The 56,364-nt window shown below is 64.1% G+C and carries 51 protein-coding genes, 1 tRNA gene and 3 pseudogenes (1 of these 55 only partly in view); 32 read left to right on the forward strand and 23 right to left on the reverse strand.

Features of this window, described 5'->3' with window-relative positions:
• The 3 genes from AB3X94_RS23115 to AB3X94_RS23125 form a co-directional block, all read left to right on the forward strand.
• Positions 1–126: Hsp20/alpha crystallin family protein (locus AB3X94_RS23115; protein WP_368612921.1), on the forward strand; the 126-nt coding region annotated here is incomplete at its 5' end.
• 68 nt (positions 127–194) lie between these two features.
• Positions 195–267 (forward strand) — tRNA-Lys (locus AB3X94_RS23120).
• A gap of 160 nt (positions 268–427) precedes the next feature.
• On the forward strand, positions 428–610 hold the full coding sequence (locus AB3X94_RS23125) for a hypothetical protein (RefSeq protein WP_368592935.1): 183 nt from the start codon (positions 428–430) through the stop codon (positions 608–610).
• 50 nt (positions 611–660) lie between these two features.
• Here AB3X94_RS23125 and AB3X94_RS23130 read toward each other — a convergent pair whose 3' ends face one another.
• The 4 genes from AB3X94_RS23130 to AB3X94_RS23145 all read right to left on the reverse strand — a co-directional run bounded on the left by AB3X94_RS23130 (position 661) and on the right by AB3X94_RS23145 (position 6,095).
• The gene (locus AB3X94_RS23130) at positions 661–2,412 is read right to left on the reverse strand and encodes an ATP-dependent DNA helicase RecQ (RefSeq protein WP_368612825.1); all 1,752 of its coding nucleotides are present in this window, start codon (positions 2,410–2,412) and stop codon (positions 661–663) included.
• A gap of 376 nt (positions 2,413–2,788) precedes the next feature.
• Positions 2,789–3,754, reverse strand: a complete 966-nt coding sequence (locus AB3X94_RS23135) for an aliphatic sulfonate ABC transporter substrate-binding protein (RefSeq protein WP_368612826.1) — start codon at positions 3,752–3,754, stop codon at positions 2,789–2,791.
• A 4-nt stretch (positions 3,755–3,758) separates the two neighbouring features.
• Positions 3,759–5,087, reverse strand: coding sequence for an LLM class flavin-dependent oxidoreductase (locus AB3X94_RS23140; protein WP_368612827.1), 1,329 nt, complete (start codon positions 5,085–5,087; stop codon positions 3,759–3,761).
• A gap of 204 nt (positions 5,088–5,291) precedes the next feature.
• Positions 5,292–6,095, reverse strand: a complete 804-nt coding sequence (locus AB3X94_RS23145; RefSeq protein ID WP_368612828.1) for a gamma-glutamylcyclotransferase family protein — start codon at positions 6,093–6,095, stop codon at positions 5,292–5,294.
• A 256-nt stretch (positions 6,096–6,351) separates the two neighbouring features.
• Here AB3X94_RS23145 and AB3X94_RS23150 point away from each other — a divergent pair, with 256 nt between their 5' ends.
• On the forward strand, positions 6,352–6,840 hold the full coding sequence (locus AB3X94_RS23150; protein ID WP_176110738.1) for an NUDIX domain-containing protein: 489 nt from the start codon (positions 6,352–6,354) through the stop codon (positions 6,838–6,840).
• A gap of 88 nt (positions 6,841–6,928) precedes the next feature.
• On the opposite strand, the gene AB3X94_RS23155 is transcribed toward AB3X94_RS23150, so the two are convergent.
• Both AB3X94_RS23155 and AB3X94_RS23160 read right to left on the reverse strand, forming a co-directional pair.
• Positions 6,929–8,287, reverse strand: a complete 1,359-nt coding sequence (locus AB3X94_RS23155; protein ID WP_368612922.1) for a 2-hydroxycarboxylate transporter family protein — start codon at positions 8,285–8,287, stop codon at positions 6,929–6,931.
• A 583-nt stretch (positions 8,288–8,870) separates the two neighbouring features.
• Positions 8,871–9,152 (reverse strand): annotated as a pseudogene (locus AB3X94_RS23160) (DUF3579 domain-containing protein); the annotation flags it as partial.
• 704 nt (positions 9,153–9,856) lie between these two features.
• On the opposite strand from AB3X94_RS23160, the gene AB3X94_RS23165 reads away from it, so the two are divergent.
• From AB3X94_RS23165 to AB3X94_RS23175, 3 genes are all read left to right on the forward strand, one after another.
• Positions 9,857–10,984, forward strand: coding sequence for a porin (locus AB3X94_RS23165; protein ID WP_368612829.1), 1,128 nt, complete (start codon positions 9,857–9,859; stop codon positions 10,982–10,984).
• A 107-nt stretch (positions 10,985–11,091) separates the two neighbouring features.
• Positions 11,092–12,717: a methyl-accepting chemotaxis protein gene (locus AB3X94_RS23170; protein ID WP_176110742.1), complete on the forward strand. Its 1,626-nt coding sequence runs from the start codon at positions 11,092–11,094 to the stop codon at positions 12,715–12,717.
• A 442-nt stretch (positions 12,718–13,159) separates the two neighbouring features.
• A complete protein-coding gene (locus tag AB3X94_RS23175; protein WP_368612923.1) occupies positions 13,160–13,777 on the forward strand; it encodes a LysE family translocator in 618 nt (205 codons plus the stop codon).
• Positions 13,778–13,835: 58 nt separating this feature from the next.
• Here AB3X94_RS23175 and AB3X94_RS23180 read toward each other — a convergent pair whose 3' ends face one another.
• The 9 genes from AB3X94_RS23180 to AB3X94_RS23220 all read right to left on the reverse strand — a co-directional run bounded on the left by AB3X94_RS23180 (position 13,836) and on the right by AB3X94_RS23220 (position 25,319).
• Complete coding sequence (locus tag AB3X94_RS23180; protein WP_368612830.1) at positions 13,836–15,845, reverse strand: hydantoinase B/oxoprolinase family protein; 2,010 nt, start codon at positions 15,843–15,845, stop codon at positions 13,836–13,838.
• 29 nt (positions 15,846–15,874) lie between these two features.
• The gene (locus tag AB3X94_RS23185; protein ID WP_368612831.1) at positions 15,875–17,914 is read right to left on the reverse strand and encodes a hydantoinase/oxoprolinase family protein; all 2,040 of its coding nucleotides are present in this window, start codon (positions 17,912–17,914) and stop codon (positions 15,875–15,877) included.
• Between the two features lie 116 nt (positions 17,915–18,030).
• Positions 18,031–19,359: an NAD(P)/FAD-dependent oxidoreductase gene (locus AB3X94_RS23190; RefSeq protein ID WP_368612832.1), complete on the reverse strand. Its 1,329-nt coding sequence runs from the start codon at positions 19,357–19,359 to the stop codon at positions 18,031–18,033.
• Positions 19,360–19,414: 55 nt separating this feature from the next.
• A complete protein-coding gene (locus tag AB3X94_RS23195) occupies positions 19,415–19,759 on the reverse strand; it encodes a cupin domain-containing protein (protein ID WP_018435672.1) in 345 nt (114 codons plus the stop codon).
• Positions 19,756–20,748, reverse strand: coding sequence for a M14 family metallopeptidase (locus AB3X94_RS23200; protein ID WP_368612833.1), 993 nt, complete (start codon positions 20,746–20,748; stop codon positions 19,756–19,758). The genes AB3X94_RS23195 and AB3X94_RS23200 overlap by 4 nt, the downstream gene beginning before the upstream one ends.
• A 2-nt stretch (positions 20,749–20,750) precedes the next feature.
• A complete protein-coding gene (locus AB3X94_RS23205) occupies positions 20,751–22,229 on the reverse strand; it encodes an NAD-dependent succinate-semialdehyde dehydrogenase (protein WP_368612834.1) in 1,479 nt (492 codons plus the stop codon).
• Positions 22,230–22,318: 89 nt separating this feature from the next.
• Positions 22,319–23,413, reverse strand: coding sequence for a tartrate dehydrogenase (locus tag AB3X94_RS23210; protein WP_368612835.1), 1,095 nt, complete (start codon positions 23,411–23,413; stop codon positions 22,319–22,321).
• Positions 23,414–23,507: 94 nt separating this feature from the next.
• Positions 23,508–24,431 carry a 2-hydroxyacid dehydrogenase gene (locus tag AB3X94_RS23215; protein ID WP_368612836.1) on the reverse strand — a complete coding sequence of 308 codons (924 nt, stop codon included), beginning with the start codon at positions 24,429–24,431 and terminating at the stop codon, positions 23,508–23,510.
• Positions 24,432–24,437: 6 nt separating this feature from the next.
• Positions 24,438–25,319 carry a GNAT family N-acetyltransferase gene (locus AB3X94_RS23220; RefSeq protein WP_368612837.1) on the reverse strand — a complete coding sequence of 294 codons (882 nt, stop codon included), beginning with the start codon at positions 25,317–25,319 and terminating at the stop codon, positions 24,438–24,440.
• A gap of 288 nt (positions 25,320–25,607) precedes the next feature.
• Here AB3X94_RS23220 and AB3X94_RS23225 point away from each other — a divergent pair, with 288 nt between their 5' ends.
• From AB3X94_RS23225 to AB3X94_RS23275, 11 genes are all read left to right on the forward strand, one after another.
• Entirely contained in the window at positions 25,608–26,222 is a 615-nt protein-coding gene (locus tag AB3X94_RS23225; RefSeq protein WP_176110750.1) for a cupin domain-containing protein, read from the forward strand.
• Positions 26,223–26,685: 463 nt separating this feature from the next.
• Positions 26,686–28,179 carry an aldehyde dehydrogenase gene (locus AB3X94_RS23230; RefSeq protein ID WP_368612838.1) on the forward strand — a complete coding sequence of 498 codons (1,494 nt, stop codon included), beginning with the start codon at positions 26,686–26,688 and terminating at the stop codon, positions 28,177–28,179.
• Between the two features lie 106 nt (positions 28,180–28,285).
• On the forward strand, positions 28,286–28,954 hold the full coding sequence (locus AB3X94_RS23235) for a haloacid dehalogenase type II (RefSeq protein WP_026228738.1): 669 nt from the start codon (positions 28,286–28,288) through the stop codon (positions 28,952–28,954).
• Positions 28,955–29,033: 79 nt separating this feature from the next.
• Positions 29,034–30,311 (forward strand): NAD(P)/FAD-dependent oxidoreductase, encoded by a 1,278-nt coding sequence (locus AB3X94_RS23240; protein ID WP_368612839.1) that lies wholly within the window; start codon positions 29,034–29,036, stop codon positions 30,309–30,311.
• A 77-nt stretch (positions 30,312–30,388) separates the two neighbouring features.
• A complete protein-coding gene (locus tag AB3X94_RS23245) occupies positions 30,389–31,192 on the forward strand; it encodes an ABC transporter substrate-binding protein (RefSeq protein WP_368612840.1) in 804 nt (267 codons plus the stop codon).
• Between the two features lie 114 nt (positions 31,193–31,306).
• Entirely contained in the window at positions 31,307–31,963 is a 657-nt protein-coding gene (locus tag AB3X94_RS23250; protein ID WP_368612841.1) for an amino acid ABC transporter permease, read from the forward strand.
• An 18-nt stretch (positions 31,964–31,981) separates the two neighbouring features.
• Positions 31,982–32,758: an amino acid ABC transporter ATP-binding protein gene (locus AB3X94_RS23255; protein ID WP_018435684.1), complete on the forward strand. Its 777-nt coding sequence runs from the start codon at positions 31,982–31,984 to the stop codon at positions 32,756–32,758.
• The gene (locus tag AB3X94_RS23260) at positions 32,755–33,066 is read left to right on the forward strand and encodes a (2Fe-2S)-binding protein (protein WP_368612842.1); all 312 of its coding nucleotides are present in this window, start codon (positions 32,755–32,757) and stop codon (positions 33,064–33,066) included. The genes AB3X94_RS23255 and AB3X94_RS23260 overlap by 4 nt, the downstream gene beginning before the upstream one ends.
• Positions 33,045–34,421 (forward strand): FAD-dependent oxidoreductase, encoded by a 1,377-nt coding sequence (locus AB3X94_RS23265; protein ID WP_368612843.1) that lies wholly within the window; start codon positions 33,045–33,047, stop codon positions 34,419–34,421. Before AB3X94_RS23260 ends, AB3X94_RS23265 begins: the two co-directional genes overlap by 22 nt.
• Complete coding sequence (locus tag AB3X94_RS23270; protein ID WP_368612844.1) at positions 34,418–35,590, forward strand: NAD(P)/FAD-dependent oxidoreductase; 1,173 nt, start codon at positions 34,418–34,420, stop codon at positions 35,588–35,590. The genes AB3X94_RS23265 and AB3X94_RS23270 overlap by 4 nt, the downstream gene beginning before the upstream one ends.
• Before the next feature lie 11 nt (positions 35,591–35,601).
• On the forward strand, positions 35,602–36,006 hold the full coding sequence (locus tag AB3X94_RS23275; RefSeq protein ID WP_035491270.1) for a helix-turn-helix domain-containing protein: 405 nt from the start codon (positions 35,602–35,604) through the stop codon (positions 36,004–36,006).
• A gap of 35 nt (positions 36,007–36,041) precedes the next feature.
• On the opposite strand, the gene AB3X94_RS23280 is transcribed toward AB3X94_RS23275, so the two are convergent.
• The 3 genes from AB3X94_RS23280 to AB3X94_RS23290 all read right to left on the reverse strand — a co-directional run bounded on the left by AB3X94_RS23280 (position 36,042) and on the right by AB3X94_RS23290 (position 39,121).
• Entirely contained in the window at positions 36,042–36,545 is a 504-nt protein-coding gene (locus tag AB3X94_RS23280; protein WP_176110758.1) for an Lrp/AsnC family transcriptional regulator, read from the reverse strand.
• Positions 36,546–36,633: 88 nt separating this feature from the next.
• Positions 36,634–38,034: an aspartate aminotransferase family protein gene (locus AB3X94_RS23285; protein WP_368612845.1), complete on the reverse strand. Its 1,401-nt coding sequence runs from the start codon at positions 38,032–38,034 to the stop codon at positions 36,634–36,636.
• A 196-nt stretch (positions 38,035–38,230) separates the two neighbouring features.
• Positions 38,231–39,121 (reverse strand): GNAT family N-acetyltransferase, encoded by an 891-nt coding sequence (locus AB3X94_RS23290; protein ID WP_368612846.1) that lies wholly within the window; start codon positions 39,119–39,121, stop codon positions 38,231–38,233.
• A 495-nt stretch (positions 39,122–39,616) separates the two neighbouring features.
• Here AB3X94_RS23290 and AB3X94_RS23295 point away from each other — a divergent pair, with 495 nt between their 5' ends.
• The 6 genes from AB3X94_RS23295 to AB3X94_RS23320 all read left to right on the forward strand — a co-directional run bounded on the left by AB3X94_RS23295 (position 39,617) and on the right by AB3X94_RS23320 (position 46,700).
• The gene (locus tag AB3X94_RS23295; protein WP_176110761.1) at positions 39,617–41,197 is read left to right on the forward strand and encodes an ABC transporter substrate-binding protein; all 1,581 of its coding nucleotides are present in this window, start codon (positions 39,617–39,619) and stop codon (positions 41,195–41,197) included.
• A gap of 73 nt (positions 41,198–41,270) precedes the next feature.
• Entirely contained in the window at positions 41,271–42,224 is a 954-nt protein-coding gene (locus tag AB3X94_RS23300) for an ABC transporter permease (RefSeq protein ID WP_176110762.1), read from the forward strand.
• Positions 42,221–43,213 (forward strand): ABC transporter permease, encoded by a 993-nt coding sequence (locus AB3X94_RS23305; protein ID WP_018435695.1) that lies wholly within the window; start codon positions 42,221–42,223, stop codon positions 43,211–43,213. Before AB3X94_RS23300 ends, AB3X94_RS23305 begins: the two co-directional genes overlap by 4 nt.
• Positions 43,213–45,162, forward strand: coding sequence for an ABC transporter ATP-binding protein (locus AB3X94_RS23310; RefSeq protein ID WP_368612847.1), 1,950 nt, complete (start codon positions 43,213–43,215; stop codon positions 45,160–45,162). The genes AB3X94_RS23305 and AB3X94_RS23310 overlap by 1 nt, the downstream gene beginning before the upstream one ends.
• A gap of 94 nt (positions 45,163–45,256) precedes the next feature.
• Positions 45,257–45,637: a helix-turn-helix transcriptional regulator gene (locus AB3X94_RS23315; protein ID WP_018435697.1), complete on the forward strand. Its 381-nt coding sequence runs from the start codon at positions 45,257–45,259 to the stop codon at positions 45,635–45,637.
• A gap of 442 nt (positions 45,638–46,079) precedes the next feature.
• Entirely contained in the window at positions 46,080–46,700 is a 621-nt protein-coding gene (locus AB3X94_RS23320) for a glycine zipper 2TM domain-containing protein (RefSeq protein ID WP_176110763.1), read from the forward strand.
• 127 nt (positions 46,701–46,827) lie between these two features.
• Here the strand turns inward: AB3X94_RS23320 and hcaR are convergent, their stop codons facing one another.
• On the reverse strand, positions 46,828–47,739 hold the full coding sequence (gene hcaR, locus AB3X94_RS23325) for a DNA-binding transcriptional regulator HcaR (RefSeq protein WP_176110764.1): 912 nt from the start codon (positions 47,737–47,739) through the stop codon (positions 46,828–46,830).
• Positions 47,740–47,863: 124 nt separating this feature from the next.
• Here hcaR and hcaE point away from each other — a divergent pair, with 124 nt between their 5' ends.
• The 7 genes from hcaE to AB3X94_RS23360 all read left to right on the forward strand — a co-directional run bounded on the left by hcaE (position 47,864) and on the right by AB3X94_RS23360 (position 54,116).
• Entirely contained in the window at positions 47,864–49,228 is a 1,365-nt protein-coding gene (hcaE, locus tag AB3X94_RS23330) for a 3-phenylpropionate/cinnamic acid dioxygenase subunit alpha (protein WP_176122908.1), read from the forward strand.
• Positions 49,221–49,763 carry a 3-phenylpropionate/cinnamic acid dioxygenase subunit beta gene (gene hcaF, locus AB3X94_RS23335; RefSeq protein WP_368612848.1) on the forward strand — a complete coding sequence of 181 codons (543 nt, stop codon included), beginning with the start codon at positions 49,221–49,223 and terminating at the stop codon, positions 49,761–49,763. Before hcaE ends, hcaF begins: the two co-directional genes overlap by 8 nt.
• Positions 49,764–49,773: 10 nt before the next feature.
• The gene (hcaC, locus tag AB3X94_RS23340; protein WP_176110767.1) at positions 49,774–50,094 is read left to right on the forward strand and encodes a 3-phenylpropionate/cinnamic acid dioxygenase ferredoxin subunit; all 321 of its coding nucleotides are present in this window, start codon (positions 49,774–49,776) and stop codon (positions 50,092–50,094) included.
• The gene (hcaB, locus tag AB3X94_RS23345) at positions 50,091–50,927 is read left to right on the forward strand and encodes a 3-phenylpropionate-dihydrodiol/cinnamic acid-dihydrodiol dehydrogenase (RefSeq protein ID WP_368612849.1); all 837 of its coding nucleotides are present in this window, start codon (positions 50,091–50,093) and stop codon (positions 50,925–50,927) included. The genes hcaC and hcaB overlap by 4 nt, the downstream gene beginning before the upstream one ends.
• A 17-nt stretch (positions 50,928–50,944) precedes the next feature.
• Positions 50,945–52,171 (forward strand): 3-phenylpropionate/cinnamic acid dioxygenase ferredoxin--NAD(+) reductase subunit, encoded by a 1,227-nt coding sequence (hcaD, locus tag AB3X94_RS23350; RefSeq protein ID WP_368612850.1) that lies wholly within the window; start codon positions 50,945–50,947, stop codon positions 52,169–52,171.
• A gap of 436 nt (positions 52,172–52,607) precedes the next feature.
• The gene (locus tag AB3X94_RS23355; protein ID WP_176110770.1) at positions 52,608–52,883 is read left to right on the forward strand and encodes a transposase; all 276 of its coding nucleotides are present in this window, start codon (positions 52,608–52,610) and stop codon (positions 52,881–52,883) included.
• 165 nt (positions 52,884–53,048) lie between these two features.
• Positions 53,049–54,116, forward strand: coding sequence for a purine nucleoside permease (locus AB3X94_RS23360; protein ID WP_368612851.1), 1,068 nt, complete (start codon positions 53,049–53,051; stop codon positions 54,114–54,116).
• 148 nt (positions 54,117–54,264) lie between these two features.
• Here AB3X94_RS23360 and AB3X94_RS23365 read toward each other — a convergent pair.
• The 4 genes and pseudogenes from AB3X94_RS23365 to AB3X94_RS23380 all read right to left on the reverse strand — a co-directional run.
• Positions 54,265–54,429: pseudogene (locus AB3X94_RS23365) on the reverse strand (OsmC family peroxiredoxin); the annotation flags it as partial.
• Between the two features lie 143 nt (positions 54,430–54,572).
• On the reverse strand, positions 54,573–55,265 hold the full coding sequence (locus tag AB3X94_RS23370; protein ID WP_368612852.1) for a Crp/Fnr family transcriptional regulator: 693 nt from the start codon (positions 55,263–55,265) through the stop codon (positions 54,573–54,575).
• A 67-nt stretch (positions 55,266–55,332) separates the two neighbouring features.
• Positions 55,333–55,872, reverse strand: coding sequence for an SUMF1/EgtB/PvdO family nonheme iron enzyme (locus AB3X94_RS23375; protein ID WP_368612924.1), 540 nt, complete (start codon positions 55,870–55,872; stop codon positions 55,333–55,335).
• Positions 55,853–56,275: pseudogene (locus AB3X94_RS23380) on the reverse strand (SDR family NAD(P)-dependent oxidoreductase); the annotation flags it as partial. The pseudogene AB3X94_RS23380 and the gene AB3X94_RS23375, both read right to left, overlap by 20 nt.
• Here AB3X94_RS23380 and AB3X94_RS23385 point away from each other — a divergent pair.
• Positions 56,253–56,364: the 5' portion of a hypothetical protein gene (locus AB3X94_RS23385; protein WP_368612853.1), read on the forward strand. The gene runs 98 nt beyond the window's last position; the window shows 112 of its 210 coding nt (coding positions 1–112); its start codon is at positions 56,253–56,255; its stop codon lies beyond the right edge, outside the window. The pseudogene AB3X94_RS23380 and the gene AB3X94_RS23385 sit on opposite strands and share 23 nt — an antisense overlap.

A 56,364-nucleotide genomic window follows, 5' to 3' on the forward strand; every position in this document is an offset into this window, starting at 1 on the left:
TTCTCGATGAACGCCGACTTCGATGCGTCGAAAATCGAAGCCAATCTGAAGGACGGCGTATTGAAGCTGACGATACCGCGCCGCGACGAAGCGCGACCGCACCGGATCGAGGTGCGTACCGACTGAACGAACCATCGACATCGGCCAGCACCGACGCCAGGATTACCCCGCAGCGGGTGACGATCTGGCTGGCCGGGCCGTTAGCTCAATTGGTAGAGCAGCGGACTTTTAATCCGTTGGTTACTGGTTCGAATCCGGTACGGCCCATACGAGTTCCAGCTATCTGGCGCAGACGACAGGCAATACGCGCCTGCTTGCGAGTGCGAACTTCGTGGCGATGAAACGTCTTGCGTGCCCGGGCATCGTCCATGCTGAGTGATGTTCACGCGCGGCATCACGCGCCGTGTGACACTGCAAGGAGCAAATCATGACGACCCAGCAACAACAGCCGAAAACGCCGAAACCTGCTGACGCCGACACGGGCAACGAAGGCACGTTCGAAACGGACATTTCCGAATCCGGCGATGACGGCACGAACGTGCGGCAAGCAGAAGTCAAAGAAGAAGACCTGTCCGAAGTGAAGCCATCGCAGGAAAAGGGCGGCCAATGACGATGCGCACAGCGTCTCGCGTGTAGAACTTTCCGTCGCGTTGCCGCGCATCACGCGATCTCGGCCTTCACGAACCGCGCCAAGAAGGTGCGGGTCGTGCCATCGGGAAACAGCACCGCGACCTGTTCGTCGGTTGAAAACACCACATGGCCCGAGCCGTATTTGCGCACGCGGACCGGGTCGCCGCGGCCGAAGCGCGCCTTCCTGCTGGCGTGGCGCGGCGGCCGCTTATCGTCGGCGGCGGTTCGTTGCGCTTCGAGCGTCGCTGCGAGCGGGTTCAGGCAGTTGTCGCAAGTGCCGCAGCGCTCGAATCCCTGCGCATCGCCGAAATATTCGAGCATCACGCGCCATCGGCATCCGCCGGTTTGCGCGTAATCGATGATCTGCTGGAGTGCGTCGCGATCGCGCGTCGCGAGCTGCGCATAGCGTTCGACCGCAGCCTCGATCGCGCTGTCCTCGGCGCTATCGCGGCCACGCTCGCGTAGTCGATATCGCTGCAGCCGGCTGCGCGATACGTGCCCCGAGTCGGTCAGCATCTTCAGCGCCACGGCGAGCTTGTTGCGCCCCACGTCAGGCACCGCGTCGAGCAGCTCGCGCGCCGTCACGCCAGAAGCGGGCGCTTTCGCGCGCTGCGCGAGTACGTCGCAGATCCGCCGCAGCAGCGCAGCGTCGGGATAGCGGCCCAGCGCGAGAAACTGCTGCACACGCCGATCGTTCAGATCGAACAACAGCTCGCAGCGCGCGACCTTCCCGTCGCGTCCCGCGCGTCCGCTTTCCTGGTAATACGCATCGATGCTGCCGGGAATCTGGTAATGGACGACGAAGCGGATGTCGGGAATATCGACGCCCATCCCGAACGCGTTGGTTGCGATCATCACGCGCACGTCGCCCGACACGAAACGCTCCTGCGCATCGTGCCGCTCGCGCGCGGACATACGGCCGTGATAGCAGGCGGCGGCAACTTCCCAGCTGCGCACCGTCGCCGCGAGTCGTTCGGCTTCGCGCACGGTCGCCGTGTAGACGATGCCTCGGCCGGATTCGCTCGCGAGCAGCGTGCGCAACGCGTCCGTCTTCGCCTCTCTTGCGCGCGTCGATGCCCGCTGTCGTCCGCCACCCACCGACACCTGCGTCACTCGATAGTGAAGGTTGTCGCGATACACGCCAGTGTTCACGATGCGCGGCTCGTGAAGGCCGAGCGAGCGCACGATGTCCTCGCGGATGTCCGGCGTCGCCGTCGCGGTCAGCGCGAGGATTGGCGGCTTGCCGAGCGCCTTGACCGCATCGACGATGCGCAGGAACGCCGGGCGAAAATCGTGGCCCCACTGCGATACGCAGTGCGCCTCATCGACGACCACGAGTTTGATGCGCTGGCGCGAGCCCGCCTGCAATGCGTCGATCAGCTCGGGCCGGGTCAACTGCTCGGGCGTGACGAACACGATGCCGCGGCGCATGCCGCGCAACGCTTCGTAAGCCTCGCGCAGCTCGGCAGCCGGCACCGCGCTATTGATCCGCCAGGCGTCGATGCCGGCCTCGCGCAGCTTGTCGAACTGGTCTTTCATCAGCGCGATCAGCGGCGACACGACGAGCGTCCAACCATCGAGGTGCAACGCCGGCAACTGGTAGCACAGCGATTTGCCGGCCCCCGTGGGCATCACGGCGAGCGTGTCGCGCTGTTCGAGCACGCTGCGGACGATGTCCCGTTGGCCCGGGCGCAGCCGGCTGATACCGAACACCTCGCGCAGCGTCCTGCGCATTGCGTTCAGGCGGGCAGACGTGTCGCGCGTGGTGTCGGTGTCAGTCATGAAGATCGGGTTCGCCGGTCGGCCTGGGGGTGCAGCTAGTCAGCCAGCGACGTAGCAACCACCGTACCTCGACGGGGCGACGCGGGCGGGATCGCCCAGGTGTTGAAGATCCGCGGCGCCTGGGGCAACAATGCGCAGCCCGTCACCGTCACCGCCAACGACATCGCGACGTTGCGCAGCGAATTGCACAAATAGCCGGAAGCCGCGCGCGGATCATTCACTAGCCGACGCACTGATATGCGCGATCAACGGATAGTGATCCGACGCGATTCGCGAAAGCGCCGTGCGATGAGCTTCGCCAGTTCTGCATCCACGCGCAACCGGCCCCCGCGGACACGCTTACCCAGCCGATTCGTCGATGATCGCGTGACCCCGACTACCGGATATCGACGATGGCTTCGCGTACGTCGATCTTGCGCGGGATGACGTGCTCGCGATAAGCGAGATCGGCGCAGTCCTGCTGAGCCTTGACGACTTCGTCGGTGAGCGGATAGTGGACGCCCCATTCGAGCCGCGGCAGCGCCCGCGTCCAGATTTCCAGCCGAACACCCGTGTTCTGCGACAGGAACTGCGCCGTCTGCGCGGGATGCGCCAGTTCAAGCGCCGTTTGCCGGTCGAGCACATCGAACAGCAGACGCAACGCGGCGGGATAACGCTGCGCGAACTCGCGCGAGCCGATGTAGAAGCCGTACTGCGGCACCGACAGTTGCCCGATCGACAGAATCGTGCGCGCGCCCGTCGCGAGTTCCGTATCGGCATAGCGCGGGTCCGGCACCGCCCACGCATCGATGAAGCCGCGCTCGAACGCGGCGCGCGCGTCGCTGTAGTTCAGATAAACGAACTGGACTGCCGACGCCGGCAGTCCCGCATCGGCGAGCGCCTTCAGCACGAACAGATGTCCTTGCGAGCCCTTTGCGAAGGCGATCTTCTTGCCCTTCAGATCTTCGATCCGTCGCGCGGGCGAGTTCGCCGGCACGATCAGCCCGTAGCTCTTTTGCATGCGCGGTGCGGACGCGACGTAGACAACGCCGGGCGCGGCGCCCGCCTGCGCGAGGATAGGCGGCGTCGCGCCTACTGTGCCGACGTCGACGTCACCGGTGTTGATCGCTTCGACGAGCGGTGCGCCATAGACGAACTCCATCCACTTGACCGCGACACCGTGTTGCGCAAAAGCTTTTTCGAGTTCGCCGGATGCACGCAACGCGACGAGCGGATCGCCTTTCTGGATGCCGATGTTGATGGTCGCGGGCCAGGTGGCGTCGGCTTGAGCCGGGACCTGATAGCCAAAGCAGACGACGAGCGCCGCGAACGTTCGCCACCACAAGCCGCGGAGTGGACGCATGGTGTCAGTTCTGGAAATACGGGTTGGCGGGCCGGCCGAGTCCGTAATGGCCGCGCAGCGTATCGGCTTCGTATTCGCGCCGGAATAGCCCGCGCTTTTGCAGGATCGGCACGACATGATCGACGAAGATATCGAGCTGTGCCGGCAGCACGGGCGGCATGAGGTTGAAGCCATCGGCCGCGCGGCTCTCGATCCAGTCTTCGATGACGTCCGCGATGCGCTCCGGCGAACCCGCCACCGTGAAGTGGCCGCGCGCGCCGGCGAGCTGGCGCAGGAGTCCGCGCAGCGTCGGCCGTTCGCGCGCGACGAGATCGGTGATGACGGCGGCGCGGCTTTGCGCGGCCTGCACCGTCGAAGGGTCGGGGAAGTCGTCGCGCGAGAGCGGCTGATCGAGCGGCAATGCGGAGAAGTCGTACCCGCCGAAGCGGTTCGACAACCGGCTCAGGCCGACTTCGATATCGGTCAGCGCATTGAGTTCTTCGAGCAGCGTGTGAGCTTGCGCGTCGGTCGGGCCAATCGCCGCGCTCAGACCTGGGAGGATGACGATGTCGTCCGCACGTCGGCCGGCGGCAATCGCCCCTTGCTTGAGTTCGGTGTAGAAATCCGCCGCTGATGCCTTGCTCAGATGGGCGGTGAAGACCGCTTCCGCATGACGGGCGGCAAACGCCTTACCGGTCGCCGACGAACCCGCCTGCACGAGCACTGGTCGTCCTTGTGGCGGGCGCGGCAGATTGAGCGGACCGGCGACGCGATAGAAACTGCCTTTCCAGTCGATGCGCCGCACTCGTTCTCGCTCGAGGAAGCGTCCGGTTTGCGGGTCGTCGATGATCGCGTCGTCGGCCCAGCTGTCCCACAGCGCCTTGACGACGCCAACGTATTCGTCGGCGCGCGCGTAGCGCTCGGCATGCTCGGGCGCACGCTCGTAGCCGAAGTTCGGGCCGGCGCCTCCCACCCACGAGGTGACGATGTTCCAGCCAATGCGCCCACCCGAAATATGATCGAGCGACGCAAACTGGCGCGCCAGATTGAACGGCTCGGTGTATGTCGTCGATGCCGTCGCAATCAGGCCGATGCGGGTCGTTTCGCGCGCGAGCGCGGCAAGTGCCGTTATCGGTTCGAGTGCGCCGCTTGCGACGTAGCGCGCACTGTCGCCGAGTTCGAGTGCATCGGCGAAGAAGATCGAATCGAAGCGGCCCGCCTCGGCGCGCTTCGCAAGATCGGCGAAATAGGTGATGTCGGTCAGGGCCTTACGCGTCGCGCCCGGATGGCGCCAACCCGCTTCGTGATGACCGCGGCCGTGAATGAACAGATTCAGATGGATAGGGCGGGGCATGGGCGAACTGGGTCCTGCGTGTGCGCAGGGACGCGACGACGATGGAGCGACTCATTCTATTGCGGCTCTCCGGCGCTTCAAACGAACAAAGTCAGATATCGATATCAATGCGCGCCCGGATGCGGGCGGAACGCGCGCGTTGTGCGGCAACTCTTTGTGTTTGAGCTATTTGGTCGCATTGATGCCCGGAGGGCGGTACCCGGTCTAGCGACCGTGATTCACCAGAATGCACACGGGACTTTTGCGTTTGGCGATCGCGGCGGCATAGTCCTCGGAGAACGCCCGCTGCGCGAAGCAAGGCGCCGAGGTCGCGAGCACGGCATCGACCTGCGCATATTGTTTGTTGAACACCCATGGCCGGCGTGCGAGCGTGCGGTCGTCGAGCCAGTAGGGACTCCAGTCTCGGGTCGTCTCGATGACCTCGCGCGCGAATTCCGGCCCGTACTCTAGCGCGCCCTCGATAACAACATCGATATACGACTCGACGAGCGGGAATTTCGCGTCAGGCACCGGAAGCCCTTCTCCCGGCGCTTTGCCTTGGGCCTTCGGCACGTAGACCCAGACAGTTCCCTGCGTCGGCAGCGGCTGCCACGACACCGCCTCGATAAGCGCCCGCGGCACCTCGACGCGCACGTATCCCTTCTCGCGCTCGTCGAACGCGGACATGTCGTTGCCGGCAACGGGATAGATCACTCCATTGATCGTCATCGGCGTCTCGCCCTCGAACGGACGCCGCAGGCCGAGCGCCGTGAACCCGGAGGATGCGCGGTCGCTCCAGCTGCGCACATAGCCGAACGCCGCCGAGACGCGCACCGGAATCGCCGCAATCGGCTTGCCGGCCGTGGCGGCGCGCGATGGCGTGTTGATGAGCGATCCGTAGCCGAAAATGAACTGCGTCGGCTGATCGGGAAGACGCGTTCCCCAGAAGTCGGTGGTCTGCGCGTGCGCTGCCGAGCCAAGCAGCACTAGCGATACAACGAATCCTCGAATCTTTGCCATCGCCGACATCGTCATATCTCCGTCCAATGCGTTACCGCAGATGATCGCTTCAGCCAGGGCGCCCCCGGCAAACGCGCGCGCCTGGCCTCAGGGTCGTCCAACCGGATTTCCCAGCCAACTGAAATCAAACTGGCGGCAGGACCGACGCACGGAGCGATTCTAAGTCGAAAGCGTCCTGTGCGAGCCGGCACGTACAATCCGGTAGATCCGGACAGGTGACGCGCAACGGAAGATCTTTCGACAATGACAGGAAAGGACAGACCCGATGCCGAATTCTGAGCGCACGCGGCTGACTGCGCTGATCGACTCTGTCTGGCGTATCGCGTTTCGCCTCGGATTTCCGCTCGCCCGCGCGTGGTGGCACTTGCGGCGGCCTCGCCATGAGGGCGCGCTAGTCGCTATCTACGTCGGCCAGTCGCTGTTGCTGCTGAAGTCATCGTACCGTGCCGAATGGGGGTTCCCGGGCGGCAGCGTCCGGGCCGGTGAGACACCTGCTGCCGCGGCGCTGCGCGAGATGGCCGAGGAGATCGGGCTCGCGTTTCACCCGTTACTCCCGGCAGGCAGCGCAGCCGGCGAGTGGGATGGGCGAAGGGACCGGGTGCATTTCTTCGAAATGCGCGTCGATCACTTGCCCGAACTGCGGCTGGATCATCGCGAGATCGTCGCCGTGCATCTGGCGTCGCCGCAGGAATTGCCCGGCTTCGCGGTGACAGGCGCGGTCGCTGCGTATCTCCGCAGGGATGTGCGCCGCTAGCCGAGCCGCCCGGCGCGCGGCCGGTGTGACGCCGGACCCCGCGCGATGCGCGTTGCGCGACCATCGCGGGGCCATGGCCAGTAACGCGTCATCCGATATGTGCGAGCACGATCAGCGTAAGAGTGACGACGATAGCGCCGCCGATTCGCGTGGCGATCTGCGCGAAGGGCATCAGTTGCATCCGGTTCGCCGCGGTCAGGATCGCGACGTCGCCTGTGCCGCCCTGGCCGCTATGGCATGCATTCACGATCGCCGTGTCGATCGGGTAGAGCTTGAGCCGGCGCGCAACCAGAAAGCCGGTGCCCATCAGTGTCGCCACGGTCGCGACGATCGTCACGATATTGGCCAACGTGAACGCGGCGATCAACTTGTCCCATGGGGTCATGGCGACGCCGATCGCGAACAGCAGCGGATATGTCACCGCGGTCGAAAAGAACTTGTAGACGACGAATGCGCCTTCCTGCAACTGCGGCGAGACCGCACGCGCCAGCTTGACCAGCACCGCGAGGAACAGCATGGCAACCGGTGCGGGCAGACCGAACAGGTTGCGGCACATCAAGCCAAGCAGGTACAGCGTGATCGCCGTGATGCCGGCCGCCGCGATATGCGTCACGTCGATATGACCGCGAATCTCCTCCTCTTCCGGGTCCATTTCGTCTGTCTCTCCGGGCTGCAGACGCCCCTCGCCGGTGAGATGGGGAAAGCGCTTGCCGAGCATGTCCAACGCGCCAGCGAGCACGATGGCGGTGAGGCTGCCGAGCATCACCGGCGGCAACACTTGTGCAAACAGCTCGCCCTGCGGCAGATGCATGATTTCCGAATAGCCCACCGACAGCGGAATGGCGCCTTCACCGACACCCCCCGCCATGATCGGCACGACGATATACAGCAGCGTATGACGCACGCCGAGTCCGAATGCCGAGCCGACCGCGATACCGACGATGCATGCGGCCAGCGAACCCAGCGCGAGCGGCACGAAGATCTTGAGAAAGCCCTTGATCAGCACGCGCCGGTCCATGCTGAGAATACTGCCGACGATGATCGACGCGATGAACAGATAGAGGAAATTGCTCTGCTTCGTGAACTCGGTCGTGAGGCCGAGAACTGGCTTGGGCAACAGGTGATAGTAAGTCAGTGCGGAAGGCACGAACGTCGCACAGATCGCGGCCGCGCCGATATTGCGCAGAAGCGGCAGGCGCTTGCCAAGTTCCGCGCAGGTGAAGCCGAAGAACGCCAGCACGGCGATCGCCATTGAAATCTCACCCGGGATCTTGCCCGTCACCGCGAACCCGGTAATTAGCGCGAGCAGAATGAAATAGACCGGCAGCGGGATGATGCCGATTCTGTATTCCATCAGCTTCCACCAGCCTTCGGGCCAGAATCGAGTGACGTTGTCGGACCGCTGCGCGGCCGCCGCCGGTGAGTGCTTCGGCGTAGGTGAGGTGATGGACAAAATACGACTCCTTGATTTGATGCCGGGAATGTATGCCGGCGTCGCGTTTCGATACGGTCGAAGTGGTATCCGATGAGGGAACGGAACCGGAATGACAAAAAGCCCCAGGCTGAAAGGCGCACGCGCGCTTACCCAGGCAATACGCCATGCCGGATCGAACAACGGATCAACTCGGAATTATTTGCAATGCAGAGCTTCTGCATCATCCGCGTCTTGGGTTTGCTGATGTCTTCGCGGTGAGAAGACTGCCGAAGCTTGCTCCCGGGCGGTTGCGTCATCAACGCCGAGCCACACCTGTCCGTCGCACCGCGCGCAAATGGCCAGCTTTCTCGCATGCGACGCGTCCGGACGAACTACGCTCCCGCGGTATCCGCATGCTGCGCATGCGTAGGTGTAACGTACTCCAGTGAGTGTCTCCATGAGCCTTCTCCTGGCGGTCGCATCAGCCGCTTGACTCGGTAGCAACGGTAGCGGCGGTTGGAACCGGCAACTCATTCATCCGATCCTTTGCCTTGCTTCCAGATGTCTGCCGCTCAGGTTGCGGATCTCGTCCGGGCTTATCGTCCAGCGCGCGGCAGATATCGACCATCAGGTCGTTGTCGCTGGCGAAGCGCATCACAAAATCAAATCCGTCCGGACAGATACGTCGCAATTCGTTCGAGATACGTAGGCATTTGATGTCCTGCTCCACGACCGGCATCGCAAGCCGTGTGCTGGCTATAGGGTTGCCTGCGCAGCGTTCGCCTACGAACAGTGTAACGACTCCCGCGAGGCGCTCGGCCCAGTCGCCTGGCCGGAAGAGCTTGCGCTGCGACGTCACGCCGCGGATCAGGTGGTGTTCGATGCCATCGGTAGTCATGTTGCGGCTATCGCGGCATGCGCGTCGTCAGGTAGCAGGTATAAGCACTGTGATTGCGTGAGCTCGTCCAGCATCGCGTTCCGGCGTTGAAAGCACGATGGGGTCCCCGCAATCGATGATGCAATTCTAGGAGCGCGGAACCTTCTGAACGCTTTCAGCCACTGCACGTTCCGATGGGGGTTTTCCATGAGCAAATCCGCAGGCCATTTCATGGAAATCCCCTAAATGCAGGTCCTGACCGTGAAAGCCGGGAGAAGGGTTGGCGCTCCGACAATCCCGCCACCGACGCAATCGAAGTTGAGTGTGTCTCGTCATTGCGGTGGCTTCCAGCCTGTTGTTCAGCCTTGCCTCGCGGCACGCGGCACGCGGCAGCCGCGGAGAGCGGCAGATCACGATCGTGGTGGGCAGTATCACGAAGCTCACCAGGAATTGGGCAGAACGTATACGAACGAGTTTGTGAGCTCGAAACAGGTCAAGGGCGTCCTCGCCTCATCACAAGAGGAATCCGAATGATCGGTACAAGCGTCGTCGTGTATATCAGTAAAGCCACTGTGTTGCATAAATGACACGGGAAAGGAACGTGAAGGATTTGGATGACTAGCATGGCCAACATTCGCATACCGAACCGGTTGCAGGGACCTTGAGACGCACGCAATCGTGTGCAGGGAAAACACAATTTCAACACAGTAGTCTGAGGAGACAACTTGAAGACGAAATATCTTTCGCTGGCCGTCGCGGTCAGCGCACTTGGGGCAAGCGGCGCGCACGCGCAGTCGAGCGTGCAGCTTTACGGGCTGATGGATCTGAGCGTGCCGACTTACCAGTCCCACGCGGATGCCAACGGGAATCACGTCATCGGCATGGGCATTGGGGGAGAGCCGTGGTTTAGCGGCAGCCGCTGGGGCATGAGGGGCGCCGAAGACATTGGTGGCGGTTCGAAGATCATCTTCCGACTCGAGAGCGAATTCGTTGTCGCCAACGGTCAGATGGAAGATCCGGGTCAGCTGTTCGACCGCGATGCGTGGGTCGGTATCGAGAACGACACGTTCGGCAAAATTACGGCAGGCTTTCAGAACACCATCGCACGCGATGCTGCGGCGATCTATGGCGATCCGTATGGCAATGCGCGGCTGACGACGGAAGAGGGCGGCTGGACGAACGCCAACAACTTCAAACAGATGATTTTCTACGCGGCCAGCGCAACCGGCACGCGCTATGAAAACGGCGTCGCGTGGAAGAAGCTGTTCGACAATGGCATCTTTGCGAGTGCAGGTTACGCGTTCGGCAACCAGACGAGTTTCGGCACCAATGCGAATTACCAGGTTGCACTGGGCTATAACGGCGGCCCGTTCAGCGCGTCGGGCTTCTATAGCCACGTGAACCGCCAAGGCAACACGAACCAGTCGTTCTCGGTCGGCGGCAACTATGTGTTTGGAATTCTGCGTGCCAACGCCGGCTACTTCCGTTATCTCGGCAATCAGGGCGCGCTGGGTCAGCGTCAGGATAACGCGTGGACCGTGTCGCTCAAGCTGTCGCCGAAGGGTCCGCTCGATTACCAGCTCGGCTATCAGCAGATGCGCGTGAAGAATGCCGCGTATAACACCGACGGTGATATTCCGAATGCGAACATCGGCGCATTCGACCCAACCTCGGGCTTGCACGACGGTTGGAAGGAAACGCTGTATTGGTCCGCGTTTTATCATCTGTCAAAGCGCACCGAAGTGTATCTGGCCGGCGACTATATGAGGCTGCATGGCGGCTACACGGTCGGCACCACGTTCGGCGCGACGAACCAGCTCGAACTGACCACGGGTGTGCGTACTCGATTCTGATCGGGAAACACGGCCTCGCAGCGCATCCGTTTCGATTGACGTTCTTTAGCTAGCGGTCGCGGACTTTTCCGCGGCCGCTTTTTCATTTCAGCAGGCGAGGGAGAGGCATGTTCAGCAATACGTCTATCAGAACCGCGCTCACCGTGACCATCGCCGGCTACACAGCCGCGTTGATGTTCGTGATCGCGATATCCGTCGCCGGTTTGAAGGCCACGAACGGGGCGCTCGAGAAGATGTACGCCGAACAGACCGTTGCGATGCGCCACCTCGCCGCGAGCGGCGAGGCGCTTCAGAGCGTGCGCGTCGATCTCGGCGCCTACGAAACGCTCGTGGCACAGGGAAAGCCCACTGATGCGGTGCTCGCTCGCGTCCATGCCGGGCTTGCGGACAGCGATCGCGAACTGGCGGCCTATTTCGCGCAGCCTGCGTCGGACGACGACGAGAAGGCGCTGACCGACGCGCTGCGCGCAAAGCGCGAGCAGTTGCTGAAACAGGTGCTTCTACCTGAAGTCACTGCGCTCGACCAGAACGATTTCATCACCTTCCGGAGCACGGAACGGCAGGCGCCCGATGCGGTGTTCAGCGACTATAAGCATGCCGAATCTGCGCTCGAAAACTTCCAGATGAGGCACGAGGAAGCACGCTTTACCTCGGCCCAACAGCACTTCCGTTTACTGTGCTGGGTGTTCGCCGCAATCGGGCTGGTCGCGCTGGTGCTTGGCGTCTGCACGCGCTTCATGGTGAAAGCAGCGATTCTTCGACCTATCGACGCGGTAATCGAGCACTTCGAACGAATCGCGGCCGGCGACCTCACGGGACAGACCGGCGGCGTGCGCGCCAACGAAATGGGGCGCCTGATGGCCGCGCTGGCCCGCATGCAGCAGAGTCTCGTTGCCGCGGTCAGTCAGGTTCGTTTCGGCACGGCGGCAATCGCACAGGGTGTGCGAGAGATCGCGAGCGGCAATGCCGATCTGTCGGCGCGCACCGAACAGCAGGCGGCGACGCTGGAGGAGACGGCCGCGAGCATGGAGGAATTGACGGCGACGGTCAGGCAGAACGCCGACAACGCGCGCGAGGCCAATACGCTCGCTGAAAACGCGTCGCGAACCGCGGCACGTGGCGGCGAAGTGGTCGATCAGGTGATCGACCTGATCGCCGACATGTCGTCGGGCTCGAACCGGATCGTCGACATTATCGGCGCGATCGAAGGTATCGCCTTTCAGACCAACATACTTGCACTAAATGCCGCCGTGGAAGCCGCGCGAGCCGGCGACGAAGGACGAGGATTCGCCGTGGTGGCGGGTGAAGTGCGTGCGTTGGCGCAGCGCTCGGCGGCCGCGGCGAAAGAGATCAGGGAACTGATCGTCAGTTCGGTGGCGAAGGTCGAGAATGGGTCCGAACTGGCGATACGCGCCGGCGCGACCATGTCGGAGATCGTTGGTGCTGCGCGCAACGTGACCCGTATCGTGAGCGAAATCAGCGTGGCTTCGGAAGAACAGTCACGGGGCATCGAGCAGATCAGCCGCGCGGTCACGCACATGGACAAGGCGACTCAGCAGAATGCCGCGCTCGTCGAGCAGGCTGCGGCTGCCGCGGCATCGCTCGAGGAGCAGGCGGCCGCGCTCGACGGCGCGGTCGCGGTGTTCCGGACGAGCGAGCCGCTCGTGTCTTCCGGCGAGCCAAGCGGGAAGCGGCCGGAGCGGGTTGCCGCACTTTCGCCCGCGTGCGCATGACGATGCGCACGCCATCGCAGCGCAACCTGTGCGGTAATTGAAGATCCAACTGCACGACAGTGACGTGCGTGGAGGTGCAACATGGACACTCGAGCGATGCTGCGCCGCATTGCGACCGGTTTGCTTGCCGGCATGGTTCTCTTCGGCTTAAGTGGTTGCAATGCGTTGAGCGGGCCGCCCGCGCCAGAATGGCCGGGCCCTCACGCACCGTATCCGTTCCCCGGCGATGTCCCGCATCGAACGCAGTGATGACGAGCACAGCCAACCTCGGCGCTTGCCTGTCAATGCCCGAGGCCGGGAAACGCAATCCAGTACGGCGGCAGTGTGTTGATATGCGACGAGCCCGCTTTCAGCCCACAGCCGCCATTCGTGAATTGCTTCAGAATACAAGCCGATGAAGCAATTCCACGTTTTGTACAAGCACATTTCACTGAGACTACCAATGGTTGATTGGTCTGCTATCGCGATCGTCTTTTCCGTGTATGCGGCGGCTGTCGTCATACCCGGGCCGAACTTTGTCGCAGTCACTCACAAGGCGGTCGCCGGCAGACGCTCCGATGCGCTTGCGCTTGTCGCCGGGATCGTGACGGTGAATCTGTTCTGGGCGACTTGTACCATCCTTGGTATCGGAATGGTGTTCGCTATTTTCCCGTGGCTCGCTGTCGGCGTTAGGCTTGCTGGCGCGGCCTATCTGATCTGGTTCGGGCTGCGGCTCGTTGTGTCGGCACGGGCGACCCCCTTGGGAGCACGTCACCCAACGAAGGCGCCTCTGTTTCGTGCCGCGTTCCTGCAAGGTATCGCGACAAATATCGCGAACCCGAAGTCCATCGCCTTTTATGCGGCGGTCTTTTCCTCAGCGGTGCCCACCCACGTTTCCATGCCGACGTTCTTCGCGATGCTTGCTACTGTCGGTGCATCAGCGACGTGCTGGTACGGAGCAGTCGCGCTCGTTCTATCGCACACGGTGATCGCGACGGCGTATCGTCGCGCGAAGGCATGGATCGACCTCACCTGTGGAGGGCTCATGATTGCGCTGGGAATCCGGCAGGCATTTCGTTGACAAAGTGCCCGGCGCAGCCCATCTGAACGGCCGCTTTGCGTGTGGGCGACCGTCCCTGCTATGCGGCTCGCTGCGCTTCGAGCAATTGCGGATATTTGCCCGCGACCTCGCGGAAGATGTCGCTGATCGACTGCCCGCCTGGACTAAGACGGCCGTCGGCTTCCCATGCATCGAACGCGTCGAAGATCTTGTGCTTCAGGAAGTGCCGCCACACGACCGGCACACCGGCCAGGATTTCCGTCAACACCGCGTAGCGCTCGCGCGTCCAGCGCGCTTCATAGGCGGTGCGCGCCGCGCCGTAATCGAAGTGCGCGGCCGGCGTGCGCGGCGCGTTCGCCTGGAGTTCGGTGCGCCGCGCAGCGGTCGCTTCCATATCTGCTTCGCCCGCGCGCAGTACGACGCCGTACAGCGCCAGCGCATCCGCTTCGCTCAGATAGCCGCGCGTCACGTCGGTCGCGACCATCCGCGGATCGCGCTCGTACGGGTTGCCATAACCGCCGCCGCCGCAGCCTTCGAGGCGGATCACGTCGCCTGGGTCGCACACGACCAGATCGGTCACGCCAAGGTTCTCTTCCTGCACGGTGCCCGGGTTGCGCGTGAAGCGCGACGTCGATCCCGCCTTGCCGCCGAGCACGCCCCACGACGCGAAGCGTGAGCGGTCGCGATTGCGCGCGGTCACCAGCGTGCCCGGCGAGAACACGCGGAACTCCATCACGGTGCCGAGTCCGCCGCGATAGCGTCCCGCGCCCGCGCTGCCCGGCACCATGCCGTACTTCAGGATGCGGATCGGCACCTCTGCTTCGTTGATCTCGACCGGCGTGTTGCGCAGGAACGCGACGTTGGCGCCTGACGCGTCCGAGCCATCGCCGTTGATCATGCCGCCCGCGCCGCCGCCGACCGGACCGATTGCCGCGATCACGGTGCGTCCGTCGCTATCGACGGTGCGCACGTTCAGAATCGACATGCCGCCGGCCGGGCACGCGGGCAGCCGGTCCGGACAGACCATCGAGAACGCGCCGAACGTGACGTTCTGCGCAACCTTGCAGGTCAGACTGCGCATGCCGACCGCGGCGGGCGGCAGGCAGTTCATGATCGTGCCTTCCGGCAGCACACAGCGCGCGACCTTCAGCATGCCCGCATTGAGCAGCAGATCCGGGTGCAGCGAATACAGCACGTAATTGAGCCCGACGAGCGCGAGCACGTGCCGCTCCTTGCCACCGGTCGGCATGTTCAGCGACGAATTGAGCTGCGGGTCGCTGCCGGTGAAATCGAGCACCAGCGATTCGCCTTGCACTTTCAGATTCAGCGCGACGCGCAGCGGCTTGCCGTTGACCGCATCCTCGTCGGCGTACTCGGCGAAGAAATATTCGCCATCCGGCATGCCGGCGACGATCGCCCGCGCCTGCTCTTCCGAGTAGTCGATCATCGCGTGCATGCCGGCCTTGAAATCGTCGATGCCGAAGCGTTCGATGATTTCCAGCACACGCCGCTCGCCAGTCATCAGCATCGCGATTTGCGCCTTCAGGTCGCCGCGATTCTGCTCGGCGGCGCGGACGTTGATCGCCATATGGTCGAGCAATGTCTCGTCGAGCACGCCCGCGCGCACGATCCTGGTCGGCGCCCAGCGAATGCCTTCCTGATAGATCTCGGTCAGCGTGCGCGACAGCGACGCGGGCACCGCGCCGCCCATGTCGGTGTTGTGGATGTGCCCGCCGACGTAGCAGACGATCTCGCCGTTGTAGAACACCGGCTTCCACATCATCACGTCGGGGGTGTGCGTGGCGACGTAACCGCTGTACGCGTCGTTGGTCATGCCGATGTCGCCCGGCTCGTAGTGATCGATCGCCTCGATCACCGAGCCGAAGTCGAGGCCCGGATACCAGGTCGCGCCGAGCGTTTTAGGCGACGCGAACGTGAGCCCTGCGGGCGTCATGATCGTGCAGGAGAAATCTTCGGTTTCCTTGACGAACGCCGAGTGCGCGGTGCGCATCAGCGTGTGGGCCATGCTTTCCGCGGCCGCGACGCAGTAATTGGCGAAGATCTGTAGAACGGATCGATTGAATGTCATGGTCTGGTCCTTCGGATATCACTGGCGCTTCACTGAGCCGACAGCAGCAGGTTGCCGTATTCGTCGACGACGGCTTCGAAGCCCGGCAGCACGCAGGTCGTCGTGTCGTCCTGCGCGATGATCGCGGGGCCGTGAAAGCGATGACCGGCGAGCAGCACCGAGCGGCGGTACAGCGGCACCTTGCGCCAGGCGCCGTCCAGATACACGTCGATCAGCGCCTCGACGCGCGGCGCGCCTTCGCCGAGCGCGATCTTCGGCATCTCTGGCTTCGGTGTCGGCAGGCTGATCACGAGGCGCAGCGCCACGACCTGCACGGGCGAACTCGCGTCGCTGTGGCCATACAGCCGATGATGCTCGCGGTGGAACGCGGAGCCGATCGTCGCGATGTCGCCGTTGCGAATGGCTTGCGAATCGAGCGGTGTGTCGACTTCGAACGATTGGCCGCGGTAGCGCATCTCGGCCGAGACGAGCATTTCCGCGCCTGCATCGGAGCCGGTTTCGTTGATGATCCACTCGCGCGCCTGCGCTTCGAGCGTCGCGAGGTCGCCGGCGAGTTTGTCGAGCGAAGCGGCGTCGAGCGGATAGTAGGTGGTGCGCACGAAGTCGTTCTTCGTATCGGCGATCAGGCCGCCCAGCGCGCTCAGCACGCCCGGCGTGGTCGGCACGATCAGATGGCGCATGTTCAGCGCGCGCGCAAGGAAGCCGCCGAGCATCGGGCCCGCGCCGCCGAACGGCATCAGCGAGAATGCGCGCGGATCGATGCCGAAGCGCGACACGATACGGCTCACGCCGCCGTACATGCCGGACACCGCGACGTCGATGATCGCGGCCGCCGTTCGATGCACGTCGATGCCGAGCCGTTGCGCGAGCGGTTCGATCGCGCGGCGGCTCGCTTCGACGTCGACCTGCACCGCGTTATAGCCGAGCGACGCACGGCCCAGCACGCCGATCACCGCGAACGCGTCGGTGATGGTCGGGCGTGTGCCGCCGCGGCCATAGCAGACCGGACCCGGGTTCGAGCCGGCGCTTTCCGGACCGACCTTCAATACGCCGAAATCGTCGACCCATGCGATCGAGCCGCCGCCATCGCCGATCGACGAAACCGACACCGACGGGATATGAATCTGGAAGTCGCCGATGTACTCGCCGGTCGCGTACTGCGGTTTGCCATCGACGATCAGCGCGACGTCGGCCGTCGTGCCGCCGATGTCGAGGCTCATGCAGTCCTTGATCTTGCACATGCCCGCCAGATACGACGCGCCGATCACGCCCGCGGCGGTGCCCGACAGGATCATCTGCACGCAATTGCTCTTGCCGTGCTCGGCGCTCATCACGCCGCCATTCGACTTCGTCACTTTCAGGTCCGCGCCGACGCCGCTTTCGGCAAGTGCGGCCTGCAAGCGCGTCAGGTATTGCGACACGCGCGGCTGCACGTAGCCGCCGATCGTCGCGGTGACCGTGCGCTCGTATTCGCGGATGATCGGCCACACTTCGTGCGAACACGATACGAAAAACCCGGGCGCCGCTTTCTCGATGATCGCTTTGACCTGCTGCTCATGCGCGGGATTGCGATAAGAATGCAGCAGCGAAATCACCACGCCTTCGCAATGCGCCGCCTGCAGCGCTTCGAGCGCGGCGAGCACGCTCGCTTCGTCGATCGGCGCTTCCTCGGTGCCGTCGGGGCGCATGCGGCCATCGACGCCAAATACGCGATCGCGCGTGATGAGCGGTTCGGGGCGCCTCGACATCAGGTTGTACATGTCGGGGATCTTCAGGCGCGCGATATCCAGCACGTCCTCGAAATGGCGCGTCGTGATCAGCGCGAGGCGCAAGCCCTTGCGTTGCACGACCGAGTTCACGCCGACCGTCGTGCCGTGCGTGAAGTACACGACTTCGTGCGGATCGATGCCGAAGCGTGTTTTCAGGCCTTGCATGCCGTCGATCACTTCGCTGCCCGGCGAATCCGGCCGCGAGAACACTTTCAACGTGCGCGTGGTACGCGTCTCGTCGTCCAGCACGGCGAAGTCCGTAAACGATCCGCCGATATCCACTCCAATTCTCAAGCCCATTGCCGTCCCTTTAGGTAAGCCTCGCAGACCATTCGCGTCTGCGTCGCGTCAACGACTCTGATTCCCACAGCGATTTGGTGAATGAAAAAGCAGCCTTTGCAGCGCAGCGCGGGTCGTCACATCATCTCGGGACTCGTCAGCCGGGTTCCATCGCTAAAGCGCGTCAACCGGTAGGGCTGAATATCGATCCCGGTTGCGTCATTGGTCACGATGCGGCTAACCAGCATGCCGGCTCCCGGTCCTAACCCGAAGCCATGACCGCTGAACCCGGACGCGATCACGAGGCCGGGCGCGCTGTCCACCCGCGACATCACCGGCACCAGATCGGGCGTCGTGTCGATCGCGCCGGCCCACGCATGCGCGACACGCAATCCCGACAGCTCGGGAAACACCGTCGCGACGTTTTGCAGCGCACGGGTCGGCCACTCGGCATCGGGCACAGGATTCAGAACCCGCGTTAGCTCGAACGGCGAGATGTCGTCGTTACGCCAGTCGGCACTCCCTTCGGGGCCGCCGAAGAACGGTTGCGCGATCCGGAACTTGAGCTTCTTGTTGAGTTTGCTGCGGAACATCTTGCGAAACTTGACCGCGTGCCGCAGGTTCTGCGGCGCGATTTCCATGCGTCCGTAGCCGGGGACCGCGATCGTATAGCCGCCGTCGAGCCGCCGCCTCATCGCGAAGTTCGGGCCGGAGAAGCACCCGTCTATTACGGCCGGCGCTTCGGCCGTGCGCAGCGCGGTGCCGATCACGTTGACCGCCGGCAGATCGATGCCATGACGCCGGCAGAAGAGGGCACTCCACGCGCCGCCGGCCAGCACGACGCTGCTCGCGCCGATCAGGCCGCGCTCGGTCCATACACCGGAGACACGGCCCGCGCTGATATCGAGTCCGCGAACCGCGCAGGTCTGATGCACGCGCGCGCCGAGCCGTTGCGCGCCTCTTGCAATGGCGGGCGCCGCTTTCGACGGCTCGGCGCGTCCATCGGAATGCGACCACACGCCGCCTGCCCACTTCGCCTGACCATTGGGAACGCGCGCCGCCAGTTCGCGAGCCGACAGCAACTGACTATCGAAGCCGAGCGCACGGGCCTTGCCGAGCCATGTTTCCCATTGCGCGACGTCCGCGGACTGCTCGCTTCCGTACAGGATGCCGGCTCGCCTGAAGCCGATGTCTTCGCCGAGTTCGTCGCTCAACTCGCTCCAGCGCGCGAGGCTTTGCATCGCGAGCGGCAACTCGTGCAGATCGCGGTTCTGCTGACGCACCCAACCCCAGTTGCGTCCCGATTGTTCAGCGCCAATGATGCCTTTCTCGAGCAGCACGACCGATACGCCGCGCCGCGCAAGCTCGTAAGCGGTGCTGACGCCGATAATGCCGCCGCCGATCACCGCGACGTCACAGCGAGCGGGGAATCCGTCGCTATTCGAAACTTCGTCGATTCTTAGCATGTTCGAGCCACCATGATGGATGTGAGCGGCGATTACCGGGTGCGTGTGGCTGCAGTCAAAAGATCACGTAGATCTTGCGCAGCGTTTCGTCGATGTTCCAAAGCCCTTCGGTGTTGGCTTCGAAGAACAGCGTGTCGCCGGCGGCGAAGCGGATCGTGTCTTCTCCGTCGGGTGTGAAGGTGCCGCTGCCCTTGATGAAATGCATGACCTCCGCCTGCTTGACCGAGCGCCTGTAGGTGCCGGGCGAGCACTCGAACAGCCCGGTGTCGACCGCGTCATGACCCGGAATCACGTACTGGCGTCCCGCTACGCGTGACGGCTCGGTGCCGGGCAGGCCGGCGGTTCCCCAATCCTCGAGGGCGGTGACTTCCGCCGCTTGCCTGATCTGCTGGACTTTCATGTGGTTTGTTCCTGTTGGCGTGTGCGCAGGTCGATACGGCGTTCGATCCGGCCTAGCCGGACCACGGTGACGCCGGCGCGCAACTGGCGCAGCGACGGCATCACGAGCATGCAGTCGTCGTACGGCGTCGCGACCGGCTGGCCATCCGACCAGGCGATCACGGTGCCGGCGTGCTCGAACGTTTCGAGCCCGGTGTAAGGCCCCGCGAAGCGGAAGTCCATGCTCTTTGCAACGACCGGTTCGGTCACGCGGACGATGCGCATTTCGTCGGGCAGCGGCCTGATCCAGCCGGACGGCAGATCCGCCGCGTCGACGATGCCCGAGAGCAACAGAAAACGCGCGGTGCAGTCGCGCGCGACCGTCACCGCGCTGGCTTCCCAATGCTGGCCGCATTCGATCAGCAGCGCGTTCTTCGCGCTCGCGTCGTCGCCGAAGCCTTCGTAGTCGCGCATCCGGCGGCCTTCGGGATGGCCTTCGTCCTGGATCACCGTGGCGGGCGCGCCGAGCCGCTCGGCCAGTTCCGCGCCTTTGCGCAGCGGGCCCGCGACGATCAGCGGCGCGCTTTTTTCATGCATCGAATGCAGATCGAGCAGCAGGTCGACCGTGTCGATCACCGGCCGCATCGCGCGCGCACGATCGAGTTCGGACGAGCGCGCTGCAACGTCGTCGAGTTTCGCAGCGGTCCATACGCGGTTGAAGTCCTGATCGACGAAGCGCGCCTTGTCGGGCGTTGCCGGATCGAAGCGCGCGTAGGCGGCGACGTTCGCGAACGACAGCGTGAGCTTGCCGCGGCGCGGCCGCAGCCCGCCGCGCAACAACGCGTCGACGGTGATCGCGCCGCACACTTCGTTGCCGTGCGTCAGCGCGTTGATCATCACGTGCGGCCCGGGTTGGCCGGAGTCGAACGTGTGCACGTATGCGATGCCGGTATTGCCGTCGGCGTGCGCCGAGATGTCCGGGAATTCGACTTCGATCGGATAGGCTTGCATGTTTACTCCAGTCCTCCCTGACACAGATACTTGATCGACAGATAGTCATCCAGTCCGTACTTCGATCCTTCGCGACCATAGCCGGATTCCTTCACGCCGCCGAACGGCGCCGCCTCCGAAGCGAGCGCGCCTTCGTTGATGCCGACGATACCCGCTTCCAGCGCGCGCGACACGCGCTCGATACGGCGCATGCTCTCGCTATAGAAATACGACGCGAGCCCGAACGGCGTGTCGTTCGCGGCCTGCACCGCTTCCTGGTCGCTGTCGAACGGGAACAGCGGCACGACCGGGCCGAAGGTTTCCTCGCCGCACAACGCCATCGACGCCGTGGCGTTGCCCAGCACCGTGGGCGCGTAGTAGTGCGGTCCCAGCTCGGTGAGCCGCCGTCCGCCGGTCAGCACGACCGCGCCATTCGCGAGCGCGTCGTCGACATGACGCGCGATCTTGTCCACGGCCCGTTCGTTGATCATCGGGCCGATCTGCGAAGCGGGATCGCTCGCGGGGCCGACCCGCAGCTCGGCCACCTTCGCGCACAGCAGCGCGGAGAAATGCTCGTAGACGCCGCGCTGCACGTACACGCGGTTCGGGCACACGCAGGTCTGCCCGCCATTGCGGAACTTCGCGGCGAGCAGGCCATTGGCCGCGGCATCGAGGTCGGCGTCGTCGAATACGATGAAGGGCGCATTGCCGCCGAGTTCCAGAGAAAGCTTCTTCAGCGTGCCTGCCGATTCACGCGCGAGGTGCTTGCCGACGGGCGTCGATCCGGTGAACGTGATCTTGCGCACGCGGCTGTCGGCGAGCCATTCGCCGACCGTCTCCGCCGCGCCGGCGCGCGAGGCCGAGATCAGATTGAGCACGCCGGCTGGCACGCCCGCCTCGTGCGCCAGCATCACCAGCGCGATGGCGGTGAGCGGCGTGTCTTCAGCGGGCTTCGCGACGACCGTGCAGCCTGCCGCGAGCGCCGGCGCGATCTTGCGCGCGATCATCGCGAGCGGAAAATTCCACGGCGTGATCGCGGCGACGATGCCGATCGGTTCCTTGATCGCACTCATGCGTTTGCCACGCTGCTGCTGTGGAATCAGATCGCCGTAGATGCGGGTGGCTTCGTCGGCGAACCACGCGACGTACGACGCGCCATAGCTGACCTCGCCGCGCCCTTCCGCGAGCGGCTTGCCCTGTTCGAGCGAAATCAGCGCGCCGAGCGCGTCGCGATTCGCGACGATCAGCGCGTGCCAGCGGTGCAGCACGGCCGCGCGTTCGCTCGCGAGCCTTGCACGCCATGCGGGCAGCGCCTTGGCGGCGGCGTCGGTGGCGGCGCGCGCGTCGCTGGGACCGCTGTCGGCCACCTCGGCGATCAGCTTGCCGGTTGCCGGATCGGTGACCGCGAAGCGGCGGCCGCTCGCGGCCGCGACCCACTCGCCGTTGATGAAGTTGTCCGTGCGGATCAGCGCGCGGGCCTGTTGTTCGAGATTCGTGCTCATCTGAGGTTTCCAGTTCGGTTGGCCTGCGAGGGCGGAGTGCCCGACACGCGCCGGGCAGCCATGCCGTCTGCGCTATTAGTGACCAGTGCCTATTGGCGACTTGCGCTGGCGACGCGCGCCGCGATCGCCGCGCCGACTTCCTTGGTCGATGCGCTGCCGCCCAGGTCGCCCGTGCGCGGGCCGTCCTTCAGCACTTGCGTAATCGCGGCGACGATGGTGTCGTGCGCATCGCGCTCGACACCGGTGCTGTTGCCGAGAAAGTCGAGCATCATCGCGGCCGACCAGATCATCGCGACCGGATTGGCGATGCCCTTGCCGGCGATGTCGGGCGCCGAACCGTGGACCGGCTCGAACAGCGACGGAAAGCGCCGGTCGGGATTCAGGTTGCCTGATGGCGCAATGCCGATCGTTCCGGTGCACGCCGGACCGAGGTCGGAGAGGATGTCGCCGAACAGGTTCGACGCGACCACCACGTCGAAACGGTCGGGGTTCAGCACGAAGCGCGCGCACAGAATGTCGATGTGCTGACGGTCCATTTTCACGTCGGGGTAGCGTGCGGCCATTTCATCGGCGCGCGCATCCCACCACGGCATGCTGATCGCGATACCGTTGCTCTTCGTCGCAACCGTGATCTTCTTCGCGCGGCGCCGCGCCAGCTCGAACGCGAACTTCATCACGCGCTCGGTGCCGTGGCGCGTGAAGATCGACTGCTGCATCACGACTTCGCGCTCGGTGCCCTCGAACATCGTGCCGCCCACCGACGAATATTCGCCTTCGGTGTTCTCGCGCACGATCATGAAGTCGATATCGCCGGGCTTGCGGTTGGCGAGCGGGCTGGGCACGCCCTCGAACAGGCGAGCGGGGCGCAGGTTCACGTACTGGTCGAATTCGCGGCGGAACTTCAGCAGCGACCCCCACAGCGAAATATGGTCGGGCACCTTGTCGGGCCAGCCGACCGCGCCGAACAGAATCGCATCGCAGCCCTGCAACTGCTGCTTCCAGTCGTCGGGCATCATCTGGCCATATTGCGCGTAGTAGTCGCACGACGCCCATTCGATATGTCGGTAGTCGATGCCGATGTCGAAGCGCTGGCAGGCGGCGTCCAGCACGCGCAGGCCTTCGGGCATCACTTCGGTGCCGATGCCGTCGCCGGGAACGACGGCAATGCGGTATTTGCGGGTCATACGTGTCTCTCCTTGCGTTGATCGCGCACTGTCTGCCGGCACCGCGCGGATCGCCAATTGGGGGTGCGTTCTGGTGTCGGACCGTGCATCGGTATCAGTAGCCGCGAGTCCGGTCGATCAGGCCGTTCATGCGCTCACCGGCGCGATGCAGACGCAGGTTTTCCAGCACCGCATCGACAGCCGATTCGGGCCGCGTCGCGCTCGCGATATGCGGCGTGATGCGCACGCGCGACTGCGTCCACAGCGGATGGTCCGCGGGCAGCGGCTCGGGGTCGGTGACGTCGAGCACCGCGCTATGAATCTGCCCGCTTTGCAGCGCGTCGAGCAGATCGCCGCTGACGAGTTGCGCTCCGCGCCCGACGTGCACGAGCGACGCGCCTCGTGGCAGCTTGTCGAATACCCGGCGGCACAGCAGCGCGCGCGTCGCGTCCGTCAGCGGCAGCAGGCAGATCAGCACGTCGGTGCGGGCCAGCATCGCATCGAGCCCCGCCTCGCCCGCGTAGCAGGCGACACCTTCGATGTCGTGCCGCGAGCGGCTCCAGCCCGCGCAGGCAAAGCCGAACAGCCGCAAACGCTCGAGTACCGCGGTGCCGAGCATGCCGAGGCCGAGCACACCGATGCGGCGCGACGCGGCGGCGCGCAGCGGCAACGGCTGCCAGGCGCGCGCCTGCTGTTGCAACGCGTAGTCGAACAGATCGCGGTGAATCGCCAGCACCGCCTCGGTCACATACTCGACCATGCCTTCGACGATGCCCGGTTCGAGCATGCGCACCACCGGCAGATGCGCCGGAATCTGCGACAGGTCCAACTGATCGACGCCTGCGCCGACCGAGAACACGACTTCGAGATTCGGCAGCGTGAGCGCGAGGTCGCCCGGCTGCCACGCGACCAGATAGCGCACGGCCGCGCGATCGCCGAGGTCCGGCCAGACGCGGAACTGGATCTCGGGCGCGAGCTGCGCGAAGCGCTCGGCCCATAGCGCTCCACGCTCCGGATCGGCCTTGTAGAGGACCGTCATCGCCGTTTATGCCATCGCCTGATTGATGATGCCGTACGCGCGCCAGGTCGCGTCGGGGGCCGCCTCGCGCGCGTCGGCCGAAGCGTTGCGCACCATCTTTTCGACCGAATCGACGCGCGTCAGGCCGAGGCTCGTCAGCCAGTCGTTGATGCCGGCGTCACCCGGCACGTCGATCCGCACGAAATCGCCGGCATGCTGCGCGAGCCAGTACGAGATCAGCGCGCGGGCGCGCAGATCGTCGGCGGAGCGTTGCGCGACGACCGGCCCGATCGAGTAGCCGCGTCCGAATGGGCGGAACAGCGAGAAACCGAGTATTTCGCCGTCGCGTTCGAGCACCACGGCTTGCGAGAATGCGAGCAGCGACGGGATCGCCGCGCTGCGCTCGAGGCCGCTCGCACGCGACGCGATTTCGATCAGGCGGGGCGTGTCCGCGGGCGTCGCCGCGCGCAGATGCTCGCCGGGCGGCGGCGCGACGGCGGCCACGCTGCCAGGCGTTCCCTGATGCTGGGTGAGTCCGCCGCAGGCGACGAAGCCCAGCTTTTCGTAAAGCGGCTTGCCGGCGACCGTTGCATGCAGGAAGGTCACGCGGTTGCCGAGTTCTTCGAGCACCAGTTCCATCAGCTTGCGGCCGATGCCGCGTCCCTGTTCGTCCGGCGACACGATCACGAGGCCCAGCGTGCCCCGGTCGGCGCCGAATTTCCAGCACAGCGCGGTGCCGATCACGGTGCCGTTGTCTTCGGCGACGAAGCCGCATCCGGCGTCGAACATGAAACGCCAGTCCTCGGCGCGGTGCGGCCAACGCACCGCAACGGAGAGGCCATGCGCGGCCGCGATGTCATCGGAGGTGAAACGGCGGTAGCCTGGTGATTTCTTCACTATTTTGGACACTGCAAACTCCTGCTGGCGGCGTGGTCAGCCTAGACTTTCGCATTCCCAGCGCCCGCTTCATAGGACGATCTTTTTGTTATTGGGGCGCGCGCGGTCGGGCTCGATTCGCGTCGGCCAGTCACCCGCAACGCAACCGCGCAGGTATTTTGTCGTTCACTACGATGGTGCTATATTCAATATAATGATGGAAATTGTACGACCGTTCGGTGTGGTGAAGTGGCTGAAGCCTCTTCGCATGCCACGGGGCGTGCCCGGCACAACAACCGTAACGTCATCGACAGGACACCCATGCAGCGAACACAGATCAACAGGAAGCGCGCGGCCGACCCGGGTCACGGCGACGTCGGCACTCGTCTGCGCGCGCTGCGCGTCGCGCAGGGGCTGTCGATCAACGAGCTGGCGATGCGCGCAGGCGTATCGGTAGGCACGGTCAGCCAGGTCGAGCGCAACAAGGCCAATCCGTCGGTGCGGATTCTCGAACGCCTGCGCCAGGCGTTGGAGGTTCCGCTCACCGCGCTGCTCGAAGAAGACGACGCGGTCTCGGACCCGGTCACCGGCGATTTCGTGCGCAAGGCGGCCGAGCGGCCGCTGTTCGAAGTCGGCACGAACGGCATGCAGAAAGAATTGTTGTCGCCGCACGGCGATCACGATTTGCAGATGATGATCATCATGCTGCCGGCCGGTTCCGGTTCGGAGGAAGTGCTGGTCGGCATCGGCGAGAAGGCGGGGCTGGTGCTGGAAGGCACCGTCGTGCTGAACGTCGGCGACCGGCGCTCCGAACTGCGCGCGGGCGACAGCTTCCAGTTCAAGAGCACGGTGCCGCACAGTGTGCGCAACGAAAGCAAGAAGACCGCGCGTTTGCTATGGATCATGAATACGCAACCGCCCGTGATTCATCTTTGATCCGTCCGTAGTTCGAGCCGCGTGCCGTGTGGCGCGCGGCTCTGTCCTTCCTCTGTTTCCTCCGATCGTTTTCCGATGCGTCGCGTCCGGTTCACCTGGACCTCGGCTGACGTCGACGCCTTTCGTTCCCTGTTGTCCTTTTCGGTTTTGCGTTGCACGAACGGGTGGACGTGACGCATGGCCTTGCTCGCCCGCCGCGCTCGCGCGGGCTTGCCGCTTGTGTGCGCCGGTGCCGCAGCGCCTTCTGCGCGGCAGGCAACGTATCGCAGCGCACAACGAACTTTTCACAAAGTTTATTTTTGACCACTAGTATTTCATTTGATGTTCATTAAAATGAACTTCATCCGATGTTCGTTCATTCGGTGGTCGCGATGGCGAACAGCAGTGCCGGGTGGTGCCCGGGAATCATCAGTGCGTTGACGCACGCGGCACCACACACTTGAACCTACTGATCAGGCCAGGCATGTCCAATCCGTCACTCGATTTCGATCCTTCAGCCGTTCCGTTGCCGCAGGGGCATTTCATTGGCGGTGCGTACTATTCGGCGGACGAGGCGCAGATCGCCGTTCACCGGCCCTCGGATGGCGCTCTGCTCGGCCATGTGCCGGATGCGTCGGACGCGACCGTCGATTACGCAGTGAGCAATGCGCTTGCCGCATGGAAGACGAGCGGCTGGGGCACGCGTTCTCCGCGTGAGCGCGCGAAGGTGCTGAGCCGCTGGGCCGAGCTGATCGATCGCGATGCGGTGAGCCTCGCCCAACTCGAGACGGTCAGCTCGACGCGCCCAGTGGCGGAAAGCTACGCGTCCGACGTGCCGTTCACCGCCGAGGCGATCCGCTTTTTCGCCGAGCTGGCCGACAAGCTCGGTGGCGATATCGCGGCGACGCGCCGCGACAGTCTCGGCTTCATTGCATCGGAGCCGTACGGCGTGATCGGTGCGATCACGCCTTGGAATTTCCCGCTGTCGATGTGTTCATGGAAGTGCGGCCCCGCACTCGCGGCGGGCAACGCGGTCGTGATGAAACCGTCGGAAATGACGCCTTATTCGACCCTGCGAATTGCGGAACTCGCGATCGAAGCCGGCATGCCGCCCGGCATCTTCAACGTAGTGAACGGCCGGGGCGCGACGGCGGGCGCCGCGCTGACGCGTCACCCGGGCATCTCGAAGATGAGCTTCACGGGTTCGACCCGCACGGGCGCCGCGATCATGAGCGACGCCGCGATGCACGGCACCAAGCCCGTCACGCTGGAACTCGGCGGCAAGAGTCCGCAACTGGTGTTCGAGCACGTGCGGGATCTCGAACATACGGCGCGCTGCGTCGCCCGCGGCTTTACGGCCAACGGCGGCCAGGCCTGCGTGGCAGGTACGCGGCTGATCGTGCACGAGCGCATCGCCGAGCCTCTGATCGCCGCGATTGAACGGCAACTGCAGCCGATCAAGCCTGGTCCGCTGTGGGACAGCCGCACCGCTTATTCGCCGATCATCAGCGCTGCCCAGGCGCGGCGCATCGAAGCGCTGGTCGAGCAGAGCCGCGAGGGCGGCGCGGAAGTGATCTTTGGCGGCGGCTTTTTCGAAGGCACCGGAGAAGGCTATTTCCACCGCCCCACACTGATCGCCAATGTGACTGCGGAGACACCCGCCGTGCGCGAGGAGCTGTTCGGCCCGGTGTTGACGGTACAGACATTCAAAGACGAGGAAGAGGGCATCGCGCTGGCCGCACATCCGATCTACGGTCTCGCGGCGGGTGTCCATAGCAGCGACATCGGCCAGGCGCTGCGGGCGATGCGCCGCATCGCGGCGGGCACGATCTGGATCAACCGCTACGGCCGCAGCGGCGACATGATCATTCCGACCGGCGGCTTCGGCCAATCCGGTATCGGCAAGGATCTCGGCCGCGAGGCAATGGTGGCCTGCATGCGGCACAAGAGTGTGCTGATCGATTTCGAAACGTTGTGAACAATCGCGCTACACCGGCTTTACACAAGCAGCAACCGCATCGATTCAACCCGAAACTGAACCCCGAGCCTGCGAACAGGTTCGCCACGACGACAGGATGTTGACCATGATCGATTTCGAACCGAAGTACATCACTTTCGACTGCTATGGCACGCTGACCAACTTCCAGATGGGCCAGACCGCGCGGCAGCTTTACGGCGACAAGCTGGACAAGGCGAAGATGGATGAGTTCGTCGAATTCTTCCGTGGCTACCGCCTCGACGAAGTATTGGGCGCATGGAAGCCCTACCGCGACGTGGTCGTGAACTCGGTGCGCCGCACCTGCGAACGCACCGGCGTGCCGTTCGACGAAGCGACCGCGCAGAAAATCTACGAAGCCGTGCCGACTTGGGGCCCGCACGCGGACGTGCCCGAAGGGCTGTCGCGACTGGCCAAAAAGTACAAGCTGGTGATCCTTTCGAACGCGTCGAACGACCAGATCCAAAGCAACGTCGACAAGCTCGGCGCGCCGTTCCACAAGGTCTACACCGCGCAGCAGGCGCAGGCATACAAGCCACTGCAGAAAGCCTTCGAGTACATGTTCTCGCAGCTGGACTGCAATCCGGAAGACGTGCTGCACGTGTCGTCGAGCTTCCGCTATGACCTGATGACCGCGTACGACATGGGCATCAAGCACAAGGCGTTCGTCAACCGTAATCACGAGCCGCTGAATCCGTACTACGGCGTCAACGAAGTGTCGGGGATTCCGCAACTGGCTTCGCTGCTCGGTCTCTGATCGATAGCTTCGGCCCTTTGACGACATCGCTTCCCGTGCGCCAGTGAGCGGCGCACCCAACCGACAGGAATGCATCACGATGAAGCTCGACTCCTACTGGCTCGACACCGCGCCACGGTTTACCGGAGGCGCCCAGAGTCCACTGCCGCAGCGGGTGGACGTGGCCGTGGTCGGCGGCGGCTTCACCGGACTGTCGGCGGCGTTGGAACTCGCCAAACGCGGCAAGTCGGTGATCGTGTTCGAGGCGGGCCGGCTCGCGGCGCAGGCATCGGGCCGTAACGGCGGCCATTGCAATACGGGCGTCGCGCAGGACTACGCCGCGTTGTCCGCGCGCATCGGCAGCGAGCGCGCGGCGGAGTTCTATCACGCGTATGCGGGCGCCGTCGAGACGGTGAAATCGATCATTGCGGAAGAGCAGATCGACTGCGATTTGCGCCACTCCGGGAAGATCAAGCTCGCGGCGAAGCCGCAGCATTTCGCGTCGCTCGCGAAGACGTACGAGGTACTGCGGCGCGAGGTCGATCCCGACGTCGAACTGGTGCCGCCCGAGCAGATTCGCAAGGAGCTCGCGTCTGACAGCTTTTTCGGCGGTCTCGTGCAGCGCAACGGCATGCAGATGCACATGGGCAAATTCGGCGTGGGTCTTGGCACGGCGGCGGCACGCCGCGGCGCGCAGATCTACGAGAACGCGCCAGTGACGGACCTGAAGCCGCTCGGCGGCAACGCGTTCGACGTGCAGTGTCCGCTCGGCACGGTCCGCGCCGGGCGCGTGCTGATCGCCACGGGCGCGTCGCAGGTAGGTCCGCTGCAATGGTTCCGGCGCCGCATCGCACCGGTCGGCAGCTTCATCGTCGCGACCGAGCCGCTCGGCAAGGACCGCCTCGATGCGTTGTTGCCGACGCGCCGCTCGTATGTGACGACGCTGAACATCGGCAACTATTTTCGGGCCACGCCCGACGAGCGTTTGCTGTTCGGCGGCCGCGCGCGCTTTGCGATGTCGAACCCGCGTTCGGACGAAAAGAGCGGGCGGATTCTGCGTGACGGGCTCGCCCGCTATTTCCCGCAACTGGCCGATGTGCGCATCGATTACTGCTGGGGCGGCCTCGTCGATATGACGGCCGACCGCCTGCCGCGCGCGGGGCAGCATGAAGGACTGTTTTATTCAATGGGCTACAGCGGTCACGGTGTGCAGATGTCCGTGCACATGGGTCGACTGATGGCCGACGTGATGTTCGGCGCCGCCGCGCGCAATCCGTGGCGAACGCTCGAATGGCCCGCGATTCCAGGACACTTCGGACGCGCGTGGTTTCTGCCGCTGGTCGGCGCGTATTACAGGTTGCAGGATGTACTGCATTGAACGGATCGACTGATCGCGACTGTCAGATGCCAGGGCAGCGCGCAGATTGAAAAACACTATTCCCAAAGGAAATCCCCATGTTGCGTTTCATGTTCCAGCCTGCTTCCGCCGTCCGTTTCAACACCGTGCAGCGCTTTGCCGCTGGCGCGGGCCTCGCGATGACGATGATGTTCGGCGCCGCCCACGCCGCCGAGACGGCGACGCTGACCGCAGGCTCGCCGCCGTCGAGCGCGCCGACTACGTTCATGAACGTGAAGACCCAGAAGATCGAAGGTCTGATGCCGGACGTCGTGAAAGAGATCGGCAAGCGCGAGGGCTTTAGCGTGTCGTACGACGCGGTGCCGTTCTCGGCGCTGATCCAGTCGGTGGTATCGGGCAAGATCGACATCATCGTGGCCGGCATGACGCCGACGCCGAAGCGCGCCGAAGTGGTCGATTTCTCGCAGCCGGTTACGGCGTTCGGCGAAGGCATCATCGTGAAGGACTCGAACAAGGCCGTCTATCGCTCGGTGCAGGACATGAAGGGCATGACGGTTGGTGCGCCGACCGGCACCGACTATGGCGATCAGTTGAAGAAGCTCGGGATCTTCACCGAAGTGAAGATGTACGACAGCCCAGCCGACATGACGCGTGACGTCGCGCTTGGCCGCATCGTCGCGGGCTTCAACGACTATCCGATCCTGAAGGCCCAGGAGGCGGCGGGCGCGATGGCGGGAACGCGGGTCGAAGATGCCTATGTGCCGATGGAAAAGTTCGACATCGCGATCGCGGTGAAGAAGGGCAACAGCGCGCTGATGGCGAAGATCAACGACGCGCTGACGAAGATGAAGGCCGACGGCACGCTCGACACGATCCTGAAGAAGTGGCACCTCACGAGCTGATTCGCTTCTCGTGACAAGAGGCGGGCCCGCCACGACGCGGGACCCGCCCTGCGATGTTCGCCGCCCAGCGGAGCGGCGGACTGAACGAATGCAAAGAGCAATGGAAGGCACGACATGCGCTGGCAAGATATAGCCGACTTTGTACCGATTCTGCTGCAAGGCGCGATGATGAGCATCATCATCACGCTGGGTTGTCTGCTGTTGAGCACCGTGCTCGGCCTGACCTGGGCGCTGTTGAAGATGTCGCGCTATCCGCACGTGGTACGCGGTGTGAGCGCGATGATCAACGTCGTGCGCGGTCTGCCGATGATCGTGCTGCTGTTCTACATCTACTTCGTGCTGCCGGATATCCACATCCAGGTGTCGGCGTTGCAGGCCAGCATCATCGGGCTGGGTTTCGGTTACTCGACTTACGTCGCGGAAATCTTCCGCGCGGGTATCGAGGCGGTCGATCCGGGCCAGCACGAAGCCGCGCAGTCGATCGGCATGGGGCGCGTGAAGACGATGGTACGGGTGATCCTGCCGCAGGCGATCAAGGTCGCGCTGCCACCGTACAGCAACACGCTCGTGATGATGCTGAAGGACTCATCGCTTGCATCGACGATCACGGTCGCCGAAATGACTCGCGAAGGCCAGTTGATCGCGTCGTCGACGTTTCAGAATCTGACGGTGTACACACTCGTCGCGCTCGGCTACCTGGCGATGAGCCTGCCGCTGATGAGCATGACCCGCAATCTGGAACGACGATTCGGTCGGCACAGGGCCAGGTAAGTGCAAAGTGAGGATGCGATGATCGAAATCACGAATGTGCACAAGAGTTTTGGCTCCGTACCTGTTCTCAAGGGCATTTCGCTCAACGTGAACCAGGGCGAAGTGGTCTGCCTGATCGGTGCGTCGGGCTCGGGAAAATCAACCCTGCTGCGCTGCATTAACGCGCTGGAGTCCTACGACGAAGGCGAAATCCGCCTGCTCGGCGAGCGCGTCGAGCAGCGCGCGCGCAACATCAACCAGTTGCGGACCCAGGTCGGCATGGTGTTTCAGCGCTTCAATCTGTTTCCGCACCGCACCGCGCTCGAGAACGTGATGGAAGGGCCCGTGCACGTCAAACGCCTTGCGCGTGCGCAAGCGCAACGCGAAGCGTCCGAACTGCTCGACAAGGTCGGGCTCGGTCACAAGCTGCACGCCTATCCTCATCAGCTTTCGGGAGGGCAGCAGCAACGGGTGGCGATTGCCCGTTCGCTCGCGATGAAGCCGAAGGCGATCCTGTTCGACGAGCCGACCTCGGCGCTCGATCCGGAACTGGTCGGCGAAGTACTGGGCGTGATGCGCACCCTTGCGCGCGAAGGCATGACGATGCTGGTCGTCACGCATGAAATGGGCTTTGCGCGTGAAGTGGCAGACCGGGTGTGCTTTCTGCACGCCGGACTCATCATCGAGGAGGGCACTGCGCAGCAGGTGCTGGGTTCGCCGCGCGAGGCGCGTACCCGCGAATTCCTGCGGCACGTGCTGAGCAATCGCAGCGACGCTCACGTGTCGCCGGACGGCATGGCGGGAGCCGCGGCATGAACGGCAGATTCGTACGCTTGGGCGAGACGGCTCGCGCCAAAGTCGAGCTGACGATCGACGGTGACACCGTCGAAGCGCTGGCCGGCGACACGTTGCTCATCGCGATGCTGTGCTCGGTGCGGCATGTGCGGCAGTCCGAATTCGGTGCTGAAAAGCGCGCCGGCTTTTGCCTGATGGGCGCGTGCCAGGATTGCTGGGTATGGACCGCGGACGGCGAGAGGCTGCGCGCCTGCACCACCGTGGTCGAAGCAGGCATGCGCGTCGTCACGACGCAACCGGAGGGCCAATGGGCGAACCTCGCATCGTAATCGTCGGCGCAGGACCCGCAGGGGTGCGCTGCGCGGAAACATTGCTGGCGGCCGGCATCCGCCCGATCGTCGTCGATGAAGGCCGGCGCGATGGCGGGCAGATCTACCGGCGCCAGCCCGACGGCTTCACGCGGCCGTACGCGAAGCTGTACGGCACTGAAGCCGCGCGCGCGGAGGACCTGCATCGCAGCTTCGAGCGACTGCGCCCGCAGATCGATTACCGTCCTCAGACGCTCGCGTGGAACGTCGCGCAAGGCAAGCTGCACATCGTGCATGAAGGACACGCGAGCGCGCTGGGCTACGACGCGCTGATCCTCTGCCCCGGCGCGACCGACCGCCTGATGCCGGTCAAAGGCTGGCAGTTCGCCGGGACCTACAGCCTCGGCGCCGCGCAGATCGCGCTGAAATCGCAGGCCTGCGCGATTGGCCGCCAGGTCGTATTCGTCGGGACCGGCCCATTGCTGTATCTGGTCGCGAACCAGTATGTGCAGGCAGGCGCCAAGGTAGCGGCAGTACTCGACACGTCGACGACCGGTGCGCGGCTGCGTGCGCTGCCCAAATTGCTGGCGCGCGTCGACGTCCTGCGCAAGGGCCGCGCGCTCGTGGCGGCGTTGAAGCGCTCGGGCGTGCGGGTAGAAAACGGCATCGAGCCGCTCGAAATTCTCGGCACGCCGGACGACGGCGTGCTTGGCGTACGCTTTCGCGATGCGCGCGGCAAGGTCGCGCAGATCGACTGCGATGCGGTGGGTCTCGGCTATCACCTGCGCCCGGAAACTCAGCTGGCCGACCTCGCGCGCTGCGCGTTCCGTTTCGATGCGCCGACGCGGCAATGGGTGCCGCAAATCGATGAACTCGGCCGTGCTACCGAAAAGGGCGTCTATATCGCCGGTGACGGTGCGCGCGTGCTCGGCGCGGATGGCGCGGAGATCGCCGGACGGCTCGCGGCCTATGCTGCGTTGAGCGATCTCGGACGTGCGGTGCCGGCCGCGACGCTCGCCACGTTGACGCGCGAACAGCGCAAAATGGATCGCTTCCGGCTCGGTCTCGCTGAAGCGTTTGCGTGGCCTGCCGGGCAGGCGGCCCGTCTGTCCGACGATACGATCGTTTGCCGGTGCGAAGGCATCACCGCGGGCGAACTGCGCCGTGTGGTGCGCGACGAAGGCGCGCAGGAAGCGAACCGCGCCAAAGCGTTCAGCCGCGTCGGCATGGGGCGCTGCCAGGGACGCTACTGCGGCCATGCGGGCGCCGAGGTGATCGCGGCGGCCGCGCACGTGCCGCTCGAGCAGGTTGGCAGGCTTCGCGGGCAGGCACCCGTGAAGCCGCTGGCCATCGCAACCGTGGAGGATACCGAATGAACCGCGCACAGGCCGATGTGCTGATCGTGGGCGGCGGGTTCATGGGTGCTTCCGCCGCATTTTTTCTGAGGCAACGGGGCCGCTCGGTGATCCTGCTCGAGCGCCAGTTCGTTGGTCAGCAGGCGAGCGGTACCAACTTCGGCAACGTGCGCCGGCAAGGGCGCTTTCTGCCGCAACTGCCGCTTGCGAACCGTTCGCGCGAAATCTGGGGGCGTCTGCCCGAACTGATCCAGCACGACGCCGAGTTTTTGATATCCGGCCATGTGCGCGTCTGTTATCGCGAAGAGCAGGCCGACCAGTTCGAAACCTACGCGAAGGAGGCCGCGCACTACGGTCTCAAGCTCGATCTGCTGCGCGGCGACGCGCTGCGCGCACGGTTTCCGTTTCTCGGTGCCGAGGTGCTGGCGGGCTCGTACTCGCAAATGGACGGGCACGCGAATCCGCGGCTCGCGGCGCCCGCGTTTGCTCGCGCGGCGGCGCGGCTCGGCGCGCAGATCGTCGAAAACTGCGATGTGGTGACAGTGGAAAAAGAGGGCGCCGAGTTTCGCGCGACGAGCGCCGACGGCCGTACCTTCCATGCCCCGGTGCTGCTGATCACCGCGGGTGCGTGGGGTAATCTGCTCTCGGAGCAGTTTGGCGAAGCGGTGCCGATCGCCGTCAACGGCCCGCAAATGGCTGTGACCGAACCCGTGCCGTATGCGATCCAGCCGGTGGTCGGCGTGTCGTCGCCGCAGATCGAGGAGGTCGTGTACTTCCGCCAGGTCGCGCGCGGCAATATCGTGATCGGCGGTTGCGCGCGTGCGCCGGCGTATCTCGACGAACGCCGTGCGAAGGTCCTGCCGCAAAGCACGTTGCTGCAGTTCAGGCAATTGCAGCGCGTCGCGCCGATGCTGCGCAGGCTGAACATCATCCGGGTATGGAGCGGCGTCGAAGGCTATATGCCCGACGACCGGCCGATCATGGGCGCGAGCGGCACGACGAGCGGCCTGTTCTATGCGTTCGGTTTTTGCGGCGCCGGGTTCCAGCTGGGGCCGGGCGTCGGCGATACGATGGCCGAACTGATCGACACGGGCGCGACCAGCACGCCGCTCGAGCCGTTCGACATCCGCCGCTTCGCGGCCAGCCGGGGTGCTTCGCCGGCGGCTCCTGTCACGTCGCGCGTTGCGTGAGCGGAGCGTCGATGCTGAGCCCGAGCCGAACCTCGTCGTCATCATCCGCGCCCGATCTCGCGGGCGCGAACCGTCATGCGCGACGTGTGCCGGATCGAGTGAGCCGCGCCGTCGAGCGCGCGGTCAACTTCATCGATGCATGTTTCGCCGAGCCGATCAGCCTATCCGAACTGGCCGCCGTCGCGGAGCTGAGCATTTCGAGGTTTGCGGTGCGCTTCAGCGCGGAGATTGGCGTGTCGCCGCAGCAATACGTGAGGCTGGTGCGGGTACGGCATGCGCAACGCCTGCTGCGGCGAGGCATGCCGCCGTCGATCGTCGCGGCCGAGGTGGGCTTCTTCGATCAGAGCCATCTATGCCGGCATTTCAAGCGCGTGCTTGGCAGAACGCCGGGGGAGTGGCTGAGCACCAACGGCTGATTGCGACCTGAAGGCTCACCGGGCCCGCGACCGCTTCATTGATGCCGTTGCGAGAACAGTGTTTCCAGCGGGTATTCGGATTTCACGAATGGCGTCTTGATGATCACGTAGCTGAAATACTTCTCGATGCCGATGTCGCGCTCCAACAGTCCTTCGATCACACTCTGATAGTGATTGACGCTGCGCGTGACGAACTTCAGCAGATAATCGTATCCGCCGCTCGCCAGATGGCATTCGATGATCTCCTCTACGGGGCGGATCGCCGCCTCGAACTTGGCGAAGTCCTCGCGGCGATGGTCGGCAAGTGTGACCTCGGTGAACACGATCTGCACGTCGCCGAGTTTCTGCAGTTGGATGTGCGCGCCGTAGCCGACGATATAGCCGGCCTTTTCGAGCCGTTTCACGCGGATCAGACAGGGGCTCGGCGAGAGCCCCACGGCGTCAGCAAGCTCGACGTTCGTGATGCGGCCTTTTTTCTGCAGTTGCGAAAGAATACGCAGGTCGATCCGGTCCAGCTTCGTGTCGCCGCTTGTCGTCATGTATCGGTCTGCCCGTCGAAGGTTCTGCTTTTCGCTGCATGGCGCAACGCCAGAGTCAAGCGACGCGCAGGCCGATGTTATCACGCGCTCAGGCGGCTGCGCGGCTTGCGCCGCGCAACGCGGCACGCACCTCCGCATGGTCGAGCACTTCGTCGAGCGTGCGCCGCAAACGGCCGAACAGCTGGTCGAATTCCGCCTCGCCGAAGCAAAGCGCGGGCGCGAAACCGAGGATGTTGTCGCCGAACGCGCGGAACACGAGCCGGTTGCGGTAGGCCGCTTCGGCGATCCGGTCCGGCAGCTTCAGCGACGCATCGAAGCGTGCGCGCGAATCCTTGTCGGCGACGAGTTCGAGCGCGCCGAGCAGGCCGCGATGACGCGAGTCGCCGACCAACGGATGATCGAGCAGCGCGTCGAGTCCGGCGGCAAAACGCGGCGCCTGCGCAATACCGTTAGCGAGCAGACCACCCTCCTGATAGAGACGCAGCACTTCGAGGCCGATCGCGGCGCTGACCGGATGCGCGGAGTAGGTCTGGCCGTGACCGACCACCGCGGTATCGCGCGCATCGCCCGCGATGCCCTGGTAGATTTCGTCGGACATCAGCACCGCGCCCATCGGCGCATAGCCCGAGGTCAACCCCTTTGCCACCGTCATCAGATCCGGCTCGACCTGTTCCGCCTCGCATGCGAACAGCGGACCGGTACGACCGAAGCCCGTGATGACTTCGTCGGCGACGAACAGGATGTCGAGACGGCGGCACGCGTCGCGCATCGCCTTCAGCCAGCCGACCGGCGGCACGATCACGCCGCCCGACCCCTGGATCGGCTCGCAGAAGAACGCGGCGACATTCTCCGCGCCGAGTGCGGCCACCTTCGCTTCGAGCGCGGCGACCGACGCGGCGATCAGCGCCTGCGCGTTGTCGCCGTGCGGCTGACGGTATGCATAGGGCGACGCCAGATGGTGCTGCTGCGGCAGCGGCAGATCGAAGTTGCGGTGAAACGCGGGCAGCGCGGTGAGCCCCGCGCCGACGCTCGACGATCCGTGATAACCGCGTTCGAGCGCGATCATCTGCTTTTTCGCCGGACGCCCCGTCGCGTTGAAGTAATGCGTGATGAAGCGTACCGCCGAGTCGATCGCATCGGAGCCGCCGAGCGTGAAGTAGACGTGCTGCAGCGAAGCGGGGGAGAGCGCAACCAGCTTTTCGGCCAGTTCGATGGCAGGTTCCGACGAGAAGTGGAAGTAGGCGGTCGCGTAGGGGAGCTTCGTCATCTGCCGCGTCGCCGCTTCGACGATGCTCTGCTGGCCGTAGCCGACGTTCACGCACCACAGACCCGCGAACGCGTCGAGCAGTTCGTTGCCGTCGATGTCGCGCAGATACGCGCCGTGTCCGGATTCGAGTACGGTGGTGCCCCGCGCTTCGTGCGCGCGGTAGTTGATGACCGGGTGAATCAGATGCTTGCGGTCGGCGTCGATGAGCGATGTTCTTGACATGGTGGTATTTCCCCGCAGGTTGCGATCAGGTGAGCGTCACCCCTTGATAGTAACGAGAGCCGCATGCGAGCCGTTCCGCCAAAAAAATGCTCAAAGAGCGCAGGCGCAGCGTTTTCTACCCCACAGACAGCATTTTCTGCCGCGCGTGCTTAATAGCGGCGCGAACGGGAGTTCAGCCCGAGCGTTCGTGGCCGCGTCAGGTCAACGACTGCGCGATCACCGCGTACTGATGCAGCGAGCCGTCGGCGCGCGTCGGCTCGGAACGGGTTTGCGCGGATGCGATCCGCCGCATCCTGACGACCGTCTCCGTGGGTGCGAGGCCGAGGCCGGTTAGCCACGTTCGCAGGCCTTGCCCGTGCGGCACGTCGATGCGCACCAGCGCGCCTTCGTTCAGGGCGAGCCAATGACGGATCAGCGCTTTGGCGTGCACGGCGTCCGGGCTCGCGACGGCGACCACGGGGCCGATCAGGAAACCGCGTCCGAAGCGGCGGAACAACGAGAAGCCGAGGAGTTCGCCGTCGCGATCGAGCGCGATACCGTCGGCCAGATCGAGCAGCGGTGGCAGCACGTGGCTGCGGTCGAGACCGCTCGCGCGCGATGCGAGCTCGACGAGTTGCACGGCGTCGCTCGCGCCGAGCGGGCGCAGCCGCTCGTTGGCGGCCAGCGCGACGAGCGGCGGACGGAACGCCGCGCCCTGCATCTGGTCGAGTGCGCCGCAGGCCTCGAAGCCGAGCGCCTCGCACATGGGCTGGGCAGCGTCGGTCGCATAGAGCGTGATGTCGCGCTTGCCGATCTCGTCGAGCGCGCAAGCGAGCAGCGTGCGGCCGATACCCAGGCCGCGATGCTCCGGCGCGACGAGCAGCATCCCGAGCGTCGCCTGATCCGCGCCGAACTTCCAGCACACCACGGTGCCGACCAATGCGCCTGCCGTCTCGGCGACGAAACCGATTCCCGTGTGCGCGGAGAACCCCCAGTCTTCACGGCGGTGCGGCCAGCCGATCGCGGCGGACAGGCGTTGTGCGGCGGGCAGGTCGTTGGCGCTCAGGCGTCGGTAGGTGAAAAGTGCGTGCTTGGTTGAATCGGGCACGGGGTGCTCCGTGATTTGTCGGCCGTGCCGCGACTGTTGCACGTTGCTTGCGCGTTGACTAGTACGAACTTCTCATCGTGGTGCGTGCCGCGCCCGGCGAGGCGCCGCTGCGCCCATGCCGGGCATGCCACGCGAAATGTGTGGTTCGGTCGTGCAGATTGCGTGCGGCGTGCTGAAACGGCCAATTTTGTCGGTGCAATCCGCGGTGCGCTCGCCGCTACGATGATGTGCATGCACCGACGCCTCGCTTCGAAGATCGCGCACGGCGCCGGGCTCGCGCGTCAGGGTCAATGCCAGGGGCGGCAAATCATGCTGTTTGGACCACTCAAAACCATGTTTTCGAATGGTCGAATCCAGCGATACGCGATCAAAGCCATTTTTGGCAGTGCTTAAATCGATTCATGCAGTGCCGCCGCGCCGCGACCAGCACGCGGAGCGCCGTCGAACACCAATGCTGGATATCCCACGTTCAATCACCAGTGAGGAGCAGTTCGCATGTACGACGACGAAATCAAAACGGGCGGTTTCAGCCGCCGCGACATGATGCGTTTGCTGGCTGCCGGCGGCATGCTCGCCACCGGCGCGGGAGGCTTGCTGGCGGGCGCTCGCCCCGCGCTTGCGGCGACCGCGCCGAAGAAAGGCGGCAAGATCCGGGTCGCCTACGACTCATCGTCGACCGCGGATACGCTCGACCCGGCCAAGGGATCGGCAGGCGCCGACTACATCCGCTTCTTCATGTTTTACAGCGGCCTGACGCAACTCGACAGTTCGCTGACGCCGCGGATGAATCTCGCCGAAGCGGTGGACACGAGCGATGCGAAGGTGTGGGTGATCAAGCTGCGCAAGGGTGCGACCTTCCACGATGGCAAGCCGCTTGCGCCCGCCGATGTCGTCTACTCGCTGATGCGTCATAAGAATCCGGCCACTGCTTCGAAGGTGAAGACGCTGGCCGATCAGTTCGTGGAAGCGAAGCAGACCGGCCCCAACGAAGTCACACTGACGCTCGCGTCGCCCAACGCGGACTTGCCGGTGATTCTCGCCACGCCGCAATTCGTCATCATCAAGGACGGCACGACGGACTTCACGACGGCCGTCGGTACCGGCCCGTACAAGGTGAAGACGTTCAAGCCCGGCGTCTCGACAGTCGGCGTGCGCAATGACAACTTCTGGAAGACGGGCGGCGGCCCCTACCTCGACCAGATCGAGCTGATCGGTATCGGCGACGACGCGGCGCGCATCAATGCGCTGCTGTCCGGCGATGTCCAACTGATCAGCGCCGTCGATCCGCGCTCGACGCAGCGCATTGCCGCGACGCCGGGCTATGAGGTGCGCGAGACCAAGTCGGGTCTCTATACCGATCTGATCATGCGACACGACAATCCGCTGACCGGCAACCCCGATTTCGTACAGGGCATGAAGTATCTGTTCGATCGTGACCAGGTCCGCACGGCGGTGTTTCGCGGCTATGCGGTGGTCGGCAACGATCAGCCGATTCCGCCCAGCCACCGTTACTTCAATGCGTCGCTGCCGCAGCGGCCGCACGATCCGGACAAGGCGAAGTTCTACTTCCAGAAAGCCGGAGCGATCGGGACGGCGTTGCCGCCGATCTATGCGACGACCGACGCGAACGGCTCGATCGAAATGGGCGTGCTGCTGCAGCAGTCCGCCGCGAAGATCGGCGTGAACCTGAACATCAACCGCGTGCCGGCCGACGGTTACTGGTCGAACCACTGGATGAAGCATCCGCTCGGGTTTGGCAGCGTCAATCCCCGCTCGAGCGCCGACGTGCTGTTCACGCAGTTCTTCAAGTCGGACGCGCCGTGGAACGAGTCGGGCTGGAACAACCCGAAGTTCGACCAGCTGCTGGTCGCCGCGCGCTCGGAAACCGACGATGCGAAGCGCAAGCAGATGTACGGCGACATGCAGGTGCTGGTAGCGGAGCAGGGCAGCATCGGCATTCCGGCCTTCCTGAGCCTGCTCGATGCGAACGACAAGCGCCTGCAAGGGCTTCAACCCATACCTACCGGCGCGATGATGGGCTTCAACTTCGCCGAGTACGTGTGGTGGAACGCGTAACACGCTGAAGCGCGCGCACGCGCCGGGCGCGCCCGGCGCGTGCCCCAAAGCCTCAACCGAGGAGGTCATGCCTATGAACGGGAATATCGCCCAGTTGATCGGCCGGCGCATCGCCGTCACCGCGCTGACGCTGGTGATCGTCTCGATCATCATCTTCGTGATCACCAATCTGTTGCCCGGCGATGCCGCGCAGGCCGCACTCGGCCAGTCGGCGACGGCCGAAACGGTCGCGGCGCTGCGCCAGCAGTTCGGTCTCGACCAGCCGGCTTACCTGCGGTACTTTCATTGGCTCGTCGGTCTGCTGCACGCGAACTTCGGCGTGTCGCTATCGAATAATCTGCCGGTCTCCGAGCTGATCGAAGGGCGCTTGCCGAAGTCGCTGACCCTCGCGGCGATCACCACCGCGGTGTCGGTGCCGATCGCGGTGTCGGCGGGCATCCTGGCGGCGGTCAAGCGCGACTCGCTGATCGACCGCATCGTGAGCCTCGGTACGCTGTCGCTGGTCGCCACGCCCGAGTTCCTGATCGCGACGCTCGCGGTGCTGGTGCTGGCCGTCAAGCTGCACTGGCTATCCGCGCTGTCGTACAGCGGCGACATTGAGAGCCTGCACGACTTTCTGCGCGCGTATGCAATGCCGGTCGTAACCCTCTGCGCAGTCGTGATTGCGCAGATGGCCCGCATGACCCGCGCCGCGGTGATCGAGCAGCTCAGTTCGTCGTACGTGGAAATGGCGATGCTGAAGGGCGCGAGTCCCGCGCGCGTGGTACTGCGCCACGCACTGCCGAATGCGATCGGCCCGATCGCCAACGCGATCGCGCTGAGCCTGTCTTATCTGCTTGGCGGCGTGATCGTCGTCGAGACCATCTTCAACTATCCGGGCCTCGCGAGCCTGATGGTCGACGCGGTGAGCAACCGCGACTTCCCGCTCGTGCAGGCCTGCACGCTGCTGTTCTGCCTCGGCTATCTGATGCTCGTGCTGCTAGCCGACCTGTGCGCCATCATCTCGAACCCGAGGCTGCGGACATGACGACTCTTCGACCTTCTTCCGATTCGTCTCACCAACTCGGCGCGCTCGAGCCGGTGCAGCGCAGCAGCATGCTGCCGCAGGGCGCGGAGCCACCACGGTCCTGGCGTGGCGGCGGCGCTCCGGCGCCGCGGCCGGTGCGCCGTCGCAGCGTCGCGCAGCGCATGAATCTGTCGACCGGCGGCTGGATCGGTCTCGCGATGGTGAGTTGCGCGCTGTTCGTCGCGGCGTTCGCGCCGTGGATCGCGCCGCACGCGGTGGGCGCGATCATCACGCCCGACGTCTTCGCTGGCTTCAGCGCGAAGCTGCCGCTCGGCTCCGACTACCTGGGCCGCGACATGCTGACCCGCATCATCTACGGCATGCGGCTGACGGTCGTGCTGGCGCTCGCCGCGGCGCTGCTCGCGGCGCTCACCGGGACGATGCTGGGCTTGCTCGCGGCCGTCGCCGGCCGCCATATCGACGAAACCATGAGCCGGCTGCTCGATGCGGTCACCTCCATTCCGTCGAAGATGTTCGCGCTGATGATCGTCGCCGCGTTCGGCTCGTCGCTGCCGTTGCTGATCGCGACAGCGGCCATCAGCTACATGCCGGGCTCGTACCGGATCGCCCGCTCGCTCGCGGTCAATATCGGCACGCTCGAATATGTGCAAGTCGCCCGGGCGCGTGGAGAAAGCGCGCTTTACATCGCGTGCTTCGAGATGCTGCCGAACATGATCCACCCGATGCTCGCCGACACCGGGCTGCGTTTCACGTTCGTCGTGCTGCTGCTGAGCAGCCTGAGCTTTCTCGGCCTGGGCGTGCAGCCGCCGTATGCCGATCTCGGTTCGCTGGTGCGCGAGAACATCGCCGGTCTCGGTGAAGGCGTGCCCGTGGTGATCCTGCCCGCGATCGCAATCGCGGTGCTGACGGTCGGCGTGAACCTGCTGATCGACGGACTGCCGCATCGTGGGCGCCGCAAGAACATGCCCGATGCCGATGGAGGTCATTGATGAAGGGACACCTGTTCGGACGTGCTCACGCGGACTTTACGGCCGCCTCGCAGACCGCGTCGTCACCGTCGTCCAATCTGGTCGAAGTGCGGGGCCTGCGCGTGGTGGGAAGCCGCCCCGGCGAGCCTGATACCACGATCGTGCACGACATCGACTTCGAGATTGCGCGCGGCGAAGTGCTCGCCTTGATCGGCGAATCGGGCTCGGGCAAGACCACGATCGCGCTGTCGCTGATGGGCCATGCTCGCAGCGGCTGCCGCATCGCGGGCGGCTCGATCCGGGTCGGCGACACCGACGTGCTCGGACTCTCGCCGAAACAGCTCGAGGGATTGCGTGGCCGCAAGGTTGCCTATATCGCGCAAAGCGCGGCGGCCGCGTTCAACCCGGCGCGCTCGATCATGGACCAGGTGATCGAAAGCGCGCTGATTCACGGCACGCTCAGCAAGCGCGCCGCGCAGGCCAAAGCGGTCGAGCTGTTCCGCGCGCTCGCGCTGCCGGACCCGCAGAAGATCGGCCAGCGTTACCCGCACCAGGTGTCTGGCGGCCAGTTGCAGCGGCTGATGGCGGCGATGGCGCTGATCACCGACCCCGCCCTCGTGATCCTCGACGAGCCGACTACGGCGCTCGACGTCACGACGCAGATCGACGTGCTGCAAGCGTTTCGCGGCGTGATCCGGCAATGCGGAATGACCGCCGTCTATGTGTCGCACGATCTGGCGGTGGTCGCGCAGATGGCCGATCGGATCGTTGTGCTCAGCAACGGTGAGGTTCGTGAAACGGGCCGTACCGAGCAGATTCTGCATGCGCCGGCCCATCCTTATACGCAGAGCCTGATCGCCGCGGTAACGCCCGTTGCACCCGCTGCTGCCGCGCCGGACGCGTCGCATCGCAACGCGGCGCCGCTGCTCGAACTGCGCGGGCTGACGGCCGGCTACGGCGGCACCGACGCGCACGGCTGGCCGCACAAGGTCATTCTGCGCGACCTCGACCTCGCAATCGGCCGTGGCCAGACGGTGGGCGTGATCGGCGAGTCGGGTTCGGGCAAGACGACGCTCGCGAAGGTGATCGCGGGGCTCGTGCCGATGGCGCGCGGCAAGCTGCTGCTCGATGGTGAGCCGCTTGCCGCCAACCTGAACCGTCGCAGCCGCGAACAGTTTCGCTGTATCCAGATCGTGTTCCAGAACGCCGACACCGCGCTCAACCCGACGCATACCGTCGAGCGCACGCTGGCGCGCCCGCTGAAGTTCTATCGCGGTATGAAGGGCGAGGCCGCGCGGCGCCGCGTCGCCGAACTGCTTGGTCTGGTTCGCCTGCCAGCCGAACTGGCGCAGCGTCGCACTGGGGAGTTGTCGGGCGGGCAAAAACAGCGCGTGAATCTCGCGCGGGCGCTGGCCGCCGAACCCAAGCTGATCCTTTGCGACGAAGTCACCTCCGCGCTCGATACGGTGGTCGGCGCAGCCATTCTCGAACTGCTGCGCGATCTGCAGAAAAAGCTCGGCGTGTCGTATCTGTTCATCACGCACGACATCGCCAAGGTGCGCGCGATCAGCGACGACATCGTCGTGCTGTACGCAGGGCACCGCGTCGAGGCGGGTAACCGCGACGCGTTGTCGGCGCCGCCGTACCACCCGTATTCGCATCTGCTGGTGTCGTCCGCGCCGGAGCTTCGCGCCGGCTGGCTCGAAGAAGCGGGCGAGCGCTGTCATCAGACGCTGCCGCCGATCGGCGAGCCGGCCGATGAGCCGCAGCTATGCACGTTTCTCGCGCGCTGCCCGCTGCGCATCGATGGGGTCTGCAACCGCACGCCGCCGGCCGCGCGCACGCTCGCGAGCGGCGCTCAGGTGCTGTGCCATCGCAGCGAAGCGGAACTGGAGCAATACCAGAACGGACCGCCGGACGGCGCTACTGCGGCTGGTGGGCTCGCGCAGTCTGTCACGCTGCGCGTCTGATGGCGAACTCGCGCTACGCGATGACGGCATCGGCCTCGCCGAATCGGTGTCGTCGGAGCGGCGCGCATGATTTGGTGGCCCGAAGGGATACGACATGACTGGAATCTTCGACTACACCGCCAGCGGCACGACCGTGGTGATGTCGCGTGCGATCAGGCGGGCCGTGGCCTTTATCGACAGCTCGTTCGCGCAGCCGGTCAGTCTTGCGACGCTCGCGGCGACGGCGGGCTTGAGTGTGTCGCGTTTTGCGACGCTGTTCCGCAAAGAAGTTGGAATCTCGCCGCATCGTTATGTGTGTCTGGTGCGGATCCAACACGCGAAGCGGCTATTGCGCGACGGCGTCCCGCCGTCTGAGGTCGCGACCGAGGTCGGGTTTTTCGATCAGAGTCACCTTGGCCGACATTTCCGGCGCGCGGTCGGCGTGACGCCCGGGCATTTCGTCGCTTCGCCGGAGGCGGTCAGCGCATGCCGATAAAGCGATCGCGCAACGGCAATGCTGTCGATCAATGCAATCGCGGGCGGTCTCGAACTCGCGCAACCTACGACGTCTCAAGGCAGAGCCGACCCAGATAGACCGGTTGAGCATCGGCGTCTCAGGGGCGCGAGAAATCTGCCGGCGTCAGGGCATTGTGATGACGGAAGGCTCGATGCGCGCTTCGGCAAGGCGCTCTGTAGCGAATGCTAACGTGCAGCGCACTCCTGGTTCCGAGTGCGGCACCAGCAGCAACCGCCAGAGTGTTCGCAATGCCGTCGCGATCCGGATATGCCGGCGCCCGTCGCCATTCACCCGGCAGCGGACTTTACACGTTGTTACCGTCGCGCAGCGGACGTTTGGGCGGGCTTTCCTTATACTGCCGCGCAACCGCCTTCCTCTTTATGCTCGCCGTGCCCGGCGCGGCAGAAATGCCAACCATACCTTGATGCCCATGCTCTCTACCAAGTTCGCCCTGAACGCTGCGCTTGTCGTTGCAGCAAGTCTTTCGTTGTCGGCGTGCGTTGCCCCGGGCTACGCGCCGTACGGCTCGCAGCAAGGCTACCAGGGCCAGTATGCAGCGCCCGCGTATAGCCAGCCCGTCTACGCGCAACCGGGCACCGTGCAGCAACCCGGCTACGCGCCGCAGCCTGCGCCGCAACAGCCGTATGACACGCAAAACGGCGGCCAGTATGGGTCGCAGTACAACACGCAATACGGCAATCAATATGGCACGCAGTACGGCACGATCTCAAGCATCCAGCCCTTGAGTACTGCCACGGGTACTTCGGGTATCGCGGGAACCGTCGTCGGCGCGCTGGTTGGCGGCGTTCTCGGTAATCAGATCGGGGGCGGGCACGGTCGCGACGCAGCGACCGTCATCGGCGCGCTCGGTGGAGCCTACGCGGGCAACCAGATCGGCCAGCAGATGGGTCGGCCCGCCGGCTACCAGATCGACGTGCAGCTGAGCGACGGCTCAACGCGCGCGTTCGACGTGCCGACGCCCGGCGACCTGCGTCCGGGCGAGCGCGTGCAGGTCAACGGCAGCCAGCTTTCCCGCTACTGATTACGGAGACTGTCGCTTGGCGTCACGACCCGCGGAGCGGCCAGGCGAGGGACCACGCCAACGCGGGCGCTCTACGCCATAGCTGGCCATCTTGTTGCGACAAAACCCGCTTCGCTGTTGCGCCAGCTTAGCTGGCGTTGCGGGATTCCCCCGGATTACTGTCCGAGTGGTGCGCCACCAGCTCCAGCAGTGCGTCAAGCTGAGGCGAGCGGTTGCCGGCGCGCCATGCCATCAACAGTTCGATCTCGGGCACAGGTCCCACGAGCGGCCTCGTGCAGATCGCTGGATTCGTCAGCGATGCGGTATAGGCGGGCAGCAGTCCGTAACCGAGTCCCATGCCGATCAGGTTCAGGTTGAGCAGGATATTGGTCGCCACCTGAATGACCTTGGGTTGCAGCCCATGTTGTTTGAAGTAGCCGTCCACGACGTCATACACGTCGCCCGAATAAAGCGGATGCGTGCTGATGAACGCTTCGCCGTCGAGCTGCGCCGGCTTGATCCGCTTGTATCGCGCAAGCGGATGAGCGACCGGCAGTACGACCAGGATCGGTTCTCGGAGCACGACTTCAGAGAGGATGTCGGGCGAGCGAATCGGCTTGCGCATGAAGGCGACGTCGATTTCGTTGTCGAGCAGCATCTGCTCCTGCTCGGACGTCGGAATGCTGCGCAGATCGACGTTCAGTTCGGGAAAGCGTAGCCGCAGCCGCGGCAGTATGCCCGGGAAAATCCGCACTTCGGCGGCCGGCACGAAGCCGATGGTGACAGTCGAGCTGCTTTTGCGCCCTATGTGACGCGCCCGCGTCACTGCGCGTTCGGCCTGCGCCAGCGTCAGACGCGCTTCGATCAGAAAGACTTTGCCGGCTTCGGTCAACTCCACCTTGCGGCGCGTGCGCTCGAACAGCGGCGTGCCGACCTGCTCTTCGAGATCGCGAATCTGCTGGCTCAGCGAGGGCTGAGCCGTGCGAAGCCGCTCGGCCGCACGTGTGAAGCTCAGCTCCTCCGCCACGGCGATGAAGTAGCGCAAGTGTCGAAGTTCCATGGCGAGGGGGCTCCCAGTTATCGTTCAAATGTCTTAAATCAAACAAACAAAATATTTTACAGCGTGACTGGCGCCGTCGATCATTTGCCCCATCCCCAAAAACCTCCATTGGAGGAGACGCCAAATGTCTCAGAAAGAGATCGACTTCGACGCGCTGGTCGATGCCCGCAATGGCCGCGTTGCATCCTCGATTTACTCGGACCCCGACCTGTACGAGCTTGAACTCGAACGCATCTTCGGCCGCTGCTGGCTGTTCCTCGCGCACGTCAGCCAGATTCCGAAAGCCGGCGATTACTTCAACACATACATGGGCGAGGACCCGATCATCGTGGTCCGCCAGAAAGACGGCTCCGTCAAGGCATTCCTGAACCAGTGCCGGCATCGCTCGATGCGCGTGAGTTACGCCGATTGCGGCAATACCCGTTCGTTTACGTGCCCATATCACGGCTGGTCCTATGGGACTGACGGCGCGCTCGTCGACGTGCCGCTGGAGCAGCGCGCCTACCCGCATGGCCTGTGCAAGGAGAAGCTCGGCTTGCAGGAAGTGACGCGCGTCGCCGAATACAAGGGCCTCATATTCGGTAACTGGGACGCGAGCGCGCCCGACCTCGAGGCGTACATGGGCGATATCGCGTGGTATCTGGACGGCGTGCTAGACCGCCGTCCCGGCGGCACCGAAATCATCGGCGGCGTACATAAGTGGGTGATCGACTGCAACTGGAAGTTTCCGGCAGAACAGTTCGCGAGCGATCAGTATCACGCGCTGTATTCGCATGCGTCGGCCGTGCAGGTACTGGGCGCGAAGGCAGGCGAGGACGACAAGGCGCTCGGCGCGGGACAGACCGCGCGCCCGGTGTGGGAGACCGCGAAAGATGCGCTGCAATACGGCCAGGCCGGCCACGGCAGCGGCTTTTTCTTCACAGAGAATCCGGACGCGAACGTGTGGGTGGACGGCGTCGTGTCGCAATACTTTCGCGATACGTATTCCGAAGTCGAGGCGCGTCTCGGCAAGGTGCGCGCACTGCGGCTCGCCGGCCACAACAATATGTTCCCGACGATGTCGTGGTTGAACGGCACCGCCACGTTGCGCGTATGGCACCCACGCGGCCCGAACCAGGTCGAGGTGTGGGCCTTCTGCATTGCGGACAAGGATGCCTCCGACGAAGTCAAACAGGCCTTCGAACGCAGCGCGACACGCGCATTCGGACCGGCGGGCTTTCTGGAGCAGGACGACTCGGAGAACTGGGTGGAGATCCAGAAAGTGCTGCGCGGCAAGCGCGCGCGGCAGACGAAGCTCGTCGTCGAAATGGGACTCGGCAACGAGAAGGTCCGCGAGGACGGCATTCCGGGCATGACCAACTACATCTTCTCGGAGACGGCCGCGCGCGGCATGTATCGCCGTTGGGCCGATCTGCTCGCCTGCGATAGCTGGGACGAAGTACTGGAGCGCACGCGCGCCTACGAACAGGAGGTGCTCGAACATGACTGAAACCACGCTGAACCGTCCGGCAACCGTGCCGCTGGCTTTGCATCACGAGATCGAACAGTTTCTCTATCACGAGGCCGAACTGCTCGATGACTGGCGCTTTCGCGACTGGCTCGCGCTGATGTCACAGGACGTGCATTACTCGATGCGCACGACCGTCAACGCACAGACGCGCGATCGCCGCCGTAGCGTCCAGCCGCCGACCACCTGGATCTTCAACGATAACTATGCCCAGCTGGAACGCCGCATCGCGCGCCTCGAAACGGGCATGGCCTGGGCGGAAGAGCCGCCTTCGCGAACGCGACACCTGGTTAGCAACGTCGTGGTGACGGCCACCCAGGATCCCGGCGAATTCGATGTGCGGCTCAACTACCTGTTGTATCGCTCGCAGAAGGAGCGCGACGAATCGATCTACGCCGGCAAACGCTTCGACCGCGTGCGTCGCGCGGATACGTCCGCGGCCTGGCAGATTTGCCGCCGCGAGATCACGCTCGATCAGGCGACCCTGAACTCTCATAACCTCAGCGTACTTTTCTGAAGCGAATATCATGGCACGCATTCTTGTTTGTGAAGACACCGCCTTATCCGACGGCGAGGCTATCAAGGTGGACGCCCCCGGCGAGGCCGTCGCTGTGTTCCGTTCGAATGGCGAGGTCTATGCGCTCGCCGACCGTTGCAGTCACGGCAATGCTTCGATGTCTGACGGATACGTGGAAGACGACGGCACTGTCGAATGTCCACTGCATGCGGCGCGCTTTTGCCTGAAGACGGGCGCGGCGCTGTGCCAGCCCGCGACCGAACCGCTCAGAACGTTTCCGATCGCTGTGGTCGAGGGAAAGATCTACGTCGACATGCCGGAGGTTGCATGAGCGCGGCGAAGATCGAGGCTAGCGGTTGGCTGCGCGACCAGGTCGCGCTGATTACAGGCGGCGGCTCGGGACTTGGGCTCGCGCTTGTCGAACGGTTTCTGGGTGAAGGTTGCCGGGTTGGCGTGCTGGAGCGGTCGGCGGAAAAAGTGGCCGCGCTTCACGAGCGCTTCGGCGCGCAGGTCGTGGCCGTGCAGGGCGACGTCCGCTCGCACGAGGACAATGCGCGTGCCGTCGCGGCCACGTTGGAGCGGTTCGGCTCACTCGACACGTTCATCGGCAACGCGGCGATCTGGGATCATGCGTCGGGCCTGCTCGATCTGAGCCCCGAACAACTGGACCACGGATTCGACGAACTGTTCGCGATCAACGTGAAGGGTTACCTGCTCGGCGCGAAGGCCTCGGCGCCCGCGTTGATCGCAAGCGAAGGCAGCATGATCTTCACGCTGTCGAATTCGTCGTTCTATCCGGGCGGCGGCGGCCCGCTCTACACCGCCAGCAAGCATGCGGCCGTCGGCCTGATCCGCGAGCTTGCTTACGAACTCGCACCGAAGGTGCGCGTCAACGGCGTCGGCCCGTGCGGGATGGCGAGCGATTTGCGCGGTCCGACCGCACTCGGCCAGGAGGACAAACGCATCATGGATTCGCGCTCTCCCGAGGCGATCGCCAGCATCCTGCCGCTGCAGTTCTTCCCCGAGCCCGCCGATTTCACTGGCCCTTACGTGATGCTGGCTTCGCGCGCGAACAACCGCGTACTGAGCGGCGTGATGATTAATGCTGATGCCGGTCTCGGCATTCGCGGCATTCGTCACGTCGCGGGTGGTCTTCATCTTTGATTCGCGAGAAGGGATTCATGAATCGTCCCGTTTATGTGATCGTCGGCGCAGGGCAGGCTGGCGCAAATGCAGCCGCCGAACTACGCCGGCAAGGTTTCGAGGGGCGTGTCTTGCTGGTGGGTGACGAAGCGCATCCGCCTTACGAGCGTCCGCCGCTTTCGAAGGACGTGCTGTTGCGTCCCGAGCAAACACGCTGTGCCGTGCATGCGGATGATTTCTACGCCCAGCACGATATCGAACTGCAGACCGGGGTGGCTGTCAGCACGCTCGATCGGCAAACGCGCAAGCTGACACTGGCGAACGGCACATCGATCGCATATGACAAGCTGCTGCTCGCGACCGGTGCGCAGGCGCGCCGGTTGCCGCTACTCGATGCTTTAGGCGAGAACGTGCATACGCTGCGCACACTCGACGACGCGCGCAAGCTCGCGAGCGAATTGCGCCCCGGCAAGCGCATTCTGCTGGTCGGCGCGGGCGTGATCGGGCTCGAGCTCGCGTCGAGTGCGGTCGATCTCCGCGCGCAAGTCACCGTGATCGAAGCTGCGCCATTGGCCATGGGGAGATGCGCGCCTGTGCTGCTCAGTCAGTTCCTGTGCGATGTTCATCGCCGGCGAGGGGTGACGTTTCACTTTGGCGCGACGCTCGCGAACGCCACGCGCGAAAACGGCGAGATCGTTCTGAATCTGCAGGACGGCACGCGAATTGCCGGCGACGCGGTGATCTACGGTGTCGGCGCGCAACCCGACATCGCACTGGCGCGGTCCGCTGGGCTCGCGATCGATAACGGCATCGTGATCGATGCGGCGTGCCGTACTTCTGACGTGCATATCTACGCGGCGGGCGATGTCGCGAGCCGGCACGACGCGAGCAGCGGGACTTATCGACGCCACGAAACCTGGGACAACGCGCAAAAGCAGGGCATTGCGGCAGCGCGCGCCATGCTCGGCCTCGCGCCCGACGCGCAAACCGCGCCGTGGTTCTGGACCGATCAGTGCGGCCTGAACGTGCAGTTCGTCGGCGACATGTCCGCGCCGGACTGGATCGTGCGCGGGCAACTCAACGAGCCACCGTGCATATTGTTCGGGCTTGATGAAGCGGGCGCGCTGGTTGGCGCGATCACCGTGAACTTCGGCCGTGAAATGCGCAGCGTGCGGCAGTTGGTGGAGCGTCGCGCGAAGCTGGCGCGCGAGGTACTGCTCGATCCAGGGCGGACGATGCGCGAGATCGCCAAAGAAGTTGTTTGAAGGGGATTTGTCGAAGTAGGTCTGCTACGCTCAAAGGCTCACCCGGAGGCCTTTTAGTCGGGGAAAAGGCAGCGATCGACGATGATGAAGGTCCGATGGGAATTGCTCGACGAAAAAGCGGCCAACAAGCGCAAGCACGTCGTTTGACTCCGAAGGAAATCCTGACAACTAGGCCAGCCATTTCCGACGGCATAATCGGCCAGCACCGATGGAAGTCGGATTTACGGTTGCCTACGATGTTTTCGACCGAGGCGGAGGCAATGGCGGAACCCCGAAGGCGAGATATAACTCCGAGGTTGCATCGGCCGTTGGCATGACCACGCCGGGGCAGAGGGACTGGTGCGTCGCACCCGATTCGGAAAAAGGAGGTCGATGATGCGATCAATATTTGACGGGACGGAGTGGGAGCCCGCAGCAAAGAAGACGATTGAATGATATGTCCGCATCCATACCACTGAGCGACGCGGACTGGGCCCGTATCGCCAGTCTTTTCCGGTTCGACGAAGCAAGGCGGTATGGAAAGACACCCAGGCATCCGCGCGAAATATTGAACGCGATATTATGGGTCTCGACACACCAAAAGGCATGGACCTATTTGCCGCCGGACATGCCACCTGCACGGACCTGCTACATAAAGTGCCTGCAATGGCGACGCGATGGGACCTTGAGACAGGTGGAAGCCCTCCTCGGACTGCGCATCGATTTCCGCTAACGCTTGCCAATTCATATCTTTCTCTGCTTATACTCATAGTCGCCTGAACGGCTCACGCCCAGGTCCCACGCTGCACGCCGATAAGAAACCACGACGTCAGTCGACAATACGGCACGCGATCCACGTTTTGGAACCGCAGTTCTTACATATCGGGTGGGACCACTTATGCGAAATCGTGCTTTTGGTGCTGCAATTTCATCGTTGCTGCTGGCAGGCGCAGCAGCTTCACCGGCCATCGCGCATGCCGACGACGGCTTCGCGCAGGACGACGGCGCATCGCGTGGCCGTCCGGTCAAGGTGATGATCATTTCGATGTTCGGTCCGGAAGGCCAGGTGTGGCTCGATCATCTCGGACCGTGGCAGGACATCCCCGTCGCGGGCCTGTCTCCTGACTATCCCGCAGTGCACTGCAATCGCCAGGAGGTGTGCGTGATGACGACGGGCATGGGGCACGCGAATGCCGCCGCGTCGATCATGGCGCTGACGTTCTCGCCTCGTTTCGACTTGCGTCATACGTACTTCATGGTGGCAGGCATCGCGGGTATCGATCCGCAGCAGGGGACCGTAGGTTCCGCTGCGTGGGCCAACTGGCTCGTCGACTTCGGGATTCAATGGGAGATCGACGGGCGCGAAATTCCGCCGGGCTGGAACACCGGCTATCTCGGCATCAACACAACGGGCCCGACGCAGAAGCCGCCGCTCGACTATCGCAGCGAAGTGTTCCAGCTCAATCCGGCGCTTTCGAATGCGGCATTCGCGCTGTCGCGCAACGTGACGCTCACCGACGACGCACAGGCGCAGGCTGCCCGCGCGAAATACAACTATGCGCCCGCGAACCGTCCGCCCACAGTGATCCAATGCGATACGCTGGCGGGCGACACCTGGTGGTCGGGCACCGATCTCGGCGAGCGCGCGCGGCAATGGACGAAAATCCTGACCGACGGCAAGGGCACCTATTGCACGACGCAGCAGGAAGACAACGCCACTTTCGAGGCGTTGACGCGCGCGGCGAGCGCGCATCGTGTTGACCTGGACCGTGTAGCGGTGCTGCGCGCCGGCTCGGACTTCGACCGGCCTTACGCGGGCCAGTCGAGCGCGGACAACCTGCTCAACTACGCGTCACAGGGCGGCTTCACGATCGCGATCAACAATCTGTTCCTGACGGGCAATTCGCTCGTGCAGGACATCGTCACGCATTGGGGCGAGTGGCGCGACGGCGTACCGCGGCGGTAGCGGGTTTGCGGCTTGGTGAAGCACCGCGCGTGTCGGTCTGCACAGCGATTCTGTCTGTGGTTGTCGTGGGCGGCCGATTGGAGAACGGTGGCCACGACAACGCAACGGGCGGTACGCTCGGCGCACCGCCGCCTGCAGTCTTTGTCAGTCATGCAACGCGCAGCGTCGTGTCGATGCGCGTGCCGCGCCTGATGAACAGCGTGCCCAGCGTCTTTTCGCAGATATCGGCGAGGCGGGCGCGTTGTGTCTCTTCAAGCGGTCCGTCGACGGCAACGTCGCGGCAGATGTACTGGGTGCCGTCGTGGTCCGCATTGCGTCGGCCATCCCGGAACTCCCATATCAAGGTAGACAGACGGATTCCGAGGTTTAATCACGTGGCGCTTAATTGCCGCTAATAAAACCATGTCATCTGAAAACGTCGGGTGTACGTTTCTCTCTACACGCCACTGTGTCCGTTCAGATAACAGAGCGAGAAGCGATTGCTGATCCTTTGGCAATTGCGCGCAACGCAGCGTAGTCCAGAATTGATATCTGATGACGGCCCCGTTTTGCGAGCACGCCGCGTCGCGTAAGTGACGCAAGAACTCGGGAGACTGTCTCTCGGCTCACATTTGCCATTGCTCCAAGCGATGCGTGACTCGGAAGTTCAATTGTCTGCTGCTCACTGCTAGCTGCGCCGATGAGGGTCGAAACAATCCAGGCAGACACTCTCGCGGTAGCGCCCAGAACACCTTGGTCCGTTTGGCGCTTCGCCAGGTCCCGAACCAATTGAGCCAGACATCCATTCAATGCGCTCGCAACTTCTGGCTCGCGAAAAATCCGGCGCGCGTCGGAGCGACTGATCAGAGCGACGCTGCTGTCACGGGTGGCGACAATATTGCCAGGCAACGGCATGTCATTGATGGCCGACACGGCGCCGACCATTTGGCCGGCACTGGCCGTACCAATGGGGATCTCATGTCCGTCTTCCGATAATGCACTCACTCGCAGGTGGCCGGCTAACAGCATAACTAAAGGCGAAGCAGTATCGCCCTGAAAACATACATAATCACCCGTTTTGAATTCGCCAATGCGCGCCACCTGCCTTGCAAGGCTGAGTACTTGCTCATCAGATGTTTTGAATAGCGTTTGTTCCCTGAGTCTTTCCATCGTTGCCTTGCAGTACCAGTAACTCTCTTGCAGAAAGAGGCATTTTAGGTGCGACTTTTAAGCATTGTTAAATCCTTTTTTCGATTGGACGTAATTGAATGAAAAGTTTCGAGGAAAAACTGGTGCGCAAACGTTGTACTCGAATTCTCAGAAAAAAATGCCGTCGTTTTTGTGCAACAAACTTTGTTTCCACGGGCGCTCCGCCGTCGTCGACGACGATCGCGGAGTCGAGGCTAGCCTGGACGGACGCCTGAGAACATCCAACGCTGCTCGGGCCGAAAGAGATTTGGATAGCTCGGGCGTCGGTCGGCAGTCGTGCGTCCGCCCAGGCCGCAAAGGCCGCGGCCTCGTAATAGCTGATGTGCATGACGGGTGCATTCCAGAGGTTTGAGGCCATTCGCTTGCATAGAGCCGGTACGTCATGGCGGGTGCCGCGCTGGTCCAGAGGGTATGAGAGACCACGCCGGCCGAGACCCAGAAACTGGCCCGGTGGCCAAATGCGGGATGCATGTATCCACGGGTGCTCCCGCTGTGAATCGCAGGGGCACTCGGGCAGGCTGTATGGGTCATGGCCGTCTCCACCGGTATCAGAGCTTCGAGCCGCCATCGACACGCAGCGTGTCACCCGTCACCCAGCGTGCCGCATCGGATGCGAGGAACAGGGCTGCGCCTGCGATGTCGTCGGGTTGCGCCACGCGCTTGAGGGCCTGCATGCCGAGGGTGAAGTCCCGGCCGGCATCGGTTTTGGCGAAGTTCGACATGTCAGTTTCAACAACGCCCGGCGCGATTGCGTTCACGCGAATGCCGCGCTCGCCAAGCGCTGCGGCGAAATGCTTGACCAGTGTGTCGATTGCTCCCTTACTCGCGGCGTAGGCTGACAGATTGCCAACCGAAGCGCGGGCTGCAAGTGAGGACAGCAGGACCACGCTACTGCCCTCGCCCAGCACGGGCAGCAGTTGCTGGACGAGGAAGTATGGGGCGCGCACATTGACGGCGAACAACCGGTCGAAAATCGCCTCGACGAGAGGCGTTGCATTGCTGCCCTCCTATGCCGAGAAATTGCTGCCCTGGTCGGTGACAAGCCGACCGCTCAAGGGCG

Source organism: Paraburkholderia sp. BR10923, from assembly GCF_040948765.1.
Taxonomy (GTDB): domain Bacteria; phylum Pseudomonadota; class Gammaproteobacteria; order Burkholderiales; family Burkholderiaceae; genus Paraburkholderia; species Paraburkholderia youngii.

What these genes read in the sequence shown, in the direction of transcription:
- AB3X94_RS23255 (WP_018435684.1), top strand. Translation starts at nt 31,982, where the DNA reads ATGATCGAAATCACGAATGTGCACAAGAGTTTTGGCTCCGTACCTGTT.
- AB3X94_RS23240 (WP_368612839.1), top strand. Translation starts at nt 29,034, where the DNA reads ATGAAGCTCGACTCCTACTGGCTCGACACCGCGCCACGGTTTACCGGA.
- AB3X94_RS23265 (WP_368612843.1), top strand. Translation starts at nt 33,045, where the DNA reads ATGGGCGAACCTCGCATCGTAATCGTCGGCGCAGGACCCGCAGGGGTG.
- AB3X94_RS23190 (WP_368612832.1), bottom strand. Translation starts at nt 19,359, where the DNA reads ATGCTAAGAATCGACGAAGTTTCGAATAGCGACGGATTCCCCGCTCGC.
- AB3X94_RS23205 (WP_368612834.1), bottom strand. Translation starts at nt 22,229, where the DNA reads ATGAGCACGAATCTCGAACAACAGGCCCGCGCGCTGATCCGCACGGAC.
- AB3X94_RS23150 (WP_176110738.1), top strand. Translation starts at nt 6,352, where the DNA reads ATGCCGAATTCTGAGCGCACGCGGCTGACTGCGCTGATCGACTCTGTC.
- AB3X94_RS23225 (WP_176110750.1), top strand. Translation starts at nt 25,608, where the DNA reads ATGCAGCGAACACAGATCAACAGGAAGCGCGCGGCCGACCCGGGTCAC.
- AB3X94_RS23130 (WP_368612825.1), bottom strand. Translation starts at nt 2,412, where the DNA reads ATGACTGACACCGACACCACGCGCGACACGTCTGCCCGCCTGAACGCA.
- hcaF (WP_368612848.1), top strand. Translation starts at nt 49,221, where the DNA reads ATGACTGAAACCACGCTGAACCGTCCGGCAACCGTGCCGCTGGCTTTG.
- AB3X94_RS23200 (WP_368612833.1), bottom strand. Translation starts at nt 20,748, where the DNA reads ATGCAAGCCTATCCGATCGAAGTCGAATTCCCGGACATCTCGGCGCAC.
- hcaC (WP_176110767.1), top strand. Translation starts at nt 49,774, where the DNA reads ATGGCACGCATTCTTGTTTGTGAAGACACCGCCTTATCCGACGGCGAG.
- AB3X94_RS23215 (WP_368612836.1), bottom strand. Translation starts at nt 24,431, where the DNA reads ATGACGGTCCTCTACAAGGCCGATCCGGAGCGTGGAGCGCTATGGGCC.
- AB3X94_RS23280 (WP_176110758.1), bottom strand. Translation starts at nt 36,545, where the DNA reads ATGACGACAAGCGGCGACACGAAGCTGGACCGGATCGACCTGCGTATT.
- hcaD (WP_368612850.1), top strand. Translation starts at nt 50,945, where the DNA reads ATGAATCGTCCCGTTTATGTGATCGTCGGCGCAGGGCAGGCTGGCGCA.
- AB3X94_RS23360 (WP_368612851.1), top strand. Translation starts at nt 53,049, where the DNA reads ATGCGAAATCGTGCTTTTGGTGCTGCAATTTCATCGTTGCTGCTGGCA.
- AB3X94_RS23305 (WP_018435695.1), top strand. Translation starts at nt 42,221, where the DNA reads ATGACGACTCTTCGACCTTCTTCCGATTCGTCTCACCAACTCGGCGCG.
- AB3X94_RS23145 (WP_368612828.1), bottom strand. Translation starts at nt 6,095, where the DNA reads ATGTCGGCGATGGCAAAGATTCGAGGATTCGTTGTATCGCTAGTGCTG.
- AB3X94_RS23370 (WP_368612852.1), bottom strand. Translation starts at nt 55,265, where the DNA reads ATGGAAAGACTCAGGGAACAAACGCTATTCAAAACATCTGATGAGCAA.
- hcaB (WP_368612849.1), top strand. Translation starts at nt 50,091, where the DNA reads ATGAGCGCGGCGAAGATCGAGGCTAGCGGTTGGCTGCGCGACCAGGTC.
- AB3X94_RS23315 (WP_018435697.1), top strand. Translation starts at nt 45,257, where the DNA reads ATGACTGGAATCTTCGACTACACCGCCAGCGGCACGACCGTGGTGATG.
- AB3X94_RS23195 (WP_018435672.1), bottom strand. Translation starts at nt 19,759, where the DNA reads ATGAAAGTCCAGCAGATCAGGCAAGCGGCGGAAGTCACCGCCCTCGAG.
- AB3X94_RS23245 (WP_368612840.1), top strand. Translation starts at nt 30,389, where the DNA reads ATGTTGCGTTTCATGTTCCAGCCTGCTTCCGCCGTCCGTTTCAACACC.
- AB3X94_RS23275 (WP_035491270.1), top strand. Translation starts at nt 35,602, where the DNA reads ATGCTGAGCCCGAGCCGAACCTCGTCGTCATCATCCGCGCCCGATCTC.
- AB3X94_RS23375 (WP_368612924.1), bottom strand. Translation starts at nt 55,872, where the DNA reads ATGGCGGCTCGAAGCTCTGATACCGGTGGAGACGGCCATGACCCATAC.
- AB3X94_RS23180 (WP_368612830.1), bottom strand. Translation starts at nt 15,845, where the DNA reads ATGACATTCAATCGATCCGTTCTACAGATCTTCGCCAATTACTGCGTC.
- AB3X94_RS23300 (WP_176110762.1), top strand. Translation starts at nt 41,271, where the DNA reads ATGAACGGGAATATCGCCCAGTTGATCGGCCGGCGCATCGCCGTCACC.
- AB3X94_RS23170 (WP_176110742.1), top strand. Translation starts at nt 11,092, where the DNA reads ATGTTCAGCAATACGTCTATCAGAACCGCGCTCACCGTGACCATCGCC.
- hcaR (WP_176110764.1), bottom strand. Translation starts at nt 47,739, where the DNA reads ATGGAACTTCGACACTTGCGCTACTTCATCGCCGTGGCGGAGGAGCTG.
- AB3X94_RS23355 (WP_176110770.1), top strand. Translation starts at nt 52,608, where the DNA reads ATGTCCGCATCCATACCACTGAGCGACGCGGACTGGGCCCGTATCGCC.
- AB3X94_RS23140 (WP_368612827.1), bottom strand. Translation starts at nt 5,087, where the DNA reads ATGCCCCGCCCTATCCATCTGAATCTGTTCATTCACGGCCGCGGTCAT.
- AB3X94_RS23310 (WP_368612847.1), top strand. Translation starts at nt 43,213, where the DNA reads ATGAAGGGACACCTGTTCGGACGTGCTCACGCGGACTTTACGGCCGCC.
- AB3X94_RS23125 (WP_368592935.1), top strand. Translation starts at nt 428, where the DNA reads ATGACGACCCAGCAACAACAGCCGAAAACGCCGAAACCTGCTGACGCC.
- AB3X94_RS23230 (WP_368612838.1), top strand. Translation starts at nt 26,686, where the DNA reads ATGTCCAATCCGTCACTCGATTTCGATCCTTCAGCCGTTCCGTTGCCG.
- hcaE (WP_176122908.1), top strand. Translation starts at nt 47,864, where the DNA reads ATGTCTCAGAAAGAGATCGACTTCGACGCGCTGGTCGATGCCCGCAAT.
- AB3X94_RS23270 (WP_368612844.1), top strand. Translation starts at nt 34,418, where the DNA reads ATGAACCGCGCACAGGCCGATGTGCTGATCGTGGGCGGCGGGTTCATG.
- AB3X94_RS23135 (WP_368612826.1), bottom strand. Translation starts at nt 3,754, where the DNA reads ATGCGTCCACTCCGCGGCTTGTGGTGGCGAACGTTCGCGGCGCTCGTC.
- AB3X94_RS23210 (WP_368612835.1), bottom strand. Translation starts at nt 23,413, where the DNA reads ATGACCCGCAAATACCGCATTGCCGTCGTTCCCGGCGACGGCATCGGC.
- AB3X94_RS23175 (WP_368612923.1), top strand. Translation starts at nt 13,160, where the DNA reads ATGGTTGATTGGTCTGCTATCGCGATCGTCTTTTCCGTGTATGCGGCG.
- AB3X94_RS23235 (WP_026228738.1), top strand. Translation starts at nt 28,286, where the DNA reads ATGATCGATTTCGAACCGAAGTACATCACTTTCGACTGCTATGGCACG.
- AB3X94_RS23185 (WP_368612831.1), bottom strand. Translation starts at nt 17,914, where the DNA reads ATGGGCTTGAGAATTGGAGTGGATATCGGCGGATCGTTTACGGACTTC.
- AB3X94_RS23250 (WP_368612841.1), top strand. Translation starts at nt 31,307, where the DNA reads ATGCGCTGGCAAGATATAGCCGACTTTGTACCGATTCTGCTGCAAGGC.
- AB3X94_RS23285 (WP_368612845.1), bottom strand. Translation starts at nt 38,034, where the DNA reads ATGTCAAGAACATCGCTCATCGACGCCGACCGCAAGCATCTGATTCAC.
- AB3X94_RS23260 (WP_368612842.1), top strand. Translation starts at nt 32,755, where the DNA reads ATGAACGGCAGATTCGTACGCTTGGGCGAGACGGCTCGCGCCAAAGTC.
- AB3X94_RS23295 (WP_176110761.1), top strand. Translation starts at nt 39,617, where the DNA reads ATGTACGACGACGAAATCAAAACGGGCGGTTTCAGCCGCCGCGACATG.